Below are 57,671 nucleotides of genomic sequence, written 5' to 3' on the forward strand. Positions count from 1 at the left end.
CAATTTCTATAAATTATGAAGCTTAATAGGACTTAAGAAAACTTGTACCGTCACAGATTAACTCCAAGTCATAGCTCTTTTAATGAAAAGATATTGAGGTATTTTATCATACTAAATACAACTAAAACAATGAAAAACAAAAACAAATGGATACTTGGTATAGGACTCCTATATTATGGTACGGGATTTACCCAAAATGTTAATGTAGATGTTAACCTAAACATGAAACACTCGGTGGAAAATGTGTCCGATTTCGGTAGAGAGCGACACATGACCATCCACTCCACGCCTTTCGAAAACGACTGGAAAGGCGAGGAAGACAAGCTGGACTACCTCATTAATGACCTTGGCGTGTATTTTGGAAGAGAAACCGGATCGGCCACATGGAAAATGCAGGGTGTAGAAGAAGACCCCAATAATCCAGGCTGGGCCAATGAAGCCCAAATGATAGCACATTCTAACGGTTTAAAAGCATGGGAGTCTTCTGCAGATTTTATATCAGGGCAACAGTATGTAGGCAAAACCAATAACATGATTATGGGTATAAATGACACCAGTCCCATGTATTCTGGACTTTCTTGGCATCCAACATTTGGTAAAGGAAAAGACGGATGGTTTGTTAAAGATGTTGATGCTTCTGCAGATTGGGTAGGCAAATATATGGACCACTATTTTGCAAAATCCCCTGGAGAACCGGGGTTTAGACTTCCAAAATATTGGGAATGCTATAACGAGCCAGACATGAACTTTATGAACCCTTCCTTCGGAATGATTATTTCTAGTCTAGAGAAAAACTGGGAATACCATAAATTGGTAGCTCAAGAGGTTCGTGGTAGACTAGGTAGTCAAGCCCCTTTAATTGGAGGTATGTGCCAAGGACAGCATGACTTTTTCAAACAAGATGGTATTCCTTCACGTACCGACGGACAGTTTTGGTATGACAACTCCAGCCCAGAAGCCAATGCCTTATACGACAATATGCTTTCTGGTGTAAACGGTTGGCCAAAGGCTTGGGATAGAAGAACCGACGACTGGTGGCAATGGGATTACCTATGGCAAGGATTTATCGATTATGCCGGTGCCGATATGGATTTCTACGGTGTGCATATTTACGACTGGCCAAATGCTACCGATGCACAAGCAACAACTAGATCTGGAGGACATACAGCCGCTATGTTAGATTTATTGGAATGGTATGATAACTATTCATTTGGAGCAAAAAAAGACATTGTTTTATCTGAGTTTGGAGCAGTAAACACCACATATATTAATAGTCTTCCAGACAGACGTCGAGATTGGGAATTTTTAAAACCTTTCAACCAAATGTTTATGCAGTTTTTAGAACGCCCTTCTCATGTAGTCATGAGCATGCCATTTGCTCCAGCAAAAGCAATTTGGGGAGCACATTTTAAAAACGCTACAACCATACAACGTTATGATGGAGCTACACTCTTTGAACCAAAAGGCCAATGGACAGGAGATGAAGCTACTTGGACTATGAATGAACCAACAGGTGGTTGGGGTTGGAGCCCTATTATTTATTATTTTGAATTATGGAAAGATGTTGAAGGCACACGTATTGACTCCAAATCTAACAACCTGGATGTTCAAGTAGATGCTTATGTAAAAGATAAACATGTATATTTAATTCTGAATAATGCTGAAGCCGATTCTAAAACTATAAACTTAAATACCTTTAATACAGGCGCGGCAAATAGCGTAGCTAATGTAGAAATGCGTCACCTATTTTTCAATCCGAACCTTGGAAGCCAAGGGGAGCCAGAATATGTGATTGCAAATTTAACTGATGCACCTGCTCAGGTCACATTAAAACCTAATTCTACGATTGTTTTGGATTACACTTACTCCAATAATGTAGTTATTGACAAAGAATCTAAGGAAACAAAATACATGTCAGCTCCGCTTACTTCTGGGAAGAACTCAAGAGGCACGCTACTTTGTCGCTTAGAAGGAGTTAACAACTTTACAACAACAATTCCTAATGTTGTGAAACCATCAAAAGGTGAAGCTGTCGTTAGAATTGGTGGATTTTTCTACAATCCTACCGATGGATCAACTGGTATTGGTGGAACTATGCAAGTACATTCTTTATTGGTAAATGGCAACGAAGTGGTTCAAAACGGACCAATGCTTGTCAACCCCCGTGGTTATGTTAAAGGCGGCTGGAAGGGCGGCTGGTTTGGCGTATTAGAAATAGAAGTACCAACAGGCTATTTAGTTGATGGTGAAAACACCATTTATTTTAGACGCCAACAACAAGCAGATTTTACTTCAGTAATGCTACAAGTTTGGGATATGGATGAAGACCCAGGGCGTACTGATACTGCTAACATAGATTTAGTGTCTATCGATTTAGGTAGCGATACCGAATCTTTAATGAACGGAAACAATTTAGCGATTGTACCAACTTTTACTCCAAAAGACGCAACAAACAAAGGATTAACTTGGACATCTTCAGATACTAGTGTGGCTACAGTAGATGAAAACGGAATTGTAACTGCGGTTGCCGACTCAGGTACGGCTATAATCACAGCCACAAGCACACAATCGGCTAGTATTCTTGATACCAAAACTATTGAAGCCATGCCTTACCAAATTTCTGCGGTGACTTCAATAGAAATTTTAGAAGGTGATGCCTTTACAACCGATCATTACGTAAATACACCGCTAACATTACAATTAAACCCTACGCCAAGCAATGCTCCCGAAATTGAATGGACTTCAAGTGATGAAGACATCGTCGAAGTACTTGCTTCTGGAAAAGTAGTAGGCAAAGTTATTGGTGGCTCGGCAATAATCACAGCTAAAGTTAAAGGTACCAATATCTCTGATGCGATTACAGTTAGCGTTCGTATTGCAGGAAATGAAACGGTATTTACCAATGCTTTACCTGATTTTATTCGTCCGTTTACTACAGAATCGGTGGAAGTACCTATTACAGCAATGGGAGCCCGTACTGTTATGGTAGAATTATTAAATGGATCAACGGTTTTGGGGTCTGGAACTCAAAACGTAGGCGTCATGGGGGATGATACCGTTTCGGTTACCTATAATTTAGCTAATGCTCCAGCTCCGGGAACGGGTTATTCTTTTAGAGTGAGTTTAAAAGATGGTAACAATGTTTTAGATACAAAAACAAAAGATATTGAAATCAAGGCTCATATTGGTGTTGCTTCCGTAACAATTGAAGATGGATTACCAGCAGTGGAAACCGGAAAAATGATTACGCGTACTGCGGCTATTTTACCTCTAGATGCCTTTAATAAGGACATCATCTGGAGTTCTAGTAACACAGCAGTAGCCACCGTTGATGCTAGTACTGGTGAAATTACAGGAAAATCAACGGGAGATTCTATGATTAGAGCAACCTCAGCAGATTCAAGCACGATTTATGATGACGTTTTAATTACGGTACAATCTAATGAAGTTTCGGTTCCTGTAACTTCAATTGATTTGCCAACAACAGCACACTTATTCCCAGGTGGAAACAAAACACTAACCGCTACACTAAACCCTTCCTACACTACAGAAAAGGATGTTGTTTGGTCATCAAACAATGGTACGGTATCGGTAGACCAAAACGGCGTAATTACCGCTGGATTAACAGACGGAACAGCAATCATCACCGCCACATCTACTTCAGATTCCAATATATCTGCGACATGTACAGTTTCTGTTTCTAAAACTATTTATATTGAAGCTGAAACTCTAGTAAATACAGGAGGTTCCTCAAGTGGAATGATTGTGAGTTCTAACGGATTTAACAATAATACTTCTGGAGACTGGGCAGACTACACTGTTGATATTCCTGCAAGCGGCTCTTATACCATTCAGTACCATACAGGTTCACCAGCCACAACTGGCATAGGTGTTAACACCTATGTAGATGGCATATTGTTAAATACAACATCACTTTCAGGAACAGGAGATTGGGATAATTATGTAACCCAAGATGGGTCGGGAAGTATTGATATATCAAGTGGCACTCGTACCATTCGTTTTGAATCAACCGGCGCAACAGAATGGCAATGGAATGCCGATTGGTTTAGCTTAACCTTCAACGGAACACTTTCGGTTGGCAATAAAAAACTTGAAAACATTTCTGTCTACCCAAACCCTACTCATGGTTACGTGATTATAGAAGGTGTAAAAACCACTTCTACTGTAGAAGTATTTAATATTCAAGGCGGTTTAATTAAAAGAATAAATGTTCTTGAGAGCCGTGTTAACATAGATCTTTCAGATTACCAAAACGGACTTTATTTAATTCGAATTACCGATGAAGGTGTTAGTGATTTATTTAAGATCATTAAAAAATAATAACATACATAAATCCATTTAGTTCACTATTAATTAGTTAAATACAAGGAGGTTGCTTTTTATAGCGGCCTCTTTGTTATTTATAAGGGTTTTGAAAATACTGAGTACATCATTTTAAAACAACCCAAATATTCACGAACTTTGGATAAACATTTTTATCATGGCAGACACACCTTCAAACATGTTACCTTTAGGGACTAAAGCGCCTTATTTCGCACTTCCAGATACCGTAAGTGGCACTACATTAAGCTTAAACGCTTTAAAAGGCTCAAAAGGGACAGTCATCATGTTTATTTGTAATCATTGTCCGTTTGTAATTCATATCAATAAAGAAATTGTAAACATCGCAAACGCTTACGCAGAAAAAGGCTTTGGGTTTATCGCTATTTCAAGTAATGATGCCATTAACTATCCTCAAGATGGTCCGGAGAAAATGACCTTACATGCGCAAAATGAAAACTACCCTTTCCCTTATTTATATGATGAAAGCCAGGGTGTAGCTAAAGCTTATGATGCTGCATGCACCCCTGACTTTTATGTTTTTAATAGTGATTTAAAACTTACTTACCGCGGACAATTAGACGACTCCAGACCTGGAAACAGCCAAGCCGTAACCGGGAAGGATTTAAGGCAAGCTCTAGATTGCCTAGTCGAAACCAAAGAAAATACCGCCACTCAAAAACCAAGTATTGGTTGTAGTATTAAATGGAAATCTTAATTAAGTTTTAATTGCCATATACCTACATGCTGCCAAGTATTAAATTTATAGCCAACTTCTTTTAGATGGGCCACTTTTTCGAATCCAAATTTTTCATGCAGTTTAATACTTGCATCATTTGGAACAGTGAGCACCCCTAAAACCGTGTGAAAATCGCGTTCAATTAATTGGGCTATCAATTCAGCATAAAGTTTAGTTCCAATAGCTTTGCCATGAGTGTCATGTTTCACATAAACAGTGGATTCTACCACGTCGTTATAGGCTGGTTTCGGGCGAAACCGACTACCATAAGCATAACCTAAAATCTCGTTGTTTTCTTCAAAAACTATAAAAGGATAATCTTTATAAATCTGGTCAATTTTGTTCTGAAATTCTTCTAAACTCAGCGCATCAACATCAAAAGTAGCTACTGAATTTAAAACATAGTAATTATAAATATCTAATACATCTTGGGTATCTTTTTTCTTGAGGGATCTTATCATTTTTAATTAATTTATATTCTTGTCACTTCATTTTAAAATTTGTTCAATATGCGCATAATGGTGATTACTATGCCATGCATAATTACCTATTTGATAATTTAGTTTTACTTCGCTGTTTGTCTCAGGGTGAATGAAACTTTTGTTTAAATCGGCTTCCGACAAAGTTTTCAATAAATAAACCAACTTAAAATGTATCGCTTTTATATGTTGCAGAGACATGTTTATCGGTGCCGATTTGGAATCTATAAGCTCTGCCCAGCGTTCTTCAAAATAAGCTTTAATTACAGGTTTATCTTCTGTAAGCGCCCATTTAAATCGGGTATAACTATGATGATGGCTATCAGAAACATGATGAACCACCTGCCTAACCGTCCAACCACCGGTTCTATAAACCGTATCTAGCTGCTCATCACTTAATCCAGCTACTAACTTTTCCAAGCGATTTGGAAATGCCTCTAAAACAGAAATCCATTGTTTGATATCGGATTCTGATATCTTTTCAGGGCATTCAAAATGACCGATGGGATATTTTAAATGCTCTAATTCTTGATTTGTCATATATTCTAATGCTTCTAATAGAAATATGAAGTTACATATTTAAAATGTACCACAAAAAAAAGGCTGCTTAAAAATTAATTTTAAACAGCCCTTTATAATTTATAATAAAAACGTTTATTTCACGTCCATTAACTCTACGTCAAAAACTAAGGTTGCATCAGCAGGAATAACGCCTCCTGCACCTCTACTTCCGTATCCTAAGTGACTTGGAATAACAAAACGCGCTTTATCACCAACGGTTAATAATTGAATACCTTCATCCCAACCAGAGATTACTTGTCCCATTCCTAAAGGAAAATCGATTGGTGCATTACGTTTGTATGAAGAATCGAAAACGGTACCGTCAGATAATTGGCCTTTATAGTGCACAGAAACTGTTTTACCTTTTTCTGCTTTAGCACCATCACCTTTTTGAATGATTTGGTAACGTAATCCGCTATCTGTTTTATTGAAACCAGTTGCTATTTTATCTAATTCTGCTTCAGCAGCAGCTTTAGCTTCAGCCAAACGTTTTTCCCTTGAACCTTCAAAATTTCTAAAAGCTTCAACAGCTTTAAACGCTTCAGCATCTGCACCTACACGAATAATTTCTAAAGAATCGATTTTATCACCTTGAGCAATAGCGTCAACCACATCTTGTCCTTCTACAACTTTACCAAAAACGGTATGTTTATTATCTAACCAAGACGTTTCAACATGTGTTATAAAAAACTGACTACCATTCGTTCCAGGGCCTGCATTTGCCATAGATAAAACGCCTGGTCCATCATGTTTTAAATCTGGATGAAACTCATCGTCAAATTGATATCCGGGGTTTCCAGAACCAGAACCTTGTGGACACCCACCTTGAACCATAAAATCTGGAATTACTCTATGGAATTTTAAACCATCGTAGTATTTTGTGCCTTGTGCCTTTACTGAATTTTCTAAGTTTCCTTCAGCTAAAGCAACAAAGTTACCAACCGTTCCTGGTGTTTTTTGAAACTCTAAAGCAACTAAGATTTCTCCTTTTGTAGTATTAAATTTTGCGTATAATCCGTCTTGCATTGTTCTATTTTTTAAGAAAGCACAAAGATAGTGATTGCATTAAGATTAATAAATTTAGAAAAGCTTTTTTTAACGACTAAAATCTACTTAACTACCAAACTCCTTAACTATTTAAAAAAACCTCCTTAACTCCTACACTACTTAACTACTATTAACTCCTTAACAACTCAACTACTATTAACTCCTATACTCCTTAACTACTATTACCCCCTAACCTACTTCACTTCTCAATTCGCCACTTCACTAATAAACTTAATACGATACAACCTCAATTCTTCATCGTCATAATCGCCATCAAACTCATCGATTGCAGCAGTAATATTGTCAGATTCCGATTCCATAAAATAATCATGAATTTCCTCTTGTTGGTCTTCGTCTAAAATATCATGAATCCAGTAATCAATATTTAGTTTAGTACCTGAATACACGATGGCTTCCATTTCCTTAATAAAATCTTCCATCGACATCCCTTTAGAAGATGCAATATCATCAAGCGGTAGTTTTCTGTCGATATTCTGAATGATGTACAGTTTATTCGCTGAATTAGTTCCAGTCGATTTTACAACCAAATCATCTGGTCGGGTAATATCATTTTCTTCAACATATTTTGCGATAAGCTCCACAAAGCTTTTTCCATACTTTTTTGCTTTGCCATCTCCAACACCATGAACATTAGCTAATTCCGCTAAACTTATTGGGTATTTTAAGGCCATATCTTCTAACGAAGGGTCTTGAAAAATCACGAAAGGTGGTACACCAAGTTTCTTGGCGTTCTTTTTACGTAAATCTTTAAGCATGCCCATAAGGGTTTCGTCGGCAACAGCTCCACTAGCTTTTTGAGCGGTAATGATACTACCATCTTCCTGTTCGCCTTCAAAAATGTGATCTTCGGTCATTATAAACGAGATCGGGTTTTCAATAAAATCACGTCCAGCATCAGTTAGTTTTATAACCCCATAAGTTTCAATGTCTTTTTTAAGATAACCAGCCACTAGAGCCTGTCTTAAAAGGGCCATCCAATATTTCTTATCGTGATTTTTTCCTGTACCAAAAAATGGTTGCTCGTTCGTTTTATGTGAGTTGATTAAAGCGTTTTCTTGACCAACAATAACGTTTACTAGGTCTTTCGACTTGTATTTCGCGTTAGTATCACGAATCACTTCAAGCAATAATTTAGCTTCAGTTTGCGCTTCGGTTTTCTTTTTAGGATGTCTTACGTTATCATCCATATCACCACCATCACCGGTTTCATTATCAAACGCTTCACCAAAATAATGGAGAATAAATTTTCTACGCGAAATAGATGTTTCCGCGAAAGCGACCACCTCTTGCAATAATGCTTGTCCGATTTCTTGCTCGGCCACTGGCTTTCCAGACATGAATTTTTCTAATTTCTCAATGTCTTTATAGGCATAATAAGCCAAACAATGCCCTTCGCCACCATCACGACCAGCACGACCAGTTTCCTGGTAATAGCTTTCTATACTTTTTGGAATATCATGATGAATTACAAAACGCACATCTGGTTTATCGATCCCCATTCCGAAAGCGATGGTAGCCACCACCACATCAACATCTTCCATAAGGAATTTATCTTGATGGCTCGAACGTGTTTTGGCATCTAACCCTGCGTGATAAGGCACCGCATTGATTCCGTTTACTTGTAGAACTTGCGCTAATTCTTCAACGCGTTTTCTACTTAAACAGTAAACAATACCCGATTTTCCTTCATTTTGTTTTATGAAACGGATGATATCGGCATCAACATTTTTAGTTTTTGGCCGTACCTCGTAATATAAATTAGGTCTATTAAAGGATGCTTTAAAAGTGTTAGCATCATGAATACCTAAGTTTTTAATAATATCTTCTTGAACTTTAGGCGTTGCCGTTGCTGTTAAACCAATAATCGGAATATTATCGCCAATACGTTTGATAATATGACGTAAATTCCTGTATTCTGGTCTAAAATCATGTCCCCACTCACTAATACAGTGGGCTTCATCAATGGCCATGAATGAGATTTTCACAGACCTTAGAAATTCAACATTTTCTTCCTTAGTTAAGGATTCTGGCGCGACATATAACAACTTGGTTACCCCGTTGGTAATATCCTCTTTGACCTGTTTAACTTCTGTTTTGTTTAATGAAGAGTTTAAAACATGAGCAATTCCTTCTTCTTTGGAAACACCACGAATGGCATCAACTTGATTTTTCATTAATGCGATTAAAGGCGACACCACAATGGCTGTTCCTTCTTGCATTAATGCTGGTAACTGGTAACATAAAGATTTACCACCACCAGTTGGCATGATCACAAAAGTGTGGTGCCCTGATAATATACTTTCTACAACTCCTTCTTGTAGTCCCTTGAATTGATTAAATCCAAAATACTTTTTTAAAGCTACATGTAAGTCGTTTTTTGCTATTGACATCAATTTAAAATAATTAATTTACCTGCTTCTTCTTTTTAAAATAACTATAATCAAAGAACTAATTTATTAATGTAATTAAAGATCCCTCATTTATTTTTTCGTTAGTTTTGTAACGAAAATTCAAAATACATTAAAATTCAATTCTGATTATTACTTAAAGATACTAAAATCTTTAAAAATCAACCCAAAAATACGAAATTTTGAAAGACAAACAGTCTATTATTAATATTGCTAAGCAGACCATTGAAATGCAAAGTCAAGCGATTTTGAACTTATCTAGTCTTGTAACCGATGAGTTTGCTAACGCAGTTGATCTTGTATATAACTCCAAAGGTCGTGTTATTATTACAGGCATTGGAAAAAGTGCCATTATAGGAAACAAAATTGTAGCGACTTTAAACTCCACAGGAACACCTGCAGTTTTTATGCATGCCGCCGATGCCATTCATGGTGATTTAGGACTTATTCTAAAGGATGATATTGTTATTTGTTTATCAAAAAGTGGTAATACACCAGAAATTAAGGTGATTATTCCGCATATAAAACGCGCAAAAAACAAATTAATCGCGATAACCGGAAATAAAGGTTCTTTTTTAGGACAACATTCTGATTATGTGCTAAATGCCTACACCGAAAAAGAAGCATGCCCGAATAATTTAGCGCCTACTACTAGTACCACCGCACAATTAGTGGTTGGTGATGCTTTAGCGATTTGCTTGCTCGAATTAAGAGGATTTACAAGTAACGATTTTGCTAAATACCACCCAGGAGGTGCCTTAGGAAAGAAATTATATTTAACCGTTCGTGATATTTCTTCGGTGAACGAAAAGCCACAAATTGGCCCGAATACGAGTATTAAAGAGGTGATTATTGAAATTACCGAAAAAATGCTTGGTGTAACTGCCGTAGTTGAAGACAAGAAAATATTAGGAATTATCACCGATGGTGATTTACGTAGAATGTTAACCAAAGTAGACGACTTTTCCAACTTAACAGCAAAAGATATTATGGGTGCAAACCCAAAACGTATTGAAGCCAAAGCCATGGCAATTGAGGCTCTTGAGGTTATGGAAAGTAACGAAATTTCGCAATTACTAGTGGAAGACGAAGGCAATTATGCAGGCGTTGTTCATCTACATGATTTAATAAAAGAAGGCATCATATAATGGCAACAAAAAATATTAACGAGATGTCTTTTTTAGACCATCTTGAAGACTTAAGATGGCATCTTATTCGAATTTGTGGCGCTGTTATCCTTGTAGGTACTTTGGCTTTTATTTTTAGCCGATTTGTTTTTAACGAGATTATTTTTGCACCTTTAAACATGAGTTTCCCGACTTATGATTTTCTATGTCAAACCGCGAATTTTTTAGGATTAGACACCACGTTCTGTAATGAAAAAATCCCACTGATTCTACAAAACAGAACCATGGCGGGACAGTTTTCCGCAGATATCTGGACGGCCATATTGGGCGGTTTTATCATATCATTCCCTTATATTATTTATCAACTATGGAAGTTTGTTAGCCCAGGTTTACACAGCAACGAGCGCAAACATTCTAGAGGATTCATTATTATTTCCTCAGCTTTATTCTTTATTGGTGTCCTTTTTGGCTACTACATTGTAACACCATTATCGATTAACTTTTTGGCAAATTATAGCATTTCGGAGATGGTAGATAATCAAATTGATATCAGTTCTTATATTGCTTTGGTAAGATCTTCAGCATTAGCCTCCGGACTTATATTCGAGCTACCAATCATTATTTATTTCTTTACAAAAATAGGTTTGGTAACACCAGAGATTTTAAAGCAATATCGAAAATACGCCTTGGTAATTGTCTTAATTCTTTCAGCAATTATCACCCCACCAGATATTGCCAGTCAGGTAATTGTATCCATTCCAATACTAATTTTATATCAAGTTAGTATTCTTATATCTAGAATTGTAGTTAGAAATCAAAAACGAAACGAAAAGCAGCATGTCAAATAAAGTTCAGGAATTCAACGACTACCGTGCTAAAATGAATGACAAGATTTTAGCCGATAATAATAAAATTATAAAACGCATCTTTAACTTAGATACTAACGCTTTCGCGGAAGGTGCCTTAGATTTGAAAACAAAAGAACTACTAGGCTTGGTGGCTTCTACCGTTTTACGCTGCGACGACTGTGTGAAATACCACTTAGAAACGGCTTATAATTTAGGTTTGAAAAAGGAAGAGGTTGTAGAGGCTTTAGGTATTGCAACTTTGGTTGGAGGAACAATAGTTATTCCACACTTACGACGTGCTTACGAGTTTTGGGACGACCTAGAGTCTCAAAGTTAATAGGCCTTTAGAAAATATAACATATCTGTCTGTTCGAGCGCCGTAGAGAACTTTCAATCGTTAAAAATCGGGACTCCAATGCGCTCGACCTGACATTTCAATAATAAATTAAATTGATGTAAAAAACCTACTGCCACGTGTTGAGGCGTATATAATTCTATAAAAAAACAGTTAGTACATCACATTTTACTATTTTTAGCATTCAGTATATAAAATTATGATTTTAAAAGCTCAAAATTTAATGAAGTCCTATAGCGGACGAAAAGTTGTTAAAGATGTTTCTCTTGAAGTCAGACAAGGTGAAATTGTTGGTCTATTAGGGCCTAACGGTGCTGGAAAAACAACATCATTTTACATGATTGTAGGCTTGATAAAACCTAATGGCGGACATATATTTCTCGATAATACTGAAATCACCAAATACCCCATGTACAAACGTGCCCAAAACGGTATTGGTTATTTAGCGCAAGAAGCATCGGTTTTTAGAAAATTAAGTATTGAAGATAATATTTTAAGTGTACTGCAACTTACTAAATTGAGTAAAAAAGAGCAGCTTCACAAAATGGAATCGCTTATTGAAGAGTTTAGTTTACAACACATTCGTAAAAGCCGTGGCGATTTATTATCTGGAGGCGAACGTAGACGTACAGAAATTGCACGAGCCTTAGCCACCGATCCTAATTTTATATTATTAGATGAACCTTTCGCAGGGGTTGACCCTGTTGCCGTTGAAGACATTCAACGTATTGTAGCACAACTTACTAAAAAGAATATTGGCATTCTTATTACCGATCACAACGTCCAAGAAACCCTTGCCATTACCGACAGAACCTATTTAATGTTTGAAGGAAGTATTCTTAAAGCAGGAAAACCTGAAGAATTAGCCAGCGATGAAATGGTCCGTAAAGTATATTTAGGTCAGAATTTTGAATTGCGTAAGAAGAAGATTCGGGAGTAGCGAGAAATGTTTATTCGTTTATGTGTTGATTTGTTTAATCGCTAAACTGTGTAACTGTTGAATTGGGGATTTTGACGGGAGAGAGATGACCGAAGACGGGTGACGGAAGTATAGTAACTTGAAACTTTCAAGACGTTGATTTGTTGATTTGTTTAACCGTGTAACCGGTACTTAAAAGGAAATGATTGCTCCTAACGTCGGAATGACACGTACAATTCCAAATTTTAACTTCTAATATTTAAACGTGTTTTAAATTTAAGCATATTAGACCCTTCAGGTTTTAAAAACCTGAAGGGTCTTCTTATATTAACGATAGCGCCGTCAAGAATTTTTCGGTATCAAAAGTTGAATCTCGACTGTGCTCCACATCACATTCCGCTAAAAATTCAAATTAAAAACATATAATATACTAATTACCTTCATCTTTTTATACCCTAAAAAAGCCCCCTACTAAAATAAAACACAATACATTATTAATTTAAACAGCTTGTTTTCAACCCGCTGCAATTGGCTATGTTTTTTCCTCCAATTTATTGAATTGGAATTAAGATTCACAAGAATTGTACGTACAAAATATTTTAAGTTTTTTTCAAATAATCCAAAACAGAGTTATGTCTTTATGATATCAAAATAATATCATTTTAAACCAACTATAGAGTTATGAATTCAGAAAAAACAATCACACCAACGAATGGCTATCTCATGCTATTTGTATTCTTTATTACCCTTTGCGCTAGTATTGCAATAGTAGCCTTAACCAGAAGCATCTTTTATATCGTACCATTTATACTTTGTGCCTTCATATTTAAGGGATTTATAATGGTGCAGCCGAATAACGCTAGGGTTTTATTACTGTTTGGAAAGTACATAGGAACCGTTAACAAGAATGGTTTCTATTGGATTCTTCCTTTTTATACTCAAAAGAAGATTTCGCTACGTGCTAGTAATTTTGACAGCGAACGCTTAAAAGTAAATGATAAATTAGGAAACCCAATCATGATTAGTACAATTCTGGTTTGGAGAGTAAAAGACACCTACAAAGCAGCCTTTGATGTTGATAATTTCGAAAATTTCGTTCGTGTTCAAACCGATGCTGCAGTACGTAAACTAGCAAGTATGTATCCTTATGATAATTTTGCCGATGAAGGTCATACAGAAGATATCACACTGCGCTCAAGCGTTAATGAGGTGAGTGAAGCTTTAGAAAAGGAAATTCACGAACGTTTATCGATTGCAGGCATTGAAGTCTTAGAGGCTAGAATTGGTTATTTAGCTTATGCTCAAGAAATCGCTAACGCGATGTTAAAAAGGCAGCAGGCTACAGCTATTGTTGCGGCTAGACACAAAATTGTGGAAGGTGCCGTTAGCATGGTTGAAATGGCCCTAGACGAACTTGGAAAAAAACAAATTGTTGATTTGGATGAAGAACGTAAAGCAGCTATGGTTAGTAATTTAATGGTCATTCTTTGTGGAGATAAAGATGCTTCACCTGTTTTAAATACTGGTACTTTAAATCAATAAACTATTTTTGCTATAAATAATTAAAAAGTAACTATGGCCAAAAAAAAGGCTTTTGCACTACGTATTAATGAAGAAATGCTAAAGGCTATTGAAAAATGGGCTGCGGATGAATTCCGCAGCACCAATGGTCAAATAGAATGGATGCTTAATGAAAGTCTAAAAAAAGCCAAACGCACTCCTAAAAATAAAAGCACTAAATCGGAAGAATAATACTTTCTAAATCAGAATATGACACTTCTTTAAACACCATATATAAATTTAGAATTTCTTCTTTATAAACTTAAAACCTTCAATCACTAAAAAGGCTGCTAATCCAATTAAGAGTCCTAAAATAAATTCTCTAACAACACCTGGTAACACATCTAAAAAATGATGAAACATATCTATGTTGTGTGCAAAAATACCTCCTGCAACAAGTAACAAGGCAATCGTTCCAATTATAGACAGGCCTTTAATTACCCAGGGTAACGTTTTTATAAGCAGGTTTCCCGTAACATAAGACACACTTTTTTTGTTGTCGTTTAGGCTAATCAACTTAAAACCAAAATCGTCCATTCTTACAATTAATGCAACAATACCATAAACCCCGATAGTAGCTAAAAAAGCAATCACCGTAACCACAAGAATCTGAGTTAATAAGGGCTCAGAAACCACAGATCCCAAAGCAATTATCACAATTTCAACAGATAAAATAAAATCGGTTACTATTGCGGCTTTCACTTTCTTTTTTTCAACCGCAAGTTGTTCTGCTTCAGTAAGATTTACTTTTGTAATTACAGGTGTTTCGTGTTCAATTTTATGCGGAAAGACATAATGAATAACCTTTTCAACCCCTTCAAAAGCTAAATAAACCCCTCCTAAAATTAAAGCTAAAGTGACGCCCCATGGCGCAAAAGCACTTAACAAAAAGGCAATAGGTAGAATAATTAATTTGTTTAAAGCCGAACCTTTTGTAATCGCCCATAACACAGGAAGTTCCCGAGAAGCTAGAAAACCAGTTGCCTTTTCCGCATTCACGGCTAAATCATCTCCTAAAATCCCTGCTGTTTTTTTAGCTGAAATTTTACTCATAACTACCACATCGTCCATTAAACTAGCGATATCATCCAATAATGCAAAAAAACCTGAAGCCATTTATTCTATTTTGAAGTTGAATTATCTATAACCGACATGATAATGTAAAACAATATAATTACCGGTATGGCGATATATTTTAAAACCACCATAAACACCAAACTTAATATTAAAAACACATAACGCATGGCGTTTCCTTTAAAGCGGAAATCCTTGAACTTTAATGCAAATAGTTTCATGGACATATTTAAGAGGTAACAACTTAAAATGGTAAGCCCAATTAAAAACCATTTATTAAGAATGATGCTATTAATAAAATCGTTATTCTGATATTCTAAAATTAATGGCAGACCTAAAATTAATATGGTATTCGCTGGTGTAGGCAACCCTTTGAAGAAAGATTGCTGTTCGGTATCGATATTAAATTTAGCCAAACGGTACGCCGAACCAAGCGTGATTAGGAGTCCGAAAAACGGCAAAAGCATTTCGAATTCTAAATTTGAAAAACCATACCCAGTAGTTTCCATTGCATCCAAATCATTCCAAGCAGGAATGGACAATTCTAACAACTTATACATGACAATTCCAGGCACTAAACCACTAGTTACCATATCGGATAAAGAATCTAACTGCAAGCCTAATTCACTAGAAACATTAAGTTTCCTGGCTGCAAAACCATCAAAGAAATCAAAAAATATCCCTAAAAACACAAAAAAAGCGGCACTTACCAAATTATCATTCACTGCTAAAATTACGGCAACACTTCCGCTAAATAAGTTTAATAGCGTTAATGCATTTGGAATATGTTTCTTCATTTCTAAATTCTAATTTTCAGTAAAAATAACAAACAAATTGAGTCTTTAACAATATCTATATCAAATTGCAGTTTATAGGTTTATAAATAATGTGCATCTTTGTAAAAAACTAGCCATTGAAAGCCTACATTACCACATTTTTTTGTGTGATAACTTTTTCTTTATTCAGCCAAACCGTTAGAAAATACTCCAACGAGTTTATGAATATTGGTGTCGATGCCGCTGCCTTAGGTATGAGTAATGCAGTAACTTCGCATTCAGCCGACGTGAATTCAGGCTATTGGAATCCCGCAGGACTTTTAAAATTAGAAGACAGCCAGGCTTCACTTATGCACTCCAGCTACTTTGCGAATATTGCAAACTACGATTATGCTGCTTTTGCTATGCCTATAGACGACAGAAGTGCCGTTGGTTTTTCGCTTATTCGTTTTGCAGTAGATGATATTCTAAACACCACACAACTTATTGACGCTCAAGGAAACATTAACTACGATCGTATTAGTTTATTTTCAACAGCCGATTACGGATTAACATTTTCTTACGCCAGACACATGCCAATTCAAGGCCTTAATTATGGGGTTAATGCAAAAGTTATAAGACGTATTATTGGTGATTTTGCGACTTCTTGGGGTTTCGGACTCGATTTCGGAATGCAATTTGAATCCAAAAACAATTGGAAATTTGGTGTCATGGCGCGAGACATCACCACCACTTTTAATGCTTGGGCTATTGATGAAGAGGAGTTTAAAACCATCAGTGACGCCATTCCTGGGCAGAATCAAGATCTACCCGAAACCACCGAAATCACGATACCTAAACTTCAAGTTGGTATCTCTAAAAAAGTGGATTTCAATTATGATTATAGTTTACTGACTTCAGTTAATTTAAATGTACGATTTGAGCAGAATAATGATATCATATCCACAGAAATTGCAAGTATCAATCCTGCCCTTGGTTTTGAATTTGGCTATATTGATATGGTTTACTTACGCGGCGGCATGGGGAATTTTCAAAATGAATTACAAATCGATAATTCTGAACAAGTAAGCTTTCAGCCTACCTTTGGTGTCGGGTTTCAATATAAAGGCATTCAAGTGGATTATGCTTTTACAGATATTGGCGACCAAAGTGTGGCTTTATACTCTAACGTTTTTTCTTTAAAACTTGATTTTAGTATTTTTAGATGATGCAAAAAACATTCAGCTTCTTCCTATTATTTTTAACTATTCAGTTTTCATTCGGGCAACAATATCAACTGTCTGAATCTGCTACCATAAGCGTACTTACTGTAGGCCCTGGAAAACATTTAAACGATGCTTTTGGCCATAGTGGTTTTAGAATTAAAGATCGTTTATCTGGACTTGATGTGGTTTATGGTTATGGTGAATATGATTTTGACACGCCTAACTTTTATCTGAAATTTGCTCAAGGCAAGCTTAATTATTTAATTAGTAAGACTGAATTCAATCGGTTTTTTCAAGCGTACCGCTATTACGACCGCTCAATTGATGAGCAAGTTTTAAATCTATCGCAAGCGGAAAAACAAAAATTATACGATTATCTAATCAATAATTACAAACCTGAAAACCGCGGGTATTTGTATGATTTCTTTTTTGATAATTGTGCCACAAAAATCAAAGATGTTACTAATCTTGCTGTAAACAACAGTATTAGCTTCAATAAACCTGAGGGTTTTAAAGATACCTCCTTCCGAACTTTAATCCAGAATGAACTGAACAGAAACTCTTGGGGCAGCTTGGGTATTGACATTTGTTTAGGTTCAGTGATTGATAGAACAGCATCTCCCGAAGATCATATGTTTCTACCTGAAAATATCTACAAATTCTTTAAAAACGCAACAATCCATAACGACAAAACACCTCTTGTGGCCGAAAGTCGTAATTTATATACTCAGCAAGATGCTACAAAAAACAGTTCTTTTTTTAGCAGTCCGCTTTTCGTTTTAAGTTTAATAAGTTGCTTCATACTTTTCATAACTTACAAAGATTATAAAAACAAAAAACAAAGCAAGTGGCTGGACATTACTTTATTTAGCATCACAGGTATTGTAGGCATACTTATTCTACTCCTTTGGTTTGCTACAGACCACAAAGGCACACATCAAAATTACAATCTGCTTTGGGCCTTTGCTCTTAATATTTTCGTTATCGTACAATTTTTTAAGGACAAGCCTGCATCCTGGTTTGTAAAATACGTGAAGCTATTAATTATTCTTTTATGCCTCATGATACTGCATTGGATTATTGGTGTTCAAGTTTTCGCTATCGGACTTATTCCTGTGGTGATTGCTCTGTTGGTGCGTTATGTTTTTTTAGTAGTAGGAGGAGTTCAGGAGTTAAGTAGTTGAAGGAGTTCAGGAGTTCAGTAGTTGAAGGAGTTAAGTAGTTCGGGAGTTAAGTAGTTATGGAGTTAAAGTAGTTGAGGCGTGAAGTTCCATTCTTTACTATTGTCCTCTTAGAAACACTACAGTACTCATGGTTTTTACTAAAATGATTATATCTAGGTAAAATCCGCGGTGTTTAATATAGTACAAGTCATATTGCAGTTTTAATAAACTATCGTCTAATGAAGACCCGTAGCGTGTTTTTACTTGCGCCCATCCTGTAAGTCCGGGTTTTACAATGTGCCTCGTTTCATAGAAAGGTAATTCTTTCGATAATTCATTTACAAAAACTGCACGTTCCGGTCTTGGACCAATAAAGCTCATTTCCCCTTTTAAAACATTAATAAACTGCGGAAACTCATCTAACCTCGTATGCCTCATGAATTTTCCAAATGAGGTAATCCGGTCATCACCCGCTTTGGCCCAAACTGGACCAGAAACCTCAGCATTTTCAATCATGGTTCGGTACTTAATAATCTTAAACACTTTACCGTTTTTACCAATACGTTCTTGAACATAAAAAAGAGGCCCTTGATTTCCTATGAGGTTTCCAACTAACACCAGCGGAAGTAGCATTAATCCCACACATAAACCAGTAATAGCCAAAATCAAATCGAATATTCGTCGGAAAAACAAATACAATTTATTTTGATTGTTTCTACTAAATGGAAAATATTTATAAAAATCCTTACCCACAAACTGAACAGGCACACGTTGTGTCATCTCCTCATACACATTGGTGTACTCGTTAATAGGAAAACCAGCCTCCAATAGCGTTATGAGTGTGTTATAAACCTCTTGTGTGATCGCTTCAGAATTATAACTGGCTACAATAACTTCTGATATGCCTTCAGACTGAATGATCTCTTCTATTTCTTGAGGAGGATATTCATTAACTCCATCAAGTATTATTTCATTTTGTTTCTGTGTATCACAATTCACAAAAGCAACAATCTTATAATTTGGATCGGTCTCATTAAAGACCTCTATAATCTTTTCAATGGTACCAACTTCACCAATAATTAAAACTTTTTTATAAAATCTAGGAGAAGCCACAAATAAAATATAAGCCCACCTCCAAATAAAAAGTGCCACAACTATCGCAAGGTAAAACACCAAAATTTGAAATCGGTTATTAGGTAAAACTGGTGTATAGAATGGTGTTAATAAATAAAACAACACGGTTACGGAAGCTGTTATACCAATTCCAAAGGAAATGCTTTCAATTTTACTAGATTTCTGTAGATCGTAAAGTTCAAAAATAGATCCGAAAATAGAGATATATAACACCAGGACAAAAATCCACGTCCAATTCTCTTTATTTATTGTAAAATAATCAAAATGAAGCACATGACTTACTAAATACAAGATACCAAGTACAGAGAATATATCGAAAATACGCAGTAATATTTTACGTTCGGATATATTAAAATGAATATTACTTTTAGGCATGAATTAATATTTTGAGAGTCATTAAAGATAACAAGTAAATTTAACTACACCTTGTTTTCACTAAAGACTTTAAACCATTGTTTTTTGACATGATTCCAATCAAACTGCTCTGTGTATTGACGCCCATTTAATGTCATCTTTTCTATTTTAGAAACCTCATTAAACGCTTCGGTAATAGCCTTTACAAAACCCTGTACAGAATTTGGTTCTACTAATATACCATTTTCTTTATTTTTGATTAGAAAAGGCATGCCTCCAACATTTGTAGAAATGACTGGCATACCTAAAGCCATGGCTTCAATGACACTTACAGGCATATTATCAATATTTGTGGTGTTTATAAACATGTTGTAGTCTTTGGATAAGGCTATCCATTCCGGTTTCGATAATTTCCCCGTAAAGGTAACGGCAACCCCTAAACTTTCGGCGTAATTTTTCGTTTTCTGTAAACTCCCATCAACATCAGGACCTACCATACATAATTCGGCAGCTATGTTTTTATTTTTTAAGGCTTTTAAAATATCTACAGCCAACAAGGGATTATAAATTTCCGAAAAAGAACGCACCCAAAGCAACTTGACTTTATCGAAGCGCCGTAGTTCAAACGGATAATTTTTCAACTCAATCGTATTTGGAATACAGGTGATATTACTATAACCTAAGGCCTCAAAATTTAATTTGGTATAGTTAGAAGGCGCCACATTCACAAACGCCCTATTAAATAATGTTTTAGATAAATTAGGAGATTGTTTTAAGCGATCTGGTAATTTTCCCCCGTGTAAAATAGGAATGTATTTTAAGTCGAGTTTTGCACATAAATTAGCACTCAAATAAGCATAGTAGAAATTTTGTGTGCTATAAGTATCAATTAATACATAGTCTAGCGTTTTTCTATACCTCCAAATATACCAAAGCATATCCAATACTCTCGCGACTTTATTTTCCTTTTTTGATGCGGTAATCACTTTAAATCCAAAATCAACTAATAACCGACTTAAGGTATCAATAGTCGTTACCGTTTTATTCTTATTGGCTAATTGATTCCCTATGTAAAGGATTGTTCTCATAAATTTTTATATGAATAGTAATAAAACTGAAATTAGATCTCACTAAGAAACCGGTTTTAGTTCTTGCTTTTTAGTTGGTTTAGTCTTATAAGTTATATTTAATAACGACAAGGCATAAATAAAACCTGGCGCTGCAATACGCATTGCCGAGTGATTAACGGTGAGAAGCCAGAAAAAATAAAACGAAAAGAAAAACAAGTTTTGTCTGTTTCCAATTCTATAGATTAATGGGGTAATTAATAAAATTGCAAAAGCAAAAAGCCCAAACAAACCATGTTCGGCAACAATACGGCTCATTTCGTTATGAGAGGCAGCCGCAATACCGGTTTCATTTAAACGTATTTCTTTAATTTTCCCTACACCAACCCCTAAAAAGGGATGATCCATAAATTCACTAAATTCTTGCGCCAATAAATCGGACCTCCCTGTCGTAACATCGGCCTTTTCTCTACCTGCTGCATCTTGGTTCGCGTAACGTTTATCTAGCAACCCACTGGTTTGCAACGAACTCATTAACCAAATAAAAATAATAGCTCCTGAAAAAACAAGAGACAAAAATTTAATTCTGAATTTCGTTTTTAAATTACCTTTTAAATAGTAAAGGCCTAAAAAGCTTAAAATCATGACTACACCAGTAATCACCCCACCCCTACTAAAAGTGGCTAAAGCTCTAAATGCCAATAAACCTAAAAGAAATAAATCGAACCCTTTATGTACTATTCCTTCTTTAGACAAAAAGAAACGTACTGCCAAAACAAAAATACCTATACCTAAAACTGATGCCATTTGATTTGGTCCAAAACCTCCAGAAGCCGCAAAATTAGATCCTGTACTTGTAATCACTTCCCTTAAATCGGGCGTATACAAAAACAAATAGGTGGTGGTACTTACTAATGGTAATAAAAAGGCCCATAAAATAATTTTCATTTGATTCATGGTTACCGTACGCCGATAACAAAAAATAGCAGCAACACCCAGGCTTACGGGGCCACTTAAATTAAAGGCAATAGCCTTTCTAATATTCGTTTCAAAGCCCATCTCGGTAACAGCCACAAAAATACCGGGAATCAATAAAAGAATATAAATGACATAAATTAAAGACTGTCGAGAAAACCCATTACCCAAAATGCCCATTACAGAAAACACAATCACCAGGTATTTGCTCGCCTCATAAAATACGGTTCCGCCGTTCATTCTTAAAAACACCTCCACACCAACCACGTAGGCACAAGCGATTAAAACATAAAAGGATTTATATTTTTGGGAAGCTTTTAATATTTTATAACTAAAAAAAGCTGTTGTAAATAAAAAGTACAATAGCGCTAGTGGCTTAAAGATATAGACTCCAATTGCCAAAACGACATGAAAACCGAGCAGTTTGTAAAATAGATTCAGCTTCATGGTTTATTTGAATTATAAATGGTAATTAAAGCGTCTATAACACCGGTTTCTGAAAATTCACTTAACACTTTGGCGTTTAAATTTTCGGCTGCTACATTTCTCAATTCTGCATTTTCAATATACGCTGTAATGGCTTGAGCTAAAGCTTCAGAATGCTTCGGTTCTACTAAAAGTCCTTCCTCTTCTGTCGAAATCACTTTATGGCAGTCCCCAACATCTGTAGCGACAACAGGCAGTTTAGATAAACCATATTCCAAGAGCGATACTGGTAAGCCTTCAGATTGCGATGCCAATACGCCTATGTCACTTTGATTTAAAACATGATGGATGTCTGAACAACTACCATATATAAAAGCGCTTTGTTTTAAGTTGTTTTTAGAGATATATCCCTTTATTCTAGAAGCATAATGGTCCTGAAAATCTTTCCCAACTAAATGCAAGGTCCAATCTGCATGTTTTTTTAAAACCAACTGAAAAGCTTTTAATAAGTTTAAATGATCTTTTTGCGGACGTAAATTTGCCAAACAAACGATACGTTTACCAAACACTCCTTTTAGAATAGTTTGAGGTTCATTACTATCCACTTGAGCGAAATTAGGCAAATAGGTTACCGATGCGGTAGACAAATTGGCTATGGCCCAAGATTCTAATTTAGCATTTACAGTAATGATATGATTGAACCATTTTGAACATTTTTTTAAAACATAACGGGGGCGACTTTCTAAAAACTCACTGTTCCCGTAATGGTCGTGCCAAACTAAAACCAAATTCGGATTTAATATTTTTATCAATGTCGCTAAAAAAAACGAGGTCGCATGCGCATGAATCACATCAATATTATTCTGTTTCAAAAAAGTGTTTAACCGTTTTATTGCAGCTAAATCTATGGTTTTTCTTTTATTTAAAAACAGATACCCAACATCTTTAGAAATGCTTTCCATTAGAAGCCCTTCTTCTCGTGTCGCGCACAAATAGGAACCCTCTAAACGCGATGCTAAAACACTAGCGTAATTCACCGCTACACGCTCTGCGCCCCCTGCATTTAATGAATCTATTAGTTGTAATACCCGCACACTTGCCTTTTAGGGTTTAAATATAATTTTATTATTGGTAAGGTCATGGGATATGGGTGGATTTTTGTTAGATTGGTTGTTTATTGGGGTTGTCGGTTTCTAGTTATTGGTTTTTAGTCGCTTACTCTTGAGAAGTTATTACGCGGAGTTACGCAGATGTTTCACAGAGGCTCACTGAGGGTGGAACTGTTCAACAAAAACTCCAATTGAAAAAGTTTCTTCTTTCGTCAGGAATGAAAACTTGAAACTTGAAACTTGAAACCTAAAACTAGATTCCCCCCCAGATTAAACAGTTAAACAAATAAACGCTTAAACAAGCTACCTGAATTTAGACACTGATTTTTATTGGTTGTTGGTTTCCTGTTATTGGTTTTTGGTCGCTTACTCTTGAGAGAAATTATTACACGGAGCTACACTGAGATTTCTCAGAGGCTCACAGAGGGTATAACTATTCAACAAAAACTCCAATTAAAATGGGGACTTCTTTCGTCAAGAATGAAAACCTGAAACTTGAAACTTGAAACCTAAAACTAGATTCCCCCCCAGATTAAACAGTTAAACAAATAAACGCTTAAACAAGCTACCTGAAGTTAGACACTGATTTTTATTGGTTGTTGGTTTCCTGTTATTGGTTTTTGGTCGCTTACTCTTGAGAGAAATTATTACAGGGAGCTTCGCTGAGATTTCACCGAGAGGCACGGAGGATTTTTAGACACAGATTTCACTGATTTTCACAGATTTGCATCCAAACCCTATTTTTGACACGAATTTCACTAATTATCACGAATTTTTGCGCGCTAGTTCAACTAAAAACTCCAATTAAAAAGGGGACTTCTTTCGTCAGGAATGAAAACCTGAAACTTGAAACCTCAGACTAGATTTCAACCTCTCTCCCGACTAAACAGTTAAACAAATAAACGCTTAAACAACCTACCTGAATTTAGACACTGATTTTTATTAGTTGGTGGTTTCTAGTTATTGGTTTTTGGTCGCTTACTCTTGAGAGAAATTATTACACGGAGCTTCGCTGAGATTTCACTGAGAGGCACGGAGGATTTTTAGACACAGATTTCACTGATTTTCACAGATTTGCATCCAAACCCTATTTTTGACACGAATTTCACTAATTATCACTAATTTTTGTGGGCAACATTTAGGCAACTTTGCACCTAATCAAGATACTATTACACGGAGCTACACGGAGATTACTCAGAGGCTCACCGAGGGTTTATTGTTTATTTTATGAGATGTTTATTTGTTTAATCGTTGAATTGTTTAACCGTGATTGGGGAGTTATATAACTACACATCTGTAATATCTTGAGGTTTTTTAATTATTCCATTTTCATTGAACTGCCTTATCATGGACGCTACAGTGATGCCGCTATTTCTTTCTTTCAGAAAAATATTTTGAGTTTAGTTTTACTAAGCAAAAACATTATAAGCATAAAGACAAATAATATTACTTTCATGTTTTTTGATTTAGATATCAATTATATCTAACCCATTATGCCTTGTTATGTTCGTAGGTAGTGTAAAGAATTACTCTTTTTTTAGATTATTCTCCGTTCTTTATCTCACAATACTTTTGGGTAGCAAACTTATCGAATAATTCTTCTCCATTTATCTCACTAATGTCTAGTTCTATTTTTTCCATAATACAATATTTATCGCGTCCAAAAACATCATGTTTTAGAGGAAAAAAACCATCTATTCTTCTAAGGTATAATTTACAATCTGTTGTATTAAAATTAAACAGCATCGTAACATGGTTTCCATAATGATCTCCATTTGTAAAACGGAATGAATTAGAATTAATTTTTATGAATTCCACAGATGAATTAAACAAAAGTTCGATGGCCTCAAACTTATAGATTTGACTGCTTGATAAGCTAATTACAAACTCAAAATCTTCCTTTAAAAAAACAATACTTTTTACAGTTAGGAGTTCTTTCTTATCATTAGCACTTTTTCCCTTACTATTCTTACAGGAGAAACAACAAAAACAAACAATTAATAATAAACTTAATTTCCATAATTTCTTAACCTGCTCCATCAATCTTAGTTATTGAAATTACATTATTATTCTTTTCTAATGTGTAACTATAATATTCTTCTCTAACATGTTCTTCATCCTCCTCTTTTGTGATCTCTTCTACACAAAACACCTCTAAACGTATTGTTTTCATACAATCCTTTGGCAACACGATTAATTCGTTTTCACAGAAACGATCTTTAAAGATATGAAAAATGCTATTTTCCTGAAGACTTGTATATTTTATAGGAGCTGTTGAAAAGTCGTAATCAACATTAGATCTGATTGTGGTTTTTAATTCTCTAAAATGCTCGTTCAGATGTTGCACATCGTACTCTGAAAAACAATTTTGATAAAGGGTTTTAGGTTTCACTACTTTTCTGTTAGATAAACTAAAATCTTCAAGCATGATCTTTTTAAAATTTAGTTGGTTGCTAGAAACCTTAGTCATAGTCTTAGCTTCTTCCTCTTCACATATTTCTTTCTCTACTTTTATTTTATTTAAATCTAAGCTATCGATAAACACCTCATTATTAATCGACCAAAACCTATCTGAGTTATGAATTCTACTTATCGTGATTTGTTCTTGTTGTTGACTATTTTGATTGAATACTTCAATATTAAAAATACCATCATGATTCTTTTTAGTTGTTGCTAATAGAACATCTTCTTCTTGTCCCCAATTATGATAAATCTTGTTGCCTTCAAATCTGTACGAAGCAACATACGCATCACAGGGTTCAAAAATTATTTTCTCAGAATCACGATCTGTAATTCTATAAAAAGTATGTCCGTCAAAATCATTTAATTCATCTTTATGCTGACAAGCCATGAAATTGATTAGGATTATTAAAATAGAAATTTGTTTTAGTAAGTTCATTTTTAAATTTTAACAATTTGTCCTTTATCTTTAATTTCATAATAAGATTTTGATTTCTATCAATTATCTCGTGTAATTAGGTGTTCTTTTACTTTGTGCTTTTGAAAGTTCAGTCTTTTTCAAACAAAACTTCCTGACCTCCACTTATAACTGGACTTACACCATAATATTCCTGACCCTTTTTATATAACTTTAGTAAAGGTGGTTTCTGATTTTTATTATAATCTGTACCTTCTAAACTTTCCTTGTAATAAAGTTTCAGAGTATCGTTCTGCTCTATGGCACTACATAAATCGTAGAAGTTGGTTTGGTAACCTTGTCCTGATAAAAAGACGCTATCTTTTTTGATTTTAATATCATAAAAAATCGATTTACCTCCCATCCCATCCTCTTTTATGTCAATAATTTCTTCATAAACAAAATCTCCTAATGGAAAATCACCCAAACTTCTTTTATTCAAAAAAGAATTAATTAAATTATAATATTCATCTTGTTTTTTTAGAACAATTTTTCTTTTAAAAACTAAATCATCATCAATCAGCGAAAACAAACTCACTTTTGAAGGGTATTTTAATTGATAAATCCAGCCTTCAGATTTTCCTTCATTATAGCTCGCTGGTACTTTTTCAACTTGCTTCAAATCAGCAAAAACAATTTTTTTCTCTTTCTTTTTTTTTACGTTGATTCTATAGAAGACTCCTAGGCTTGAGGTGCTATCATTAGCAAATTCAATACAAACATCTTTACTGAAATCGAATTTTCCATTTACGTTTTTTGTTCGTATATAATTAGCAATTCGTTTTTCTTCAGTTATTTGTATTTCTTCTTTACAACTTATTAAAAGAAATGAAATAATTAATACTCTAAAATATATCATTTTGAATAGTGTTTTCTAGGTGTAAAATAATGAATTATTTTTCCGGTCACAATATTGTCCTTTAAGTGATTCTTATCCTTTTCATACAACCACTCAACAACACCATTAAAATATATTCCTTCATGCCAGGAGTATGACTTTTCTGATATAGCTTCAATTGTCAAGACATTTTTACTTGAAGAAAAATATTTTTTCACAACACCTGCATGCCCGTTCCAAACAAAAATATCACCAATTTTCGGGTCTCCTGTATTTTCTTCAAGTTTATCAGGATGTTTTGCTGCATAACTTAAGATTCCTTTAGTATTAAGCCATTTCACCTCCTTACTCCATCCTATTTTATGAAGGTAACGGCAAACTAATTCAGAACAATCCATGTTTTGGATTCCTTCTTTAGACCAATCTACCCTCTTATTAGCATCCTTCCCTGATTCTTGCTTATAACCTACTATGTATTTTGTTTCAGCGTTTTTTCTCAACTGCTCCTCTTTTATTGAAATACTAGAAGCCCAATTTAACCCTTTTTGTATTTCTAAATCAGAATTTTCAACTACAGTAGTTGAATTAGAATAATCGCATCCATTTTTACAATTATTTCTGAAGTTCATTCCTTTATTCAAATACTTTTGAACACCTTTTTTTATCTCTTCTTTTGAGACTTGTCCATCGTTATTACCGTAATTAGCATTAGTGTCAAAGCCTGAATTTTGTTTATAAGCCCTAATTCTACTTTTATAATTTTTATCTGTTTTGATAAGGCCAGTACCATCTTTAGAAAAAACAATATGATTATCAGGTTTTCCCATTGAAGCAGGGTAAAGTACTTGCAGATAAAAATCTACAAATTCGACGTCTTTATTTTTTAATTTTTTAAAATACTTCTCCACATAATCCAATTGCTCAATTTCTGACATGTTAGCAAATTCTTTGATTCTTTTTAAAGATTTCCCTTTACCCCAATAATTATCTACAGTTTCTATCGTTATTTCTTTTCCTAATAGTGCTTTTGCTGTGGAAGGCATAAATTGAATCAGCCCTGTTCCTCCTGAATTACCCATATTAGGTGTATCTGACTTGAATTTCTCACCGCTTTCCCATGCAAATACAGCCATGAGGTTATTTGCCATTTCAACCTTTTTCTTTTGCCCCCATAAGTTCTTAGCTACCTGAATCACTTTATTTCTAAATTCACAACTAACTTTATTTCCCCAAATTAATGTTTCACAACCTTGGTTTTGCAAATACATCCCCCGCATCTGTCTCACAAAACTATTCACATTAAAATGCCATAGCATGTCTGAACTTGGTAAGAGGCGGGTTTCGGGTGCTTTGTATTTCCCTTTTTTGTATTCTTGGTCTAAAGCATCTTTTTGAGCATCTAAATCGGCTTGTTTTTTTTCTTTTTCTGCGCCTTCAGGCATATCTTTAGGATGAACAAAAGGCTTTGTGTCTATTTTGGCTTTTTTCTCTTCGTATTCCTTGTCATTTTCCGTCGTTTTAGGCGTGTAGGTCGTATTTTGTAGTTCTTGCCAAAACATGAGGTTTTTAATTTTCTCCACCAAATGCTCTAATTCAGCATCACGTTTTTGCTCTAGAAGCTTCTTTTTATTGGGGTCTTTTTCTAAATCAATACCCAGTTTGTAAAACTCTTGGGCTTCCGGCTTAATCGCTTCTGGGGTGAAGCTCCACTCACTTTTGTGTTTGACTACCATTTTTCCCATTCGTTCCGATTTGTGCGGATCATGTTGGGCGCATAAAAATTCCATAGGCGTGAGTACGCCGTTGCCATCTTCATCTACCATTTTCCAAAGGTCATCAATGAATACATCGGTTTTAGGTGATTTATGATAATCCTTCATCGCATAGACATACTCGCTACCGGCGTCGTAAGTTTCAAAACCAAAATTCCGCCATATAAAAGGGTTGATATCCTCTATGTCCACATCATCAGTCTTTATCCACCCGGTATGCTGATAATGCTCTTTTTCATATTCATAACTTTCCTTTACGAAGTACCATTGTTGTCCGTTATCATCAGTAATGGTGGTTTCTGGTTTCCCTTTAAGTTCAATGTCTTTTTTAAAGGTATTCCCGCTTTCGTGGGGTATAAGAGGTTCTTCAATATAAATATGACAACTATCAGAATCCAAGATAGTTTCTAACCCAGAAGTAACTGTCTCACCTGCTTTCAATTTTAATAATGATTTATCAATCCAAAATTCTTGGTTCCAAAAAGGAGGTTCTATGATAATTTCCCTAAGAGTACCTGTATCTGTTTCATAAAAATAAACAAAATCTCCTTTGGTTAACAGACCATTAAATTGCTTATTGACATACTCAAAACTACCGGCATCAATTTCATACCTGGTTCTGCTATGGTTACATATTCTATCTTTGATATAGACTATCTTTCCTTTAGAATTTTTACCTAAATGTTTAGCAGAGAGATGTTTCTCTTTATCAATAACACGAATAAGACTTATAACTTTTACTTGAACATAGTCCCCTTTAGCTTGGGTAACACGAACCGGTGTCCCAGCCTTGAGTTCCTTTTTGCTTTTCAAATAAGGTTCTAAAGTTATCCCTGACAATAGCTTATAACGCAGAAAATTATCTTCACCATCACCGGCACAATTATCTAATAAGGCAGAGACATCGGTATCATCAGCATCGGTAAATAGTTCCACGTGACTGGCATATTTTTTTTCATGCTTACGGAAACCAAATGCTCCCACATAAGCCACTGTTTGTCCCGCTTTGATAGGAATATCACAGGCTATTATTTTATCGACAAGTTCGTTGTTTACAATTTTAAGTGCTTCAAGGTCGCGTACTTGCACATAACCTCGGTATTCCCTTTTTGTACTCTTCACCCTCACCCATTTTTTATCTTCAGATTCTGAATTTTCGATAATTGTAACCTCGGTCCCCTTTGGAATCACATCAATACAAGTTCCGCTTTCTGATTTTCCAATATTGCTAGCCGTAATATTGTAACATAACGCACCATCTTTTAGTGCTTTGTTTAAAGAAGCGCCCTGATTGTTGCTGCCACTGGTAGTGAAATTGGTCTCCTTATCATAAGTTATTTTATACTTATCCGATTCCCCGGGAACTAATTTTAAACAATTGGAATGAATATGAATGTCTTTATAGGTCGTCTTAGTAAAAGGATCGGTGTAAGTGTAGCTGTAATATTTTTTATCTTCGGAAGTTTTTTTTGCGTTATAGGCCATGGCCCAATCGGCTAGTAATTCATCATTATTACGGGTAACGATGTGATTCTTCGGTATCAATACGATTTCTGGACCACGCTTTTTTCCTTTTTCAGCGAAAGCCGAACGCGCTCTCACGCCTTTTGGTGTATGAGACGCTTTAATTTTGGTCACTTTTTCACTAAGGTAATCTGGAATCTCTTGATGATTAATATCGATATCAAACTGACTCGCAATGTGATGATACAGACTATAGAAAGTGAGCTCATGGCCTTTCGGACTCCTATACTCATGTTGTAAGAGTACAAAACCATTGGAATAGGTCTCGGGACATTCATGTCCGCTTTGCAAATATTCTGAAGGCAATTTATAAGCTATAATCCGCGCATCACTTATAGCGACCAAAGCTGCCAAAGGTGTTTCAATATGCACACCACCATGCCAAGTATTGTAGCTGCTTAGCGGATAATTACCAAAAGCACTTGATGTTTTACGTTGATCTAGATTGCTGTCTTTTTGGGGATATAAAAATTTCAATGGGTGATTTCGTAAGGGTTAAACACTAAAACTGAAATCACCTAAAAAGCCGTTTTCTTTGGCTTCTTCTTGGTTTTTCTGCTGTTGTTTTGTGGCTTCTTTTACTTGTTTTCCTTGACCTGTAAGTACCGACAATGCGCGTTCTGAAAGTTTAATTTCTGGAAGCTCTATCCGATCCACCGGTGCCAGGCTAGACGGCGTACCTGTACCTGTATTCACTAGCACGTTAGGTTCTCCAATGGTTATGTTACCTCCATGGGCTGTTGCACTTCCAAGTGTTGCAACTGGCATACCGTTAATAAACACATTCGATTCTCCGCTAATGACAACGTCTGGTGGCCCTACACAAACGCAGGCGCTACCTACAGTTGCTACGGGTTTTCCGTTAACGAGCACATTCGGGGTGCCTTGTGATACGGGTCCTCCAACATGAGGTACCGTTCCTGAGCACATGGGGCAAACATGCATGCTTCCCATAGTGGCTATTGGTCCTGGCATAATAGTTTTGGTTAGTTGGTTATACTTTTGTAGTAATAATTTTCACAAATGTAGGAAAATATTTCTATTTACAAATAGTAATTTAGTTATTACACGGAGGTTTTTATTAGTTGCTGGTTATTAGTTTATAGTTATTGGTTACTTACTCTTGAGAGAAATTATTACACGGAGTTGCGCTGAGATTTCACAGATTTGCCTCGAAAACTTATTTTTGACACGAATTTCACTAATTACCACTAATTTTTGCGTGCTAGTTCAACTAAAAGCTCCAATTAAAATGGGGACTTCTTTCGTCAGGAATGAAAACCTGAAACTTGAAACTTGAAACCTAGAACTAGATTTCCTCCCGCCGATTCAACAGTTAAACAAATAAACGATTAAACAACCTACCTGAATTTAGACACAGATTTTTATTAGTTGTTGGTTTCTAGTTATTGGTTATTGGTCGCTTACTCTTGAGAGAAATTATTACACGGAGTTGCGCAAAGGTTTCACAGAGAGGCACGGAGTTTTTTTTTATATAGATTACACTGATTGACCTCGAAATCTTATTTTTGACACGAATTTCACTAATTACCACTAATTTTTGCGTGCTAGTTCAGCTAAAAACTCCAATTAAAATGGGGACTTCTTTCGTCAGGAATGAAAACATGAAACTTGAAACTTGAAACCTAGGACTAAATATCCTCCCGCCGATTCAACAGTTAAACAAATAAACGATTAAACAACCTACCTGAATTTAGACACAGATTTTTATTGGTTGTTGGTTTCTAGTTATTGGTTTTTGGTCGCTTACTCTTGAGAGAAATTATTACACGGAGTTGCGCAGAGGTTTCACAGAGGGGCGCGGAGGTTTTTTTTTATATAGATTACACTGATTTACATTGATTGACCTCGAAACGTTATTTTCGACACGAATTTCACTAATTACCACTAATTTTTGCGTGCTAGTTCAACTAAAAGCTCCAATTAAAATGGGGACTTCTTTCGTCAGGAATGAAAACATGAAACTTGAAACTTGAAACCTAAGACTAGATTTCAACCTTCCGCCGATTCAACAGTTAAACAAATAAACACTTAAACAACATACCAGAATTTAGACACAGATTTTTATTAGTTGGTGGTTTCTTGTTATTGGTTTTTGGTCGCTTACTCTTGAGAGTAATTATTACACGGAGTTACGCAGATGTTTCACAGAGGCTCACAAAGGATTTTTAGACACGGATTTTCACAGATTTTAGCTCGAAAACTTATATTTGACACGAATTTCACTAATTGCCACTAATTTTTGCGTGCTACACCTTGGCGACTTACCGGCTTTGCGAGAAATTATTACACAGAGGTGCGCTGAGGTTTCACAGAGAGGCACAGAGGTTTTTTTTATATAGATTACACTGATTTACATTGATTGACCTCGAAACCTTATATTTGACACGAATTTCACTAATTACCACTAATTTTTGCGTGCTACACCTTGGCGACTTACCGGCTTTGCGAGAAATTATTACGCAGAGGTGCGCAGAGATTCCACAGAGGGGCACGAAGTTTTTTTTGACACAGATTTCACTGATTATCACAGATTTTAGCTCGAAAACTTATATTTGACACGAATTTCACTAATTACCACTAATTTTTGCGTGCTAGTTCAACTAAAAGCTCCAATTAAAATGGGGACTTCTTTCGTCAGGAATGAAAACCTGAAACTTGAAACCTAGAACTAGATTTCCTCCCGCCGATTCAACAGTTAAACAAATAAACGATTAAACAACCTACCTGAATTTAGACACAGATTTTTATTAGTTGTTGGTTTCTAGTTATTGGTTTTTGGTCGCTTACTCTTGAGAAGTTATTACGCGGAGATGCTCGGAGATTTCACAGAAAGGCACAGAGGATTTTTAGACACAGATTACACGGATTTTCACAGATTTGCCTCGAAACCCCATTTTTGACACGAATCTTACTAATTATCACTAATTTTTGCGTGCTACACCTTGGCGACTTACCGGCTTTGCGAGAAATTATTACACAGAGGTGCGCTGAGGTTTCACAGAGGCTCACAAAGGATTTTTAGACACAGATTACACTGATTTTCACAGATTTTTATTAGTTGTTGGTTTCTAGTTATTAGTTTTTGGCTGCTTACTCGTGCGACAAATTATTACCCAGAACTACACTGAGATTTCTCAGAGGCTCACAGAAGGTGAACTGTTCAACTAAAATCTCCAATTGAAAAAGTTTCTTCTTTCGTCAGAAATTAAAACTTGTAACCTGGGACTGAGACTGAGACTGCGACTAGATGATACATTTAAATCCCTCTACCCGATTCAACAATTAAACCCTTAAACAGCCTACCTGAATTTTGACACGAATTTCACTAATTACCACTAATTTTTGCGTGCTAGTTCAACTAAAAACTCCAATTAAAATGGAGACTTCTTTCGTCAGGAATGAAAACCTGAAACTTGAAACTTGAAACTTGAAACCTAAGACTAAATATCCTCCCGCCGATTAAACGATTCAACAAATAAACAGAATCAGCCCTATACCTTCCATGGCTCTGTTAATTCATAATTTGTACTACGACCTCCTGATTCATCTTGTGTTAAGATTCCTTTTTCTATTAAATCCTTTATATCTCGTAAGGCTGTATCTGAAGAACATTTAGTAATCTTTGCCCATTTTGAGGACTTTAGCTTACCATCAAAGCCGTCAAATAATTTATTTAACAAGAGCCTTTGGCGACTATTTAGAGTGGTTTCTTGATGCTTATCCCAAAATTCAGCTTTTAATAAAACTTGTTTTAAGGAGTCTTCAGTGTTTTGTAATGCACGATACATACAATTTAAAAACCAATCTAACCAATCTGTGATATCACCAGAGCTGTATTGAACTTTCTGAAGAATTTCATAATACTTCTTTTTTTCTGTTAATATTTGGTTTGACAAGCTGTAGAACCGTTGTGAACTTTCCTCTGAACGCGCTAGTAACATGTCAGATATAGCCCTAGCTAGTCGTCCGTTTCCATCCTCAAAAGGATGAATAATAATAAACCAAAAATGAGCAATAGCAGCTTTCAAAACCCCGTCAATATCTACTTCTGTATCTAGCCAATTCAGAAAGGTCGTCATTTCTTTTTCAACAACATTTGCTTGAGGCGCTTGAAAATGAACTTTTTCTTTTCCCATTGCCCCTGATACTACTTGCATCTCTCCGCTACGATAACAACCTGTTTCAATTCTATACATGCCACTCCATCCCGTTGGAAAAAGTGATGCATGCCATCCAAAAATTCGTTCATGATCAAGCCTTGTATCGTACCTTTGCGTGGCATCAAGCATCATCTCTACAACCCCTTCAACATGTCTATTTACATGATCTATGCCAGCAAGCTCAAATCCAAGTTTCTTGGCTATGGAAGAACGAACTTGCTCTTGATTCAAAATTTCACCTTCTATCTCAGAAGATTTCAAGACATCAAGTGTTAAAGTTGATAAAATAGTTTCTTCTTTTATTGAAAATCCGAGAGCACTCATCTGACCAAATACCTTTCCCTGCAAATGCCTAACTTTCCCCAAGGTCACAACAATTTTCTTATCATTCCATGTGAATGTTGGCCAATTATCATATTCATAGATGTACTTTGGCATAATTTATCTTCATTTGCGGTAAATATACGGAATAATACCCGCATATTTAAGGGGAATATGTTCATTTTTCTCCGCATGTATACTTGATTGTTGGTTATTAGTTTTTGGTTTTTAGTCGCTTACTCCTGCGTGAAATTATTACACGGAGTTACGCAGAGGTTTCACAGAGGCTCACAAAGGATTTTTAGACACAGATTACACTGATTTTCACAGATTTGCCTCGAAACCCCATTTTTGACACGAATCTTACTAATTATCACTAATTTTTGCGTGCTACACCTTGGCGACTTACCGGCTTTGCGAGAAATTATTACACAGAGGTGCGCTGAGGTTTCACAGATTTTTATTAGTTGTTGGTTTCTAGATATTGGTTATTGGCCACTTACTCCCATGAGAAATTACAACACAGTAGGGGTAACTGTTCTACTAAAAACTCCAATTAAAATGGGGACTTCTTTGGTCAGGAATGAAAACCTGAAACTTCAAACTTGAAACCTAGAACGAAATATCCTCCCCCGATTAAACAGTTAAACAAATAAACGATTCAACACTTTTACAGTAACTTAACAATCTCCGCTTCAAACCGGTCCAAGGTGTACTGCTGTGACCATTGGGCGGCTACTTGAGACATGTCTTGCAGCCTGCTAGGTTCGTTTAACAAGATCATTAGGTTGTTACAATCGATCTGAAAATCGTTCGTTAATAAGAGTCCGCGGTTGCCATGGTCGAGCATATAGGGTACGCAAGATACCGGTGTTGCGATGGGAATAGCCCCAAAAAACATAGCTTCGGCAATGGCTTTTGGCCAGCCTTCAGATTTGGAGGGTAGGATGGAAAAATGGGCTGATTTTATGGCTTCTTTCACCTCGCTTTGTGGTTGATTGCCGTGAAGAGTTACGATAGTCTCTAAATTATGGTCTGTAATATAGCTTTTAAGGGATTCTCTTAAAACGCCATCACCATAAAGATCTAAGGTGACCGCTTTGTCATTTTTGTATAATATTTCTACCAACTGAATCGCCAATAAGGGTTGTTTCCCTGGAGCTAAGGTACCCACAAATACAAATTTTAATGCTGCGGTATAATCTCTAACCATTGGCTTTTCTATTTCTGAATTTTTATACGTCGCTGTGAAAAAAGGTTTGATATTATTACTTTGATTCGGCCAATCGCCATAAATCAATACCTGCATGTTTTTGGTTAAAACCGTATTGCTTAAAATCCATTTTTGAAACTTATAACTTAAAGGTTGTTTGGCTTTGGGATCCCAATTGCCTGCGTATTTTGCAGTTTTTGGTTTCTTCGGAAAGAAAATTTGAATTAGACAACCTAAAAGACCAATGTTACCTGGGCATCTTAGGTGGATGTGGTCGGAATTTTTAAAAGCCCTAAATAATTTAAATGCAGTAACAGGTATGCTACTTAAGCTAATAAAACTATTTTTTAACGAAGTGAAATTTAGGGCGGACACCGAATTCACCATAGGTTGCTTAAAGAATGAGCGTGTTAAAAGCGGAGCATTATACTTTGTAGGAGACAGAACAGTGACATCTGTGATGTGCTTAAACCACATGTCCATTTCCAACACATAAGGTGCATAAGCACCATACAGGTCATCCTTTTTTAATGTTGGCGCATCCGAAATTACAACGAACTTCATTAAATATAATTTTTTGAAGTATTATCTGAAATCACCTTAGCTGGAACACCTAAAACGGTTTTATTTTCTTCTACGGAAACATTTACTAATGAATTTGCTCCTATAACACAATTATCACCAACTACTATCTTTCCAGCAATAACAGCATTAGCACCTATATAAACGTTGTTACCAATAATTGGAACCCCTCTTTTTCCATCTCTACCACTCACCCCAATGGTTACCCCTTGAGAAATGTTACAATTCGTTCCAATTTTGGCTGAAGGATTAATTATGACACCTCCAAAGTGTCCAATATAAAATCCTGCTCCTATTTGAGCCGTGTATGGTAATGAAATACCCGTAATAATTTCAATCCATTTTTGACTGATCACAGCAAAAACCAACAATACTTTTATTATGATTTTCGGTAATTTACAGTGATAAACAGCATTAGATATTCTGTACACGAAAAGAGCCCACAGCCCTTGATTAGTCAAAATTAAAACCAAAAGCGATTTATTCTTACTATACTTCTTATATTTTTTTAAATCGGAAGAAAAGCTAGACATTTATCTCTTAACATTAGGTTTATTAAAAAGTAAAGATAACCAACCTACCACTCTACCCAAACTTTCAGTAAGCGCTTCTTGTTTTTTGTTGGTTGTAATTACATTTGTAAATCGAATGGTGGTTAAAACAAAAGCAGTGGCATGCCATTTAAAGTAGGCTTTTAAAGAAGGTTTTGCGTATTTAACGCGCCAAACATACCAGCCATTTCTTATTACCATTTTACCGTATTTGTACTGGTTAGGGCGTCCAGAGGCATCATGAAAGTGTTCTAGTTTTGCATTGGTGTTTACAAATAATTTCCCTTGTTTAGCGACGCGTAATGAGAAATCGGCATCCTCATATAAGCCGTACCCATCAAAGTAAGATGAAAACCTAAGCGACTCAAAAATCGTTTTTCTATAAGATGAAACGCCTCCCATTAATTGTTCTGCTCGGTAAACTTTCCCTGAAGGCGGTAAAAAACTTATAGAACGTCCGTGTGAAAATGAAGGCATAAACCCTGGCACAACATCAGGTAATAATCCAAATATTTTACGAATTCTAAAGCGAGAAGGTTCAGTTCGCATCCAACCGTCATAATAAAAATGATTTGATTGCGCTTGCTCGTCTGCTATTTTCCAAATCACCTCATTTGTGATATAACCACCAACTGCTAAAGCGTCAGATTTAACATGATACGTATTCAATAATTGCTCAAAATAATCTGATTCTAAAATCGTATCATCATCTAGAAAACATACGAATTCACAGTCTTCAGAAACTCTACCTACTCCATAATTACGCTGGTTGGTTAAACCCCTATCTTTTTCTTCAACTTTATAATATTTTAGGTTGTCAAATCGATTGGCTTTTAAAACAGTTTTAGTTTCCTGATTCGTCGAACCATCTATAATTAAAATTTCGCTAGGATAAGTTGTTTGCTTAGCGACCGACTTTAAAAGGGTTAACAAAGGTACTGGGCGCATGTAGGTGCAGATGATTAGGCTGAAGTTCATAACTTATTTGGATTAAAATTATCACTTACTGCTTTAAAATAACCTCCCACGTGCCCAATTTCTTCCCAAAGCGCTCTATTAGATCGTTGAATTTGCTTTAGCTCTTCGTTAGATTTCGAATTATGAAAATCAACCAACACCTCTGCTATTAGATGTCTTTGCTTCCAGGAGATTCTCAGTATATGTTTATCCCAATCTATGTGACTCTCTAAAGGCAAACCGCCATTGGTATCGATATACACTGGTATACGTCCTACTGCTAAGGTTTCATAAAAACGCACTGAAAAATTACCAACGCCACGTACACATAAGGTGTATAAATTATTTTCCATGTTTGAAAAATAGTCTAAGGTGGTTTGCTTTCTTAAGGCTTCGGAATTTGCTCCTGCTCTATATTGCTTTCGGTATATAAAATCACTTTCTAAACCAGTACTTGATTCTAAGCGCTGTAATAGATCAAATCTATATATGGAAGACGGAAAAAACTTTTGCTTGTCTGTTTTTCGTTTCCCTAAATAGCAATCTGTATTGTATTTTAAAAAAATCACGAATTCCTTGCTCCATTTTTCCCAACCATTTGTTGCGTGCCCCACAAATCCAATAGTTGGTTTTAGTTTTTTATCTAAGGGCGTGAAAACAGCGTGACTCAAACTATTCTTATAGGGGTCTGATATAAAGCTTGGTAATATTAACGTGTTTTCTACTTGATATTTATTTTTAAAACCCCCTAAACGAAAGGTATAAACTGCATCATGTAAAGTCGTACCAAAATCTCCTGAACTATACCCCCACAATGGTTTGTTATAGTGTTTCGATAAGGCCAAAAAGTTTTGGTACACCTGCTTTTTGTACTTTAAAACATACTCCACATGTAATGGTAATACGAAAACATCTGCATCTTTTATGTTTTCGGTTAAAACAAAGTTATCTTTCACCAAAGGCAGCTCTTTGTAATGTAAACCTAAGAGCAACGGGAAGATCTTGCCGCGATGGGCTTCCGTAAGATAGCTGGTATCAGTATATAGTTTTAACATATTATTTAACCGCTCTGTTTAACAGGAATTGTGCCCACTTATGACTTTGCTCCCACTGGGAATTAAAACGTCTTATTTTAAAAACATTGAATTTATAAGTTTTAAAAAACAACATCAACTTATAGCCTCGTAATTGTTGAACGGTATCATGTTTTAATTTCAAATACATAATGGTTGGTGATGGCTTGGGTTGGACAACCTCATCAGACCAGAGTTGTTTAAATTCTGTTCTAAAACCACCCATTGGAGCTTTGAGGTGTAAAATACTGGGTTCAGGAAAATAGATAATATCTACACCTAAGGCCCTAAGTTGATTACCGTACATAGTATCTTCCCCAAAACCATGTTCCAAATTTAAATCAAATAATACTTTCTTAGCACACTGTGAATTAACAATGGAACAACCTGAACCAAAAATCGATGTTTGATGAATTATATTATATGTTTTTTCTTGTCCGCTTAACAGGCAACTTTGCATAGCTGCTTGGGCTCCATTTAACCTCAAGTTTCTTATCACCGTTTTCAAAAAATCAGATTTAAAACGAATATCATCATCAGCAAAAAAAACCCATTCACTATCCACTTTTTCAAGCGCTAAGTTTCTAGAAAAACAGGCTCCAGTTCGATGTTTAAACACATGATCTATTTTAAAAGGCCATATTTCAGTAGTAAGATAATTTAAATCTGAAGTGCTTCCAGAATCAGGATTTTGTTCTACAACTATTACCTTTTTTGGTAAAAGTGTCTGTTTGGCCAAGTCTTTTAGAACATCATATAAATATTTTTTTCGACCTATGGTTGGGATGATAACATCTATATTTGAAACTTCTTCTTTAACTTTTGGTTCTTCAGAAATATCAAGGACTTTAAATACTGACAGCCTTCTTTTCACACCAAGTGTCCCTAAAGCACTAAATAGTGCCCATCTTTTTTCATAAATAAGCAGGTTTAAGAACAATAAACCTACCCAAACGTTTTTGTAATGTTGTTTTACAAATTTAAAGAGTGTTATTATAGAACTTGCTTCTTCTGAGACAACCAAATCTCGTTTAACCAATTTGGGGTCGGAATAACACCATAAACCTTGTGGCATAGCTAGTTTAGCAATGGAACATAAAGCATAACTAAAATTAGCGTCGTTTACAAGGTGTTGAAATTGTAGCAGATTACTTGCTTTAATACAGCCCACCTGTCCAGACATTTGCCAAGTGGGATAGCATACTTTTTTGTTTACCGCGATAAATGGCGACTGTTCCACATAACCAATTTGAGGTGGTAAAAAGGCATTGAAACTGAAGGACAACATTTTTTTATGAATAACCGGAACATCAGCGATATAATCCAAATCCAATTGCCCTGCTAACGACTCGTGCTGCCAAACCAATAAAGACTCTGGATTTTGACGAGCCAAAGCGTAAAGTACATCTATTACAGATTGCTTTGGAGAAAAGTCCAAAACCGCTTGCTTCGCTTCAGAAAACACACGGATTACCTGTTGGTTGTTATGGGTAACAAGAATCATGAATTTAAAATCTTTTTATAAAACTCAACATTCTTCTCTACCTGTTTTTTCATATCAAAATGCTGTTCCACATAGGTTCTGGCCTGTTTCCCCATGTTCAAACATAAGGTTTTATCTGCAAACAGACTTATGATACGCTGGGCAAATAGCTCATGATCACTAGGATGTACCAAATAACCACTTTTTCCGTCTTCCATCAGTTCCTGCGCCCAGCCTATGTTACTATTCACCACCGGTTTTTGCAAAGCCATGGATTCGATGGTTACCATACCTAAGGTTTCCGCATAAGTAGGAAACACACAGACATGGGCTTGGCGGATATGCTGTTGTACTTCAGCATAGGGTAATTTCCCTAAATAGTTTACGTCATGGAGTAAGTCCGAATCAAAGGTTTCTTGTAATAAGTTCCAAGTCGATGAGCTACCTGTTTGAATATCTGCCGAATCACTCCCAATTAATAGCAATTTAGCATTGGGGTATTGGGTCTTAACTTGCTTGAATATTTCTGGAAGCTCAAAAACGCCTTTTTTACGAATTAATGTACCTATATAAAGTAAACTATACTCCTGAAACTGTTCAGGCACTGTATTATTGAACTGCTCCAATTGTAAACCATAATGAATGGTTTTTATGGTTTTATTTTTAATCTCAAATAATTTTTTAGATTGTTCGCCCGCAAAAGTAGTGGGAGCAATATAGGCTTGAGATCCACGAACGGCAAATTGTTCAAAAAACTTATTCTTCTTTTTTTGTGGGCGTTCTTCTAAATGACAAAAATAGGTGTCACTACCATGGAAACGCATCACTAAAGGTACCGAAAATCGCATAAAAGCCGAAATACCCGTCCAATCGGGCACTTCTAAAAGTTGAATTTTATGCTTTATAATTTCCTTTTGCACATAATCTTGTATGTGTATTCTATACCTAAACCATTTTCCTAAAGCATAATTCTTATCTGCGATTAAATGAAAATGTATACCGTCTTCTACAAAATCAGTAGTTTCTTTTTGACCATACACAAAAACATAGACGTCATGGCCGGCTTCCACCAATGCTTTAGTAAGATTTCCTATGCTAGTCCCTAGACCTGCCGCATGTTTGACTTTGGGGTGAGGGTATTCTGGAGTTATGTAGGCTAGTTTCATTTTAAAACTGAATCAATTGTTTCCCAAATAGCTCTAGAAGCATCACAAGGCTTTTCCCCTGCCACAATCTGAAACCATTGCTTCCCTTCCTCTACATTAGAAAGCTTACCATCTAAAATTTGTTTCACTAAACCTTCTAAGTCCTTTTTATCAGTACAAAAAACAGCAGCTTGATCACTGGGCATACTTCTAAAATGCACATATTTATAATTTTGCCCAATATCTCTGATACCTTTTTTAAGTTGGGGTTGCTCATAGTTGTAATAAATACAAGGCTTGTCGTGAGTTACAAAATCAAAAACCGTTGATGAGCATACGTTTGTGACCATCTCACTGTGTTCACAAACGTTGTAAAGCATATTAAAATCCTCAGGGGTTGGCAACACTTGATTCCATTGTGAGCCTACCTGTTGCCATAAGGGATCTAACACTTTAATGATATCTTTATTCGCTTTTATGACCGCGTCGTATCTCGACGTAAAATCTACAGGACATTTTCTGTAAATAATTCCCAGATTATAGCCTTTAGTATTTAAACTTCTCACGGCATGCGCTAAATCCTCCAAATAATATTGATCTAGCGGCGATGTTGTTTTATCATCACCAGAATAGCAAATGTATTTTTTATCAGTGTCTAAACCATACAGCTCAAAAAATTCTTCGCGCGTTTGTTTTAAAGCTTCATCATAATGGGGTTCAAACTGTGGGGTGCCTGTTACAAAAACTTGGTCTTCCCTAACAAAAGGATAGTACTTTAAAAGTTCTTCTTTCATCAAATCGCTCCATACGCAGTAATAATCGGTTTCTACCACTTGCATGGCCTTCGGGACATTATCCCATGAATACACAAAAGCCACCGTTGGAATGCCTAAATCTTGAGCCGCTAACAAGGCACTTATTGATTGGGTTGCACGCTGCGTGGTACAAAATATCAAATCAGGTTTATGAGTTTCAAGCTGAGCTTTACAGTACTTGTATTTTGATGTGGAACGCTCTAATTCATTAATCTTTTGGCGTAATTTGAGGAGTCCCTGCTCTGAATTATAACGTCCAATAAGTGCTTTAGTAAATAAACTTTTAAAGGTGTTTTTTACGCCCTTATAATTAAAAGGAAATTTATACGTAGGATACACCTCATCATTGAACTTCTCACGGGATCTATTTAATTCGATACGTTTTCGTGCCCTGGAATAATAAGGCAATAAAGGGTGAGTGGTGTGATCCTCTATTTTAAGTTCCTTAAAGTCTAAATTATCCTTTATAGAAAACACCGTATTGTTCCAATAAGTGATATCGAAGCCCATTTGTTCCCCAATTGTTTTAAAATTGGTAAAGGCAAAATTTCTTAACCCCACCCCATCAGGGAAAAACACAAATACTTTTTTAGCCATTAATACTTTAACCTTTTTGGTTTTTCAACTTATCACGTTGTACCTGCTCAATAGGCAAGACATCTTGTTTCTTAAAGCTCAAGGCGTTATGTACAGCCTTTAAATCCCTACATAATTTACGTAAGCCCATAGGTTCTAAGGACGCTGCATGATCTGTTCCTTTCCATGTTCTATCAATGGTATAATGGCGCTCTATAATATTTGCGCCTAAGGTATAAGCCGCGACATCAACTGCAATGCCTAAGTGATGCCCAGAAAAACCAATGTGTTTGACCTCATCTTTGTACTTTTCAATTAATAAGTTGATATCTAAAAGACAAACATCTTCAAAAGGCACCGGATAGCCCGAAGTACAATTATAAAGCACTAAATCTTTATTTCTACCATACTTTTTAAACAAAGCCACCAAATCTTCAATTTCATTTTTGGTCGTCATCCCTGTTGAAATATGCAATTCACCTTTGTAATTTTCACACAACCATATTAACATGGCTTCGTTATTATTACAAGCCGAAGGAATTTTAAGAAACTCGGGGTTTAGAGACGCCATTTCTTTTGCTGAAGTGACATCCCAGACAGAAGTCGAATAGGTAATCCCTATTGCCTCGCAATACTGTTTCAATTCTTGATGTTGGCTTACATCAAACTCTAAAAACTCACGGTGTGCTCCATAAGTCTCTCCATAGGAATTCACCGGATTGGGGTGCGGTTGATTGTATTGCTCCTCTGTTAAAAGTTCTTTATTGTTTCGCTTCTGAAACTTAACTGCATCGGCGTTACAAAATATTTTTGCGACTTTAATCAGTTCTTTGGCGATCGTCATATCGCCTTTGTGGTTGCACCCTATTTCGGCGATGATGTATGGTTTTTTATAGGAATTCATTTATTTTAATAATCTTTTATAGCGGCTTATAGCTAACTGTATTTTTCTATTTATTTAATAAGATGTCATGCAAAAAACGTGTTTATTTTACCAAATATCGGTAAACATCCTAATGCCTTTGTTGTCATTCCGAGGTATCGAGGAATCTCACAGTGATTAAAAGATTCTTCAGTCGTACCTCCTTCTGAATGACAAAATCATATACTGCCCTCAAAACCTTTTATTATAATTCATAATAAACTGGCAGGCCTCACGAATAGCTCCTCCCCCTGAAGGTTTTGACAACACCACATCGGCATGCTGTTTTACAATATCTGTGGCGTTATTTGGCGCTAATGACCAGCCTACGCTACACATATTGGTTAAATCGTTCACGTCATCCCCTACATAAGCCACATTACTCATGGACATGCCATGCTTTAAAACCAGACTATTGAGTAAAGTATATTTATCTTTCACCCCTAAAAACACATGGTCAATTTTTAATTTCTCCATGCGTTGTGCAACGAGTTGGGAATTCTCAGAAGTCATGATCATCACCTGAATATTAAATTGCCTTAATATTTCCAAGCCCATACCGTCACGCATATCAAAATTCTTGGTATGTTCCCCATCTTTTGTGTAGGTAATGGTACCATCGGTAAAAACCCCGTCAACATCTAAAACCACGTGAGTAATCTTTGCCGCTTGTTTTGTCTTTTTTTGACGTTCTATTAGTAAGCTTTCTACAGCAACCCAATCGGTTTCACTATCTATTTCTAAAAGCGAATCTTCAGGCATTTTTACAACTGCTGTTCGTTCCCCTAATCTATTTTTATGTTTTTTCAAAACGGATTTTTTTGCGGTATAAACCGCACCGTTTTCCACTAACAGCCCCTTAAAATCTTGACGTCTTGGTCTATTTAAAGGATCGTAATTGATAGGCGTACCATCGGCATTCCATAAAAACCGATGAGTATTTACAACGGTTAAAGCCGAATCATAATCTGGGTTTAATTGATCTAAACAGCTATTAATATCGTTTCTTGTTGTAAAAGGTGATGTCGCTTGCAACAAACAAAACACATCAAAATCATAATTGATGGATTCACAAAACTCTAACATGGCAAACTCGGTCGTAGCGGTATCTGTTGCACTTTCAGCACTTCGTAAAACGCCTTTCACTTTAGCCGTCCAATGATATTCTTTATTTATAAAATCTATAATACCTTCGTCATCCGTGTATACATAAACAGCATCTAACTCGGAAAAAATGGCTTCTCCTAAAACCCATGTAAATAATGGTCTACCCACCATTTTACGTTTGTTTTTGTTCGTAATGCCTTTGGAATTTTTTCGCAGGGGTATGAAGCCTATTTTTTTCATAAATAGAAAAATAAAATGTTCTTAATTTTTGCTAAAATACATTTTTTTAAAAGGAAAATATGCGTTTTATCGCAAATGCTAGATTAATAATTATTTGTTTTTTCTAGAAAATCACTTAGTTCCGAAGTAAACATTTCCGCCCCGTTTTTAAGTAAGTGCGAAGAATCAAAATAGTACTCTCTTTTTTTATAATTTAAGTTAAGAGTATCATATACCACAATTAAATTTTCTGGTTGAACTAAACTTTTAAATCGTTCGTAAAAGGAAGTATTAAAAGTGTGATAATTGGGAGAAAACACAAAAATGAGTTCAATATTATTCTTTTTACATTGTTCTTGAATGTTCAAAAAAGAATTCAACCTATCGGCTTCCTCCAAATTCTGGGCATATTCTGTTTTTTCGGAATTATAAACCAACTCTTTATGGTTTGGTTTTAAATTAAGTATAGATCCACACCTTGTAATCGTGTTATTTAGTCTCGAGGATCTCTTTTTCATATTAAAATCTGCTCGATTTACTCTTGACAATGCAAAAAACTTGGAAAGTACATTTTTCTTCTTTTTTTCAATTAGAACATCATTAATATAATCATATTTAGATAAAGGGAATAATCTATCGTATCTAAAAGTTAAAGTTGACTCCTCCACAAAAGTGAATTTATGATCTAAAAACAATAAAATTATTTGAGGGTTTTTGTTAAATTTTAAATAGGTTTCTAAAATGAAATCATGAAATATAACATTAGAACCTTTATAAGATAAATTATAAGATTTCAAACCTGTTTGATTTTCTAACTGACAAGCTACGACATTGTTTGCTCCTCTAGACGAACCTAAAATGATAAGTTCATAATCCATATCATTATTAACAATATTTTCAAGCCTTTTATCATATTCATTCTTTGGAGCTTGATTTAAAAAATAATAAACCCCTTTTTCAGCAACAAAAAGGAGAATACTAAATAAAATAATATTTTTAAAAAACTTTCTCATTATTAAAACTGAAAATATATAAACTCTTGTTGTGTTTCATTACTAAACACAAAAATTAAGGCGATGACAAACATATAGAATGTCCATTTTAAGACTCTTGATCGTTTAACAAATAACACTTCAAGCGCATATTGCTGGCGTCTTCCAACCCATTCAATAAGCATAAAAAAAACAAGCAAGACTAAAACATTGGTTGGTCTAACACTTGGTAAAGAAAACAAACTAGAGCTAAACAGCCCTTTTAAATAAGAGATGGCATGAGAGACGCTTTCTGCCCTAAAAAACACCCAAGCAATAACGGTTAAACCAAAAGTTACCCCAATATTAAACAATGCACTTAAACTAGGCAGCATCTTATTTTCGGCAACAACGTCCAAATGGTTTCGATTACGATTGGCTAATAACAAGGGTAAAAAATACAGAGCATTTAATCCTCCCCAAATAATAAAAGTCCAATTCGCGCCATGCCAAAAGCCACTCACTATAAAAATAATAAAGGTGTTTCGTATTTTCATCCAAGTACCGCCTCGACTTCCCCCTAAAGGAATGTATAAATAATCTCTAAACCAGGTGGATAAAGACATGTGCCAACGTCTCCAAAACTCAGCGATATCTCTTGAAAAATATGGAAATGCAAAATTTTGTTTTAAGTTAAAACCGAATAATCTAGAGGTTCCAATGGCAATATCAGAATACCCTGAAAAATCACCATAAATTTGAAACGTAAAAAAAAGGGCACCCATAAATAATGTACTCCCAGAATAATCATCCGAATGATTAAAAATCTGATTCGCATACTGGGCACAACTATCGGCAATCACAACTTTTTTAAAAAAACCCCAAAGTATTTGTCGGCAGCCATCTACAGCCTGACTATAATGAAATTCTCGTTTTTTATAAAATTGTGGTAATAAATTAGTAGCACGTTCAATGGGGCCAGCGACGAGCTGCGGAAAAAAACTAACAAAGGCTAAAAAAGACACAATATCTTTAGTCGGTTCTAGTTTTCGTTTATAAACATCTATGGTATAGCTTAATGTTTGAAAGGTGTAAAAACTAATACCAACAGGTAAAATAATATCTAAAGTATTGGGTTGTATTTTGTTTCCGAAAAAGGAAAAAGCTTCAACAAAATTTTCAGCAAAGAAGTTATAATATTTGAAAAATCCTAAAAACCCTAAATTAACCAAGATGCTCGTCCACAGCAAAAATTTCCGCTTTGATAGTTTTTCTTGTTTGCTCAATTGTATGCCAATAGTGTAATCTACTAAAGAGCTAAAAATGATTAAAGATAAAAATCGCCAATCCCACCAACCATAAAACACATAACTAGCAATAACCAATAATAGATTTTGAAGCTTTAAATCTTTATGTGTTACAAACCAATAAAGAATAAACACTACCGGTAAAAAAACCGCGAAATCTAATGAGTTAAAATACATTTATCCTGAATAATTTAATCCTTGTAATTTTTTAATCGTCTGTAACGTACCAGCCTTAACAGGCTGTCTATAGCTTAAAATACTTGGGAGTTTCAATACTGCCAACACACACACGTATACAAAGGATTTAAAATACTGCCAATCTGTTACTGCGTACTTTTTAAAGTTGTGGACTAATAATTTAACAATTTTTAAAAAAGGTGACTTATAATAAACAAGATAAAAGCTTATACTATTTTTAAGTTGTTTCTCAAACCTAAAATAATTTCGACCTTGTAATTTTCGTTTTTCAAAATCCACTCGATGATTCACTTTAATTTGGGGTTGATATAAAATATGAAAACCCAAATCTAAAACTTCTAGCGCTAATGCAGGCTCCTCACCATAAATATCTATCCAAACCGGAAAACCATTTGTTGCTATGTATACGTCTTTTTTTATAGCAAATCCACAACCCACAAAATCACTGGTATAATACGCATTTCTTTCTTTTGCATACAATAAGGCTTCTGCATCCTGATTAAACACCCCTCTTACTTCTTGAAAAGCAATAATACCTAGGTTTTTATTTAATGAGAATTCTAATTGTATTGAAGTTATAAAGTTTGTACTTATAGGATGCGCATCATCATCTAAACCAATAAAAATAGCCCCTTTTGCTTTTTTATATAATGTATTTCTAGCAGGAGAAGCGCTCACACTCTCTTTTGAAATGGTCCAATATACCCATTCAAAATCCTTAACAATGGTTTCTGTTCTAGAACAGCCGTCTATAAACACTAAAACTTCATGATTAGACAAGTCGATTATGCTCTTCAACTTATTTAAAGTGAACGCTAAATCTTCTGGTCTATTTTTAGTGACTATTAAAAATGAAATTTGCATTTATTGATGTTCCTGATAAACGGTTTGATAAAGTTTTTCTATTTGAGGTCGCAATGTAGCACGATTATAATGGGTTTGCATCAAATTGATATTGAAATCTTGAGCGCTATCACGTCGTTTTACATCCTTTAAGGCTTCAACAATACGAGTTGCTATTTCTTTCTCATCTAAAGCATTATGTATTAATAACCCGTTTTCGGTATCGGTAATCACCTCTTCGGTAACGTTTCCTGGGTTTGACTGTATAGGAAATGCACCCATAGCCATGGCTTCTAACAATGCATTTGGCATACCATCCGAGATACTATTTGCAATATGAATACAACTCTTCCCCATTAATGCTAACAATTCTTGATTTTGAATAAATTGAGACCTCAAATGGATGGTTATTGATAAACCTGAAAGTATTTTAGATTGTTCTATTTGTTGCTTAATCACCTGGTCTGCACTATATACAACAACACGTTTACCTTCTAAATATGTTGTTGATACTAAAGCTAAGGCTTCCAAAACTTTTGAAGCTTTCCCTACGCCATCATCATAACCTTTTATTAAAATAAGTGATCTTTCGGAAACCGGTTTTATTTTGGAAATGTTTATTTCCAACCCTCCATTTCCTGGAAACACTCCTAAAAACGAATTAGAATATCCAAATTTAGTCACCAATTTATAATCTCTTTTACAATCGGTAATTAAATAATTAACACGCTTATAAAACTGTTTTAATTGCTGATTTGAAACCCCTAATTTTTCAAAATAAAACACATCGCTTCCCCAAGAGGAGTATATAAATGGTATGTTATTCTGTTCCATTATAGGTAAAATAGGTAATCCTGCTAACTGCATTTCAAAACAATGCACTATATCGGGTTGAAACGAAGTCAATGTTTTTTGAAACTCCGCTAACACACTGTTTTCATTACTTTTTTGGATGAATTTATAGAGTTTAAGACATCTTTTTTTTAGGGTACTTCTAAACGGAAAATCCCATTTTAATTTCCACCCTTTAATTTGTGTGACCCAGTCTATTTTTTCAGATTTTGAACCACCATCGGTCACATCAAACCAACACACTTCATAACCTGAATCTTTCAACTGGTTGGCCCATTGAAAAAAGTGATGGTTTGGTATGGCTACTAGGAGGATTTTCATGACAACTCTAACAAGTTTCGATAAGAATTATTAAAGTTATCAATATTAAAATTAGCTATTGCATATGTTTTTGCAGTATCTGACATACGCTGTATTTCTGCTTTATTTTCGATTAAAAAAGTAATTTCTTTAACAAAATCATTAACCAGTTCACTATATGAATTGGAAGAAATTAACAAGCCGTTATCTAAATGTTTTATATGCTGACTAATACCACCAACATTAGTTGCAATAGGTATTGTGTTAAAAACCATTGATTCCATGATAACCATTGGGAACCCTTCATAAACCGAAGAAATTATAACACCTGTTAAACTTTCATATAGCTTATTTAATTCAACCTGACTTGTTATCTCTCCTAAAAAATGAACTCCAGCTTCATTGATTTGTTTTAAATTGGATTTCATTCCTGTACCTGCCATAACAAACTCAACATTTGCATGGTTTGCTTGAATTTTCTTTGCCACCTCTAAAAACAATTCCGGTCTTTTCTCTTCAGACCATCTTCCTATAAAACCAAATTTAATATTTTGACTAGGCTGCTTTGTTAACTTTGAAGCTTCATTAATGACCACACCGTTTTCGATAATTTTTAATTTATCTACTAACCCCATTTCAGCATGGTACTTTTTATAAATAGCTGTTAAATCGTTTTTTGCTTTTGCATTAATACATATACGATGGTCTACAAACGGAATAGAACTCGCTAAAACCGCTTCTCTTTCATCATTTTTACTCAACGCATGAATTAAATCAACACGTTTTATATTAGTTTTAATTCCTGGTAGTATTTCATAAAAAAAAGGTGTGTTACAACCAAAAACCGCATGTATCGATTGACTTGTGTTGATGTTTTTTAAAATACTTCTTTTCAAAATTTTATTTAAAAAAGCAGATTTTTTATTTCTTATACTATTTAATTCAATAATTTGGGATTGGCTTTTAAAAGCTTCATAATAATTTTTAGTTGCTGAAAGATGAGTAAATATAACACAGCATTTTTTATGCTTTACAGCATTTAAAATATCAAGATGTACTTTTTCCGCACCTCCCGTGTGGTAGAATGGTAATATAAAAATGATATTTGCTTTTTTTATTTTATTCGATTCGATTAGAATGAATTTTAAATAACAAAAATAACCGTAAATTATCTTTATGATCTGTTTTATAATCTGAATCATTATAATGAAGTAGTTTTTTTGTCTTCGTATAACTAAGTAATATTTATGATTAAATTTCTCAAGTTTCTTTCTAAAAAAAAAAGAACCCTATAGCCAAATAGCAAACATTTTAATTCAAACATTTTAAATAATGATATTATTTTATTTTTATAAAATAAATTAATCAAATTATTATTTTGTTTTACTAAATTTAATTGACTTGGAAACATAAAATCTCTAAACCATACTTTTAAATAGTTGTTTAAATATTTTTTTAAATAATCTTTTTTACCATCACTTAAATTACCACAAACTTCTGGAACAAAAAGTAATAAACTTTGGTAATATTTATCTTTTAGGGATACCCAGTTTACGACACTCATGTTATATATAGTATCATAACCAGCATCAGTAAAAACCTTAAATTTAACATTTGGAACCAGCAAAGCTCTTATCATTAATTCTGGATCATTTAATCTTGGATACCCCTCTTTAAAACCTTTTAAATCATGTATAAATTGTTTTTTCCAAATTGGACACATGGTCTGCCAATGCAATTTATAACTTAAAAAATCTTTAAGATACGAATCACTTTGTTCTATTTTTTTAATAGTTATTTCGTTATTTACTTTAACAGCCATCGGAAAAACCAAGAAGTCATTGTTATTATTTCTTCCGAACTCCAAAACCCTATTTTCTAAACACGTAGTTATCAAGCAATCATCTGAATCTAAAAAAATAATATAATCGCCTAATGAATTTTCTATTCCAATATTCCTACATGTTGGCGCCCCTTTCATAGATTCGATAGGCCTTGAAAACATTTTAAACCTATTGTCTTTAAAACAATATTCGTTTACAACATTTAACGTGTTATCCGTAGAACCATCATCTACAATGATACACTCCCAAGTAGAATACGTTTGCCTTAAAACACTATCCAAAGTATCTTTAATAATAGATTCTCTATTAAAGGACGGTATTATAATTGAAACTAATTTTGTCATATTTAAAATGAAGTCGCATACTTATACTTTTCGGTGGCAAACACAATTAAACTTTTTACCCCAGCATATACCGCCGTATTAATTTTAATTTTTTTAGCATCAAACAGAGTTGCTAATTCATTCGCCGTTTCTTTTTCACCATTACGATGATAATCATCAACAATAATAATAAAATCATCACTTGCTCCTAAATTTTCTACAAATTTAAGAATGTCATATCGAGAATAATTTAAACTACCTAAAGGACCATCGACAATATACAAATCAAATTTAGAGTTTGTAAAATTTTCAATTTGATCATATCCATTTGTTTCAACCCCTCTAACCTGTTTAGTAACTAAATTACATACTTCAATTTTTGAATTCTGAAACAACTTAAAATTACTGTTAAAGCTATCCCTCCAATCGCTACTTTCCTCTATAATCAAATGACTTGTATCCTTTGAATAATTTTCAATAAAAACAGAAATAAATTTAGATGATTCCCCCAAGCCTAATTCTATAATAGAGTTTGGTTTATAATCAGTAAGAATTCTATTTAAAATATAGAAAAAAGTATAATTTCCTGCCCACCTTCCTATGTTTAGAGAAAGGTTTTGCAACTCCTTTTTACCTCTAATACTATCATGATATATGTTCGCCCATTCTAACTCCTTTAAATGTGCTTTATTTTCTTGATGCAGCCTTCTGTTTTCATCTATGATCGTTTTAATTATTCTCTTAAACATACTAGCTCTCAATATTTTTATTATTCATTGTAACTATTTTTCTTAAAAAACCCTCCTATTTTTTCCCTTTTAATAAACTCAAATTTCCGTAGTTTAACATTGATTTCACCTTATATATCAACGCCTTCTTCTCTACCAAATGCCATGACAAATATCCGAAAACAATAGAAATTAATAAAGACCAAAATATCAATTGATAAACATCTAGTTTATAAAAATAAACAAGTGTTTGCTGAATAGGGAAACTATATATATAAATGCCATAAGACATATCGCCTATTTTTTCGAAACGACTAAAAAAAGGAAATGGTATAAACCCGATTAATAAAATTACTACAGGAAAAACAATATGTTTTACCTCTCTATAAAAATTAAATGTAAGGGAAAATATTAAAATAACCACAGTAACAAAGAGTAATAACTTTTTGTTATTAATATTTTCAAAACCATAGGCTGCTAATAAACTACCACAAACAAAAAAGGCACCTAAATTTAATATATGACTCCCCTGCATACCCAAAATAGATGAACCTCCAAATCTTGCCATAAAAAAATTATAAACTATAAGCATTGCGATAAAAACCAACGCTATTAACACTCGCGTCATTTTATAATTATGCCTTACGGCATAAAGAAGTCCGACAGCGATATATAATGAAAACTCATATCTAATAGTCCATAATGACCCATTAATGGAATGGTAAGGGTTATTATCAAAAACACCCTTTATAACAGGTTGAAAATTATACAGTGATAAGTTATTAGGTAAATAAGTAAGTACCTCAACATTTTTATACATAGGCACGTCTCGTTCATAAACAAACGGTAATAACAGTAATGTCAAAATCAAAACCACAAATAGCGCAGGAAAAAGTCTTAAAAAGCGTTTTTTGTAATAGGTTAAAAGCGAATCACTACGCTGCATACTTTGAAAAATGAAGTACCCACTAATTACAAAAAAACCACTTAATCCTATTTGAGAAAAAGCCGTTTGACCATTTGACCATTGATAAAGCCATTCATTGTGCTCACCCTCGCCAGAAATCGCAAAGGCATGTGTTAAAACTACAAATACAGCAAACAAAAATCTTAAAAAGTCAAAATTATTTTCTCTATGCATGAAATTACAATTAAAATTTTTTAGGTTTATTAAATTGAAATTTTATCACATACAAGTACTTTTTAACAAGATAGAATAAATCTACAAAGCTACCTCTCATCAACCTTAAAACTGACATCACAAAACCTTTCGAGGCACTTAAAAAACGAACATCCTCATGCCAAAGCTGGTAGTTCCCATCCATATCATTCTTAAACCTAAAAAATAATTGTTTTTTTGTTCTCTTTATTTGATAAGAAAAAATTGAAGCGACAAATTCAATATCAAACCCCGCTTTCAAGACACGTACTGTCCACTCTTTGTCCTCAAAAGTAGCCACATCTTCTCTAAAAGGGTGTTGCTCCCATACTTTTCTATTAAAAGCCGAACCAGAAAAAATCAACCCTGATTTATTGGGGTCTTGAGTAGCAGGAATATTATAGATAAAATTTCTGTAATCATTTGGACTATGTAAACACCTCAACCCTGCCAAATTAGAATTTTCATCAAATTTTTGTTTAATCAGTTTGAAAAAATCATGACTCACTGGGTAGGAATGCGCACTAAACATAACCACTATAGAAAACCTAGTATGTTTAGCTGCAAAATTAGCACTCCCACCATAACTAAATTTTTCAATTGTTATAAACCTTGCTCCGTATTGTTTTGAAACAGCTTCGCTAGCATCTGTTGATAGATTGTCTATGACAATAATTTCACCAAGATCATCTAAATACCTTTCTGTTAAGTTTTTTAACAAAAAAGTAAGTGCTTCAGCTTGGTTTTTATTTCTTATTACTACTGAAATCATTGTTATGGCTTAGAAACTATTTTTTTCAACAAATTATAAGGCTTCATAAGAAATTTGCCCAACTTATATTCAAATGACTCTCTAACTTTTAACTTTCCTGACTTATGTGTATTAATCTCATAAAATAAAACTTTCAAACAGTTATCAAAATCTTTAATATATAGTTCTTTATGTTTTTTAAAGATATATTCCCTAGAAATTTCTAAATAGCTTTTGATAGATTCTGTTTGCCTTGACACTTTTGCTTTTCTATAAAAAAACAAAAAAGAATCTATAATTTTATAATCCCATCCTTGCTTAGTAATCGCAAGCCAAAACTCCCAATCTTCAAAACCTTTTACCATTTTTTCATCATAGCCCCCTACAGCCTCCCAGCATTGTTTTCTATATAAAGACGTCGCTACAAGTTGATTTACATACATTAAACTCTTCCAGTTCGTTCCCTTTGGCTTTAAATCATAAAATGTATTATTTAAATCTCCTTTAAAAAATTTGGTGTAGCATGACACAATACCTAAATATTCATTATTTAACAACTCAGGAACAACTTTAAACAAATAATCTTTTGAAAGATAATCATCCGCATCTAGGGGAAGAATAAAACTCCCTGAACTCATCCTAATCCCCGAATTTCTAGCACTTGATGGACCTCCATTTTTTTTACACAAATACTTAAAACGAGAGTCTTTTTTAACCCATTGATTAATAACCTCCTCACTATTATCCGAACTTCCGTCATTAACAACAATACATTCCCAATTTGTGTAAGTTTGATTTAGTACCGATTGTAGTGATTCATTTAAAAAGCGAGCCTGGTTATAACAGGGAACGATAATAGAAACTAGTGTATTCATTTAAAAAAGATTATTTTGAATCAAACAAATATTTGAATCACGATACAATTCTTTTTAAAAACCTCAATGGAGCTAAAATAAGACATCCAAGCCTGTAATCTAAGGACATTTTGGTTTTTAATTCTGTACGTCGTAATATATGATTTCTATAAATCACTTGATTTGTAAAAGAATCCAAGTTATCAATAAATAATTGTTTATGTTTTTTAAAAATATATTCTCGTAATTCTAAATCATAATTTTTAACAGCTACACGATCTCTAGATATTTTTTTTATTCTATAGGTAAACAAAGGTTCTTGAATGATATGCATCTGCCAACCATTTTTTAATATTGAAATCCAAAACTCCCAATCTTCGTAACCATGCACCATCTCCTCATCATAACCAGAAACTTGCTCCCAACAAATTTTTCGAAACAATGAATTTCCTAATCCATTACTTTTAACTAAAAAATTTGACACACCTCCTCCTAAAGGTTTAATAATTTCTTTTTCAATTTTATTGTTTTTAAGGGTTTTATAAAAACATCCTACAACTCCAACACCTTTATTTGCATCAAGATATTTAACTGCTTTTTCAATAAAAGTAGGCTCAAAATAATCATCGGCATCCAAGTTTAAAATATATTTGGTTTTCGCTAAACTTATCCCTTTATTCCTAGCTTTACAAACCCCTTTATTAACTTGAAAAACAACCTCTACATTTTCACAGATAATCTTTTCTAAAACTTTTTTTGTTGTAATATCAGATCCGTCATCAATAATAATAATTTTATCTGCTTTTAGCGTTTGGTTTAAAATGGAATTAAGCGCTTCCATAATATAGGCTCCATCATTATGACAGGGGATTACTACGGTAACATTACTTATTGAACTCATCTACATGTTAATTTTTTTAGATTTCCATCGTTTTTCAACCTTATATACCCCCCTCGACAAAAGCAAAAAAAGATGACCAAATAATTTTATTTCAAAAACTAACAGCCTATTATCGCTTGACTTCAATAAAGGGATAAGATTGTCTAATACAAATTTCGCGTTTTTTTGATCCTTATTTTCAACACTTCTAAAAAAAGCATCAATGATATATTTATATAATGAATTAATTAATACGTGATCCTGCAATATTATACTTTTTTTAAAATTTTCTATTGCAGTATAACTTTGGGAGCTTTTGTATGGCTTCACATATTTTAAACTAGCATCACTTATCCTATTATTGTGTTGCCTATATAAAAATAACGGTGTATTTAAAACCTTGTAACTATCTTTTTTGATTCTAAAAAACAGCCTTGAGAACAATTCTGTTTCCTGACCCTTAGATATATTCTCATCAAAAAGAGTGGTTTTTAATAAATAGGCTTTTCGAAATAATATTGAATTTGTAATAATTCTCAACTTCCACAATAAATAATCTTTAAATAAATAAGAAGTTTCTTCAAGTTCTTCAAATTTAGGGTAATTCAAATCCTCATCTACTAGATAATGAGAGGCAATAACGAATTTTGTATGCGTTTTAAAACCGTTTATTTTAGTTTCTAAAAATTCTTTTAACATCACGTCATCATCATCAAACCAATTGACAAACTCCCCTTTACTAACCTTAAAACCATAGTTACGTGCCGCATTACC

General features: G+C 34.6%; 47 protein-coding genes (1 of these 47 cut by a window edge). 10 read left to right on the top strand and 37 right to left on the bottom strand.

Annotation, left to right across the window (positions count from 1 at the left end; translation table 11 throughout):
• The first annotated feature begins 129 nt into the window (after positions 1-129).
• Both KO493_RS15525 and KO493_RS15530 read left to right on the top strand, forming a co-directional pair.
• Entirely contained in the window at positions 130-4,341 is a 4,212-nt protein-coding gene (locus tag KO493_RS15525; protein WP_216068898.1) for an Ig-like domain-containing protein, read from the top strand.
• Between the two features lie 160 nt (positions 4,342-4,501).
• The gene (locus tag KO493_RS15530) at positions 4,502-5,059 is read left to right on the top strand and encodes a thioredoxin family protein (protein WP_216068899.1); all 558 of its coding nucleotides are present in this window, start codon (positions 4,502-4,504) and stop codon (positions 5,057-5,059) included.
• On the opposite strand, the gene KO493_RS15535 is transcribed toward KO493_RS15530, so the two are convergent.
• From KO493_RS15535 to recQ, 4 genes are all read right to left on the bottom strand, one after another.
• Positions 5,056-5,541: a GNAT family N-acetyltransferase gene (locus tag KO493_RS15535; protein ID WP_216068900.1), complete on the bottom strand. Its 486-nt coding sequence runs from the start codon at positions 5,539-5,541 to the stop codon at positions 5,056-5,058. The genes KO493_RS15530 and KO493_RS15535 overlap by 4 nt on opposite strands.
• A gap of 27 nt (positions 5,542-5,568) precedes the next feature.
• Positions 5,569-6,099: a YfiT family bacillithiol transferase gene (locus KO493_RS15540; protein WP_216068901.1), complete on the bottom strand. Its 531-nt coding sequence runs from the start codon at positions 6,097-6,099 to the stop codon at positions 5,569-5,571.
• 114 nt (positions 6,100-6,213) lie between these two features.
• On the bottom strand, positions 6,214-7,146 hold the full coding sequence (locus KO493_RS15545) for a peptidylprolyl isomerase (protein WP_216068902.1): 933 nt from the start codon (positions 7,144-7,146) through the stop codon (positions 6,214-6,216).
• Positions 7,147-7,373: 227 nt separating this feature from the next.
• Positions 7,374-9,578 (bottom strand): DNA helicase RecQ, encoded by a 2,205-nt coding sequence (gene recQ / locus KO493_RS15550; protein WP_216068903.1) that lies wholly within the window; start codon positions 9,576-9,578, stop codon positions 7,374-7,376.
• 200 nt (positions 9,579-9,778) lie between these two features.
• Between recQ and KO493_RS15555 the strand changes: the two genes are divergently transcribed.
• From KO493_RS15555 to KO493_RS15580, 6 genes are all read left to right on the top strand, one after another.
• The gene (locus tag KO493_RS15555) at positions 9,779-10,744 is read left to right on the top strand and encodes a KpsF/GutQ family sugar-phosphate isomerase (protein ID WP_252723253.1); all 966 of its coding nucleotides are present in this window, start codon (positions 9,779-9,781) and stop codon (positions 10,742-10,744) included.
• Positions 10,744-11,571, top strand: coding sequence for a twin-arginine translocase subunit TatC (gene tatC, locus KO493_RS15560; RefSeq protein ID WP_216068904.1), 828 nt, complete (start codon positions 10,744-10,746; stop codon positions 11,569-11,571). The genes KO493_RS15555 and tatC overlap by 1 nt, the downstream gene beginning before the upstream one ends.
• Complete coding sequence (locus KO493_RS15565) at positions 11,561-11,908, top strand: carboxymuconolactone decarboxylase family protein (protein WP_216068905.1); 348 nt, start codon at positions 11,561-11,563, stop codon at positions 11,906-11,908. The genes tatC and KO493_RS15565 overlap by 11 nt, the downstream gene beginning before the upstream one ends.
• A 217-nt stretch (positions 11,909-12,125) precedes the next feature.
• Complete coding sequence (lptB, locus tag KO493_RS15570) at positions 12,126-12,866, top strand: LPS export ABC transporter ATP-binding protein (protein WP_216068906.1); 741 nt, start codon at positions 12,126-12,128, stop codon at positions 12,864-12,866.
• Between the two features lie 660 nt (positions 12,867-13,526).
• Positions 13,527-14,387: an SPFH domain-containing protein gene (locus KO493_RS15575; RefSeq protein ID WP_216068907.1), complete on the top strand. Its 861-nt coding sequence runs from the start codon at positions 13,527-13,529 to the stop codon at positions 14,385-14,387.
• A gap of 33 nt (positions 14,388-14,420) precedes the next feature.
• Positions 14,421-14,597: an Arc family DNA-binding protein gene (locus tag KO493_RS15580; protein WP_216068908.1), complete on the top strand. Its 177-nt coding sequence runs from the start codon at positions 14,421-14,423 to the stop codon at positions 14,595-14,597.
• A gap of 48 nt (positions 14,598-14,645) precedes the next feature.
• Here KO493_RS15580 and KO493_RS15585 read toward each other — a convergent pair whose 3' ends face one another.
• Complete coding sequence (locus KO493_RS15585) at positions 14,646-15,521, bottom strand: DUF808 domain-containing protein (protein ID WP_216068909.1); 876 nt, start codon at positions 15,519-15,521, stop codon at positions 14,646-14,648.
• 5 nt (positions 15,522-15,526) lie between these two features.
• Complete coding sequence (locus KO493_RS15590; RefSeq protein ID WP_216068910.1) at positions 15,527-16,276, bottom strand: CDP-alcohol phosphatidyltransferase family protein; 750 nt, start codon at positions 16,274-16,276, stop codon at positions 15,527-15,529.
• Positions 16,277-16,392: 116 nt separating this feature from the next.
• Between KO493_RS15590 and KO493_RS15595 the strand changes: the two genes are divergently transcribed.
• Positions 16,393-17,463 (top strand): PorV/PorQ family protein, encoded by a 1,071-nt coding sequence (locus KO493_RS15595; RefSeq protein ID WP_436839524.1) that lies wholly within the window; start codon positions 16,393-16,395, stop codon positions 17,461-17,463.
• Positions 17,460-18,644 (top strand): lipoprotein N-acyltransferase Lnb domain-containing protein, encoded by a 1,185-nt coding sequence (locus tag KO493_RS15600; protein ID WP_252723254.1) that lies wholly within the window; start codon positions 17,460-17,462, stop codon positions 18,642-18,644. The genes KO493_RS15595 and KO493_RS15600 overlap by 4 nt, the downstream gene beginning before the upstream one ends.
• Before the next feature lie 96 nt (positions 18,645-18,740).
• Here the strand turns inward: KO493_RS15600 and KO493_RS15605 are convergent, their stop codons facing one another.
• The 31 genes from KO493_RS15605 to KO493_RS15755 all read right to left on the bottom strand — a co-directional run.
• Entirely contained in the window at positions 18,741-20,132 is a 1,392-nt protein-coding gene (locus KO493_RS15605) for an exopolysaccharide biosynthesis polyprenyl glycosylphosphotransferase (protein WP_216068911.1), read from the bottom strand.
• 44 nt (positions 20,133-20,176) lie between these two features.
• A complete protein-coding gene (locus KO493_RS15610) occupies positions 20,177-21,199 on the bottom strand; it encodes a glycosyltransferase family 4 protein (RefSeq protein ID WP_216068912.1) in 1,023 nt (340 codons plus the stop codon).
• Positions 21,200-21,241: 42 nt separating this feature from the next.
• Entirely contained in the window at positions 21,242-22,600 is a 1,359-nt protein-coding gene (locus KO493_RS15615; protein ID WP_252723255.1) for an O-antigen ligase family protein, read from the bottom strand.
• Positions 22,597-23,673: a glycosyltransferase gene (locus tag KO493_RS16065; RefSeq protein WP_216068913.1), complete on the bottom strand. Its 1,077-nt coding sequence runs from the start codon at positions 23,671-23,673 to the stop codon at positions 22,597-22,599. Before KO493_RS16065 ends, KO493_RS15615 begins: the two co-directional genes overlap by 4 nt.
• 1,557 nt (positions 23,674-25,230) lie before the next feature.
• Positions 25,231-25,728 carry a hypothetical protein gene (locus KO493_RS15625; protein ID WP_216068914.1) on the bottom strand — a complete coding sequence of 166 codons (498 nt, stop codon included), beginning with the start codon at positions 25,726-25,728 and terminating at the stop codon, positions 25,231-25,233.
• Entirely contained in the window at positions 25,715-26,587 is an 873-nt protein-coding gene (locus tag KO493_RS15630; protein ID WP_216068915.1) for a hypothetical protein, read from the bottom strand. Before KO493_RS15630 ends, KO493_RS15625 begins: the two co-directional genes overlap by 14 nt.
• 109 nt (positions 26,588-26,696) lie before the next feature.
• Positions 26,697-27,464 (bottom strand): DUF5991 domain-containing protein, encoded by a 768-nt coding sequence (locus tag KO493_RS15635; protein ID WP_216068916.1) that lies wholly within the window; start codon positions 27,462-27,464, stop codon positions 26,697-26,699.
• On the bottom strand, positions 27,461-31,216 hold the full coding sequence (locus tag KO493_RS15640; RefSeq protein ID WP_216068917.1) for a hypothetical protein: 3,756 nt from the start codon (positions 31,214-31,216) through the stop codon (positions 27,461-27,463). The genes KO493_RS15635 and KO493_RS15640 overlap by 4 nt, the downstream gene beginning before the upstream one ends.
• 18 nt (positions 31,217-31,234) lie before the next feature.
• A complete protein-coding gene (locus KO493_RS15645) occupies positions 31,235-31,714 on the bottom strand; it encodes a PAAR domain-containing protein (protein WP_216068918.1) in 480 nt (159 codons plus the stop codon).
• A gap of 2,540 nt (positions 31,715-34,254) precedes the next feature.
• Positions 34,255-35,361 carry a Fic family protein gene (locus KO493_RS15650; RefSeq protein WP_216068919.1) on the bottom strand — a complete coding sequence of 369 codons (1,107 nt, stop codon included), beginning with the start codon at positions 35,359-35,361 and terminating at the stop codon, positions 34,255-34,257.
• A 553-nt stretch (positions 35,362-35,914) separates the two neighbouring features.
• Complete coding sequence (locus tag KO493_RS15655; protein WP_216068920.1) at positions 35,915-37,021, bottom strand: glycosyltransferase family 4 protein; 1,107 nt, start codon at positions 37,019-37,021, stop codon at positions 35,915-35,917.
• Positions 37,021-37,572: a serine O-acetyltransferase gene (locus tag KO493_RS15660; protein ID WP_216068921.1), complete on the bottom strand. Its 552-nt coding sequence runs from the start codon at positions 37,570-37,572 to the stop codon at positions 37,021-37,023. The genes KO493_RS15655 and KO493_RS15660 overlap by 1 nt, the downstream gene beginning before the upstream one ends.
• The gene (locus KO493_RS15665; RefSeq protein WP_216068922.1) at positions 37,573-38,568 is read right to left on the bottom strand and encodes a glycosyltransferase family 2 protein; all 996 of its coding nucleotides are present in this window, start codon (positions 38,566-38,568) and stop codon (positions 37,573-37,575) included.
• On the bottom strand, positions 38,565-39,602 hold the full coding sequence (locus KO493_RS15670) for an exostosin domain-containing protein (RefSeq protein WP_216068923.1): 1,038 nt from the start codon (positions 39,600-39,602) through the stop codon (positions 38,565-38,567). The genes KO493_RS15665 and KO493_RS15670 overlap by 4 nt, the downstream gene beginning before the upstream one ends.
• 1 nt (position 39,603) lies before the next feature.
• Positions 39,604-41,124 carry a glycosyltransferase family 2 protein gene (locus KO493_RS15675; RefSeq protein ID WP_216068924.1) on the bottom strand — a complete coding sequence of 507 codons (1,521 nt, stop codon included), beginning with the start codon at positions 41,122-41,124 and terminating at the stop codon, positions 39,604-39,606.
• Positions 41,121-42,269, bottom strand: coding sequence for a glycosyltransferase family 4 protein (locus KO493_RS15680; protein WP_216068925.1), 1,149 nt, complete (start codon positions 42,267-42,269; stop codon positions 41,121-41,123). The genes KO493_RS15675 and KO493_RS15680 overlap by 4 nt, the downstream gene beginning before the upstream one ends.
• A complete protein-coding gene (locus KO493_RS15685; RefSeq protein ID WP_216068926.1) occupies positions 42,266-43,660 on the bottom strand; it encodes a CDP-glycerol glycerophosphotransferase family protein in 1,395 nt (464 codons plus the stop codon). The genes KO493_RS15680 and KO493_RS15685 overlap by 4 nt, the downstream gene beginning before the upstream one ends.
• A 7-nt stretch (positions 43,661-43,667) precedes the next feature.
• On the bottom strand, positions 43,668-44,543 hold the full coding sequence (locus KO493_RS15690) for an N-acetylneuraminate synthase family protein (RefSeq protein WP_216068927.1): 876 nt from the start codon (positions 44,541-44,543) through the stop codon (positions 43,668-43,670).
• A gap of 210 nt (positions 44,544-44,753) precedes the next feature.
• Positions 44,754-45,908, bottom strand: coding sequence for an acylneuraminate cytidylyltransferase (locus KO493_RS15695; protein WP_216068928.1), 1,155 nt, complete (start codon positions 45,906-45,908; stop codon positions 44,754-44,756).
• A gap of 83 nt (positions 45,909-45,991) precedes the next feature.
• Positions 45,992-46,900, bottom strand: coding sequence for a hypothetical protein (locus KO493_RS15700; RefSeq protein WP_216068929.1), 909 nt, complete (start codon positions 46,898-46,900; stop codon positions 45,992-45,994).
• A gap of 2 nt (positions 46,901-46,902) precedes the next feature.
• A complete protein-coding gene (locus KO493_RS15705; protein WP_216068930.1) occupies positions 46,903-48,342 on the bottom strand; it encodes an MBOAT family O-acyltransferase in 1,440 nt (479 codons plus the stop codon).
• Positions 48,343-49,227, bottom strand: a complete 885-nt coding sequence (locus KO493_RS15710; protein ID WP_216068931.1) for a glycosyltransferase family 2 protein — start codon at positions 49,225-49,227, stop codon at positions 48,343-48,345.
• Positions 49,228-50,379, bottom strand: coding sequence for a glycosyltransferase family 4 protein (locus KO493_RS15715; protein WP_216068932.1), 1,152 nt, complete (start codon positions 50,377-50,379; stop codon positions 49,228-49,230).
• Positions 50,376-51,560 carry a glycosyltransferase family 4 protein gene (locus KO493_RS15720; protein WP_216068933.1) on the bottom strand — a complete coding sequence of 395 codons (1,185 nt, stop codon included), beginning with the start codon at positions 51,558-51,560 and terminating at the stop codon, positions 50,376-50,378. The genes KO493_RS15715 and KO493_RS15720 overlap by 4 nt, the downstream gene beginning before the upstream one ends.
• 32 nt (positions 51,561-51,592) lie before the next feature.
• Positions 51,593-52,546: a glycosyltransferase family 2 protein gene (locus KO493_RS15725; RefSeq protein WP_216068934.1), complete on the bottom strand. Its 954-nt coding sequence runs from the start codon at positions 52,544-52,546 to the stop codon at positions 51,593-51,595.
• Positions 52,547-52,548: 2 nt separating this feature from the next.
• Complete coding sequence (locus KO493_RS15730; protein ID WP_216068935.1) at positions 52,549-53,274, bottom strand: hypothetical protein; 726 nt, start codon at positions 53,272-53,274, stop codon at positions 52,549-52,551.
• A gap of 55 nt (positions 53,275-53,329) precedes the next feature.
• Positions 53,330-54,394, bottom strand: coding sequence for an acyltransferase family protein (locus tag KO493_RS15735; protein WP_216068936.1), 1,065 nt, complete (start codon positions 54,392-54,394; stop codon positions 53,330-53,332).
• 10 nt (positions 54,395-54,404) lie between these two features.
• Positions 54,405-55,184 carry a glycosyltransferase family 2 protein gene (locus KO493_RS15740; protein ID WP_216068937.1) on the bottom strand — a complete coding sequence of 260 codons (780 nt, stop codon included), beginning with the start codon at positions 55,182-55,184 and terminating at the stop codon, positions 54,405-54,407.
• A 2-nt stretch (positions 55,185-55,186) separates the two neighbouring features.
• Positions 55,187-56,038: a glycosyltransferase family 2 protein gene (locus tag KO493_RS15745; protein ID WP_216068938.1), complete on the bottom strand. Its 852-nt coding sequence runs from the start codon at positions 56,036-56,038 to the stop codon at positions 55,187-55,189.
• A gap of 37 nt (positions 56,039-56,075) precedes the next feature.
• The gene (locus KO493_RS15750) at positions 56,076-56,918 is read right to left on the bottom strand and encodes a glycosyltransferase family A protein (protein ID WP_216068939.1); all 843 of its coding nucleotides are present in this window, start codon (positions 56,916-56,918) and stop codon (positions 56,076-56,078) included.
• Positions 56,919-57,671, bottom strand: the 3' portion of a protein-coding gene (locus KO493_RS15755; protein ID WP_216068940.1) for a glycosyltransferase family 2 protein. The gene runs 219 nt beyond the window's last position; 753 of the gene's 972 nt are visible here — the last part of the coding sequence; its start codon lies off the right edge, out of view; the stop codon is at positions 56,919-56,921. It abuts the gene before it with no gap.

Source organism: Pseudotamlana agarivorans, from assembly GCF_018860245.1.
Lineage (GTDB): Bacteria > Bacteroidota > Bacteroidia > Flavobacteriales > Flavobacteriaceae > Pseudotamlana > Pseudotamlana agarivorans_A.

Excerpts from the sequence above, each read along its gene's own strand:
- KO493_RS15525 (WP_216068898.1), top strand. The coding sequence starts at position 130 with ATGAAAAACAAAAACAAATGGATACTTGGTATAGGACTCCTATATTAT.
- KO493_RS15530 (WP_216068899.1), top strand. The coding sequence starts at position 4,502 with ATGGCAGACACACCTTCAAACATGTTACCTTTAGGGACTAAAGCGCCT.
- KO493_RS15535 (WP_216068900.1), bottom strand. The coding sequence starts at position 5,541 with ATGATAAGATCCCTCAAGAAAAAAGATACCCAAGATGTATTAGATATT.
- KO493_RS15540 (WP_216068901.1), bottom strand. The coding sequence starts at position 6,099 with ATGACAAATCAAGAATTAGAGCATTTAAAATATCCCATCGGTCATTTT.
- KO493_RS15545 (WP_216068902.1), bottom strand. The coding sequence starts at position 7,146 with ATGCAAGACGGATTATACGCAAAATTTAATACTACAAAAGGAGAAATC.
- recQ (WP_216068903.1), bottom strand. The coding sequence starts at position 9,578 with ATGTCAATAGCAAAAAACGACTTACATGTAGCTTTAAAAAAGTATTTT.
- tatC (WP_216068904.1), top strand. The coding sequence starts at position 10,744 with ATGGCAACAAAAAATATTAACGAGATGTCTTTTTTAGACCATCTTGAA.
- KO493_RS15565 (WP_216068905.1), top strand. The coding sequence starts at position 11,561 with ATGTCAAATAAAGTTCAGGAATTCAACGACTACCGTGCTAAAATGAAT.
- lptB (WP_216068906.1), top strand. The coding sequence starts at position 12,126 with ATGATTTTAAAAGCTCAAAATTTAATGAAGTCCTATAGCGGACGAAAA.
- KO493_RS15575 (WP_216068907.1), top strand. The coding sequence starts at position 13,527 with ATGAATTCAGAAAAAACAATCACACCAACGAATGGCTATCTCATGCTA.
- KO493_RS15580 (WP_216068908.1), top strand. The coding sequence starts at position 14,421 with ATGGCCAAAAAAAAGGCTTTTGCACTACGTATTAATGAAGAAATGCTA.
- KO493_RS15585 (WP_216068909.1), bottom strand. The coding sequence starts at position 15,521 with ATGGCTTCAGGTTTTTTTGCATTATTGGATGATATCGCTAGTTTAATG.
- KO493_RS15590 (WP_216068910.1), bottom strand. The coding sequence starts at position 16,276 with ATGAAGAAACATATTCCAAATGCATTAACGCTATTAAACTTATTTAGC.
- KO493_RS15600 (WP_252723254.1), top strand. The coding sequence starts at position 17,460 with ATGATGCAAAAAACATTCAGCTTCTTCCTATTATTTTTAACTATTCAG.
- KO493_RS15605 (WP_216068911.1), bottom strand. The coding sequence starts at position 20,132 with ATGCCTAAAAGTAATATTCATTTTAATATATCCGAACGTAAAATATTA.
- KO493_RS15610 (WP_216068912.1), bottom strand. The coding sequence starts at position 21,199 with ATGAGAACAATCCTTTACATAGGGAATCAATTAGCCAATAAGAATAAA.
- KO493_RS15615 (WP_252723255.1), bottom strand. The coding sequence starts at position 22,600 with ATGAAGCTGAATCTATTTTACAAACTGCTCGGTTTTCATGTCGTTTTG.
- KO493_RS15625 (WP_216068914.1), bottom strand. The coding sequence starts at position 25,728 with ATGGAGCAGGTTAAGAAATTATGGAAATTAAGTTTATTATTAATTGTT.
- KO493_RS15630 (WP_216068915.1), bottom strand. The coding sequence starts at position 26,587 with ATGAACTTACTAAAACAAATTTCTATTTTAATAATCCTAATCAATTTC.
- KO493_RS15635 (WP_216068916.1), bottom strand. The coding sequence starts at position 27,464 with ATGATATATTTTAGAGTATTAATTATTTCATTTCTTTTAATAAGTTGT.
- KO493_RS15645 (WP_216068918.1), bottom strand. The coding sequence starts at position 31,714 with ATGCCAGGACCAATAGCCACTATGGGAAGCATGCATGTTTGCCCCATG.
- KO493_RS15650 (WP_216068919.1), bottom strand. The coding sequence starts at position 35,361 with ATGCCAAAGTACATCTATGAATATGATAATTGGCCAACATTCACATGG.
- KO493_RS15655 (WP_216068920.1), bottom strand. The coding sequence starts at position 37,021 with ATGAAGTTCGTTGTAATTTCGGATGCGCCAACATTAAAAAAGGATGAC.
- KO493_RS15660 (WP_216068921.1), bottom strand. The coding sequence starts at position 37,572 with ATGTCTAGCTTTTCTTCCGATTTAAAAAAATATAAGAAGTATAGTAAG.
- KO493_RS15665 (WP_216068922.1), bottom strand. The coding sequence starts at position 38,568 with ATGAACTTCAGCCTAATCATCTGCACCTACATGCGCCCAGTACCTTTG.
- KO493_RS15670 (WP_216068923.1), bottom strand. The coding sequence starts at position 39,602 with ATGTTAAAACTATATACTGATACCAGCTATCTTACGGAAGCCCATCGC.
- KO493_RS15675 (WP_216068924.1), bottom strand. The coding sequence starts at position 41,124 with ATGATTCTTGTTACCCATAACAACCAACAGGTAATCCGTGTGTTTTCT.
- KO493_RS15680 (WP_216068925.1), bottom strand. The coding sequence starts at position 42,269 with ATGAAACTAGCCTACATAACTCCAGAATACCCTCACCCCAAAGTCAAA.
- KO493_RS15685 (WP_216068926.1), bottom strand. The coding sequence starts at position 43,660 with ATGGCTAAAAAAGTATTTGTGTTTTTCCCTGATGGGGTGGGGTTAAGA.
- KO493_RS15690 (WP_216068927.1), bottom strand. The coding sequence starts at position 44,543 with ATGAATTCCTATAAAAAACCATACATCATCGCCGAAATAGGGTGCAAC.
- KO493_RS15695 (WP_216068928.1), bottom strand. The coding sequence starts at position 45,908 with ATGAAAAAAATAGGCTTCATACCCCTGCGAAAAAATTCCAAAGGCATT.
- KO493_RS15700 (WP_216068929.1), bottom strand. The coding sequence starts at position 46,900 with ATGAGAAAGTTTTTTAAAAATATTATTTTATTTAGTATTCTCCTTTTT.
- KO493_RS15705 (WP_216068930.1), bottom strand. The coding sequence starts at position 48,342 with ATGTATTTTAACTCATTAGATTTCGCGGTTTTTTTACCGGTAGTGTTT.
- KO493_RS15710 (WP_216068931.1), bottom strand. The coding sequence starts at position 49,227 with ATGCAAATTTCATTTTTAATAGTCACTAAAAATAGACCAGAAGATTTA.
- KO493_RS15715 (WP_216068932.1), bottom strand. The coding sequence starts at position 50,379 with ATGAAAATCCTCCTAGTAGCCATACCAAACCATCACTTTTTTCAATGG.
- KO493_RS15720 (WP_216068933.1), bottom strand. The coding sequence starts at position 51,560 with ATGATTCAGATTATAAAACAGATCATAAAGATAATTTACGGTTATTTT.
- KO493_RS15725 (WP_216068934.1), bottom strand. The coding sequence starts at position 52,546 with ATGACAAAATTAGTTTCAATTATAATACCGTCCTTTAATAGAGAATCT.
- KO493_RS15730 (WP_216068935.1), bottom strand. The coding sequence starts at position 53,274 with ATGTTTAAGAGAATAATTAAAACGATCATAGATGAAAACAGAAGGCTG.
- KO493_RS15735 (WP_216068936.1), bottom strand. The coding sequence starts at position 54,394 with ATGCATAGAGAAAATAATTTTGACTTTTTAAGATTTTTGTTTGCTGTA.
- KO493_RS15740 (WP_216068937.1), bottom strand. The coding sequence starts at position 55,184 with ATGATTTCAGTAGTAATAAGAAATAAAAACCAAGCTGAAGCACTTACT.
- KO493_RS15745 (WP_216068938.1), bottom strand. The coding sequence starts at position 56,038 with ATGAATACACTAGTTTCTATTATCGTTCCCTGTTATAACCAGGCTCGC.
- KO493_RS15750 (WP_216068939.1), bottom strand. The coding sequence starts at position 56,918 with ATGAGTTCAATAAGTAATGTTACCGTAGTAATCCCCTGTCATAATGAT.